The 57,671-nt window shown below is 36.2% G+C and carries 42 protein-coding genes; 20 read left to right on the top strand and 22 right to left on the bottom strand.

Annotated elements, in window-relative coordinates; translation table 11 throughout:
- Positions 1 to 334 precede the first annotated feature (334 nt).
- On the bottom strand, positions 335 to 1,600 hold the full coding sequence (locus tag AC07N0_RS06530) for an aminotransferase class V-fold PLP-dependent enzyme (RefSeq protein ID WP_494588562.1): 1,266 nt from the start codon (positions 1,598 to 1,600) through the stop codon (positions 335 to 337).
- 141 nt (positions 1,601 to 1,741) lie between these two features.
- On the opposite strand from AC07N0_RS06530, the gene AC07N0_RS06525 reads away from it, so the two are divergent.
- Positions 1,742 to 2,452 (top strand): pseudouridine synthase, encoded by a 711-nt coding sequence (locus AC07N0_RS06525; protein ID WP_494588561.1) that lies wholly within the window; start codon positions 1,742 to 1,744, stop codon positions 2,450 to 2,452.
- Between the two features lie 29 nt (positions 2,453 to 2,481).
- Here the strand turns inward: AC07N0_RS06525 and AC07N0_RS06520 are convergent, their stop codons facing one another.
- Positions 2,482 to 3,189, bottom strand: a complete 708-nt coding sequence (locus AC07N0_RS06520) for a hypothetical protein (RefSeq protein WP_494588560.1) — start codon at positions 3,187 to 3,189, stop codon at positions 2,482 to 2,484.
- 553 nt (positions 3,190 to 3,742) lie between these two features.
- On the opposite strand from AC07N0_RS06520, the gene rpsJ reads away from it, so the two are divergent.
- A complete protein-coding gene (gene rpsJ, locus AC07N0_RS06515) occupies positions 3,743 to 4,048 on the top strand; it encodes a 30S ribosomal protein S10 (RefSeq protein WP_184135098.1) in 306 nt (101 codons plus the stop codon).
- A 74-nt stretch (positions 4,049 to 4,122) separates the two neighbouring features.
- Here rpsJ and AC07N0_RS06510 read toward each other — a convergent pair whose 3' ends face one another.
- The gene (locus AC07N0_RS06510) at positions 4,123 to 5,847 is read right to left on the bottom strand and encodes a M3 family oligoendopeptidase (protein WP_494588559.1); all 1,725 of its coding nucleotides are present in this window, start codon (positions 5,845 to 5,847) and stop codon (positions 4,123 to 4,125) included.
- Positions 5,848 to 6,029: 182 nt separating this feature from the next.
- Here AC07N0_RS06510 and recQ point away from each other — a divergent pair, with 182 nt between their 5' ends.
- Together recQ and AC07N0_RS06500 are read left to right on the top strand one after the other, a co-directional pair.
- The gene (gene recQ, locus AC07N0_RS06505) at positions 6,030 to 8,174 is read left to right on the top strand and encodes a DNA helicase RecQ (protein WP_494588558.1); all 2,145 of its coding nucleotides are present in this window, start codon (positions 6,030 to 6,032) and stop codon (positions 8,172 to 8,174) included.
- A gap of 496 nt (positions 8,175 to 8,670) precedes the next feature.
- On the top strand, positions 8,671 to 11,559 hold the full coding sequence (locus tag AC07N0_RS06500) for a PAS domain S-box protein (RefSeq protein ID WP_494588557.1): 2,889 nt from the start codon (positions 8,671 to 8,673) through the stop codon (positions 11,557 to 11,559).
- A 70-nt stretch (positions 11,560 to 11,629) separates the two neighbouring features.
- Here the strand turns inward: AC07N0_RS06500 and AC07N0_RS06495 are convergent, their stop codons facing one another.
- The 3 genes from AC07N0_RS06495 to rhaT form a co-directional block, all read right to left on the bottom strand.
- Positions 11,630 to 13,156 (bottom strand): response regulator, encoded by a 1,527-nt coding sequence (locus AC07N0_RS06495; RefSeq protein WP_492801630.1) that lies wholly within the window; start codon positions 13,154 to 13,156, stop codon positions 11,630 to 11,632.
- Between the two features lie 5 nt (positions 13,157 to 13,161).
- On the bottom strand, positions 13,162 to 14,301 hold the full coding sequence (locus AC07N0_RS06490) for an FIST signal transduction protein (RefSeq protein ID WP_492801628.1): 1,140 nt from the start codon (positions 14,299 to 14,301) through the stop codon (positions 13,162 to 13,164).
- Between the two features lie 435 nt (positions 14,302 to 14,736).
- Positions 14,737 to 15,813, bottom strand: a complete 1,077-nt coding sequence (gene rhaT / locus AC07N0_RS06485) for an L-rhamnose/proton symporter RhaT (protein WP_492801627.1) — start codon at positions 15,811 to 15,813, stop codon at positions 14,737 to 14,739.
- Between the two features lie 387 nt (positions 15,814 to 16,200).
- Between rhaT and AC07N0_RS06480 the strand changes: the two genes are divergently transcribed.
- Positions 16,201 to 17,211 carry a GntR family transcriptional regulator gene (locus AC07N0_RS06480; RefSeq protein ID WP_492801625.1) on the top strand — a complete coding sequence of 337 codons (1,011 nt, stop codon included), beginning with the start codon at positions 16,201 to 16,203 and terminating at the stop codon, positions 17,209 to 17,211.
- Between the two features lie 191 nt (positions 17,212 to 17,402).
- Positions 17,403 to 17,846 (top strand): transcription elongation factor, encoded by a 444-nt coding sequence (locus AC07N0_RS06475; RefSeq protein WP_494588556.1) that lies wholly within the window; start codon positions 17,403 to 17,405, stop codon positions 17,844 to 17,846.
- Here AC07N0_RS06475 and AC07N0_RS06470 read toward each other — a convergent pair.
- The gene (locus tag AC07N0_RS06470) at positions 17,824 to 18,717 is read right to left on the bottom strand and encodes an AraC family transcriptional regulator (protein ID WP_494588555.1); all 894 of its coding nucleotides are present in this window, start codon (positions 18,715 to 18,717) and stop codon (positions 17,824 to 17,826) included. The genes AC07N0_RS06475 and AC07N0_RS06470 overlap by 23 nt on opposite strands.
- Positions 18,718 to 18,971: 254 nt before the next feature.
- Here AC07N0_RS06470 and AC07N0_RS06465 point away from each other — a divergent pair, with 254 nt between their 5' ends.
- From AC07N0_RS06465 to AC07N0_RS06450, 4 genes are all read left to right on the top strand, one after another.
- Positions 18,972 to 19,808: a sugar phosphate isomerase/epimerase family protein gene (locus tag AC07N0_RS06465; RefSeq protein ID WP_492801619.1), complete on the top strand. Its 837-nt coding sequence runs from the start codon at positions 18,972 to 18,974 to the stop codon at positions 19,806 to 19,808.
- 92 nt (positions 19,809 to 19,900) lie between these two features.
- A complete protein-coding gene (locus AC07N0_RS06460; protein ID WP_492801617.1) occupies positions 19,901 to 21,010 on the top strand; it encodes a Gfo/Idh/MocA family protein in 1,110 nt (369 codons plus the stop codon).
- 168 nt (positions 21,011 to 21,178) lie between these two features.
- Positions 21,179 to 21,745, top strand: coding sequence for a transposase (locus AC07N0_RS06455; protein WP_492801615.1), 567 nt, complete (start codon positions 21,179 to 21,181; stop codon positions 21,743 to 21,745).
- A 208-nt stretch (positions 21,746 to 21,953) separates the two neighbouring features.
- Complete coding sequence (locus AC07N0_RS06450) at positions 21,954 to 25,673, top strand: PVC-type heme-binding CxxCH protein (protein WP_494588554.1); 3,720 nt, start codon at positions 21,954 to 21,956, stop codon at positions 25,671 to 25,673.
- 150 nt (positions 25,674 to 25,823) lie between these two features.
- Here AC07N0_RS06450 and AC07N0_RS06445 read toward each other — a convergent pair whose 3' ends face one another.
- Together AC07N0_RS06445 and AC07N0_RS06440 are read right to left on the bottom strand one after the other, a co-directional pair.
- Positions 25,824 to 28,313 (bottom strand): bifunctional glycoside hydrolase family 9 protein/polysaccharide deacetylase, encoded by a 2,490-nt coding sequence (locus tag AC07N0_RS06445; protein ID WP_494588553.1) that lies wholly within the window; start codon positions 28,311 to 28,313, stop codon positions 25,824 to 25,826.
- Positions 28,314 to 28,559: 246 nt separating this feature from the next.
- Positions 28,560 to 29,528 (bottom strand): KpsF/GutQ family sugar-phosphate isomerase, encoded by a 969-nt coding sequence (locus AC07N0_RS06440; RefSeq protein ID WP_309921044.1) that lies wholly within the window; start codon positions 29,526 to 29,528, stop codon positions 28,560 to 28,562.
- A gap of 107 nt (positions 29,529 to 29,635) precedes the next feature.
- Here AC07N0_RS06440 and AC07N0_RS06435 point away from each other — a divergent pair, with 107 nt between their 5' ends.
- The 6 genes from AC07N0_RS06435 to AC07N0_RS06410 all read left to right on the top strand — a co-directional run bounded on the left by AC07N0_RS06435 (position 29,636) and on the right by AC07N0_RS06410 (position 37,592).
- Complete coding sequence (locus AC07N0_RS06435; RefSeq protein WP_492801606.1) at positions 29,636 to 31,990, top strand: RecQ family ATP-dependent DNA helicase; 2,355 nt, start codon at positions 29,636 to 29,638, stop codon at positions 31,988 to 31,990.
- 175 nt (positions 31,991 to 32,165) lie between these two features.
- Entirely contained in the window at positions 32,166 to 33,446 is a 1,281-nt protein-coding gene (gene purD, locus AC07N0_RS06430; protein ID WP_492801604.1) for a phosphoribosylamine--glycine ligase, read from the top strand.
- Positions 33,447 to 33,503: 57 nt separating this feature from the next.
- Complete coding sequence (locus tag AC07N0_RS06425) at positions 33,504 to 35,081, top strand: PSP1 domain-containing protein (RefSeq protein WP_494588552.1); 1,578 nt, start codon at positions 33,504 to 33,506, stop codon at positions 35,079 to 35,081.
- Between the two features lie 85 nt (positions 35,082 to 35,166).
- On the top strand, positions 35,167 to 35,631 hold the full coding sequence (locus tag AC07N0_RS06420) for a gliding motility lipoprotein GldH (RefSeq protein ID WP_492803642.1): 465 nt from the start codon (positions 35,167 to 35,169) through the stop codon (positions 35,629 to 35,631).
- Positions 35,632 to 35,671: 40 nt separating this feature from the next.
- Positions 35,672 to 36,304, top strand: a complete 633-nt coding sequence (locus tag AC07N0_RS06415; protein WP_494588551.1) for an LON peptidase substrate-binding domain-containing protein — start codon at positions 35,672 to 35,674, stop codon at positions 36,302 to 36,304.
- Between the two features lie 55 nt (positions 36,305 to 36,359).
- A complete protein-coding gene (locus AC07N0_RS06410; RefSeq protein ID WP_494588550.1) occupies positions 36,360 to 37,592 on the top strand; it encodes a glycosyltransferase family 4 protein in 1,233 nt (410 codons plus the stop codon).
- An 8-nt stretch (positions 37,593 to 37,600) separates the two neighbouring features.
- Here AC07N0_RS06410 and AC07N0_RS06405 read toward each other — a convergent pair whose 3' ends face one another.
- Positions 37,601 to 38,689, bottom strand: a complete 1,089-nt coding sequence (locus AC07N0_RS06405) for a hypothetical protein (RefSeq protein WP_494588549.1) — start codon at positions 38,687 to 38,689, stop codon at positions 37,601 to 37,603.
- Between the two features lie 156 nt (positions 38,690 to 38,845).
- Between AC07N0_RS06405 and AC07N0_RS06400 the strand changes: the two genes are divergently transcribed.
- Both AC07N0_RS06400 and AC07N0_RS06395 read left to right on the top strand, forming a co-directional pair.
- Positions 38,846 to 39,247: a DUF983 domain-containing protein gene (locus AC07N0_RS06400; protein WP_494588548.1), complete on the top strand. Its 402-nt coding sequence runs from the start codon at positions 38,846 to 38,848 to the stop codon at positions 39,245 to 39,247.
- 12 nt (positions 39,248 to 39,259) lie between these two features.
- Positions 39,260 to 39,748 (top strand): GNAT family N-acetyltransferase, encoded by a 489-nt coding sequence (locus AC07N0_RS06395; protein WP_494588547.1) that lies wholly within the window; start codon positions 39,260 to 39,262, stop codon positions 39,746 to 39,748.
- Positions 39,749 to 40,043: 295 nt separating this feature from the next.
- Here AC07N0_RS06395 and AC07N0_RS06390 read toward each other — a convergent pair whose 3' ends face one another.
- The 8 genes from AC07N0_RS06390 to AC07N0_RS06355 all read right to left on the bottom strand — a co-directional run bounded on the left by AC07N0_RS06390 (position 40,044) and on the right by AC07N0_RS06355 (position 49,664).
- Positions 40,044 to 41,936, bottom strand: coding sequence for an auracyanin family protein (locus tag AC07N0_RS06390; protein ID WP_494588546.1), 1,893 nt, complete (start codon positions 41,934 to 41,936; stop codon positions 40,044 to 40,046).
- Positions 41,937 to 41,978: 42 nt separating this feature from the next.
- Positions 41,979 to 42,458, bottom strand: coding sequence for a hypothetical protein (locus AC07N0_RS06385; protein WP_492801590.1), 480 nt, complete (start codon positions 42,456 to 42,458; stop codon positions 41,979 to 41,981).
- 12 nt (positions 42,459 to 42,470) lie between these two features.
- Positions 42,471 to 42,926, bottom strand: a complete 456-nt coding sequence (locus AC07N0_RS06380; RefSeq protein ID WP_492801588.1) for a hypothetical protein — start codon at positions 42,924 to 42,926, stop codon at positions 42,471 to 42,473.
- A gap of 64 nt (positions 42,927 to 42,990) precedes the next feature.
- On the bottom strand, positions 42,991 to 44,826 hold the full coding sequence (locus AC07N0_RS06375) for a 3-keto-disaccharide hydrolase (RefSeq protein ID WP_494588545.1): 1,836 nt from the start codon (positions 44,824 to 44,826) through the stop codon (positions 42,991 to 42,993).
- A gap of 107 nt (positions 44,827 to 44,933) precedes the next feature.
- Positions 44,934 to 46,034 (bottom strand): hypothetical protein, encoded by a 1,101-nt coding sequence (locus AC07N0_RS06370; protein WP_494588544.1) that lies wholly within the window; start codon positions 46,032 to 46,034, stop codon positions 44,934 to 44,936.
- Between the two features lie 75 nt (positions 46,035 to 46,109).
- A complete protein-coding gene (locus tag AC07N0_RS06365) occupies positions 46,110 to 47,876 on the bottom strand; it encodes an STN and carboxypeptidase regulatory-like domain-containing protein (RefSeq protein ID WP_494588543.1) in 1,767 nt (588 codons plus the stop codon).
- Between the two features lie 35 nt (positions 47,877 to 47,911).
- Positions 47,912 to 48,970: a FecR family protein gene (locus tag AC07N0_RS06360; protein WP_494588542.1), complete on the bottom strand. Its 1,059-nt coding sequence runs from the start codon at positions 48,968 to 48,970 to the stop codon at positions 47,912 to 47,914.
- A 121-nt stretch (positions 48,971 to 49,091) separates the two neighbouring features.
- On the bottom strand, positions 49,092 to 49,664 hold the full coding sequence (locus AC07N0_RS06355) for an RNA polymerase sigma-70 factor (RefSeq protein WP_309921097.1): 573 nt from the start codon (positions 49,662 to 49,664) through the stop codon (positions 49,092 to 49,094).
- A gap of 220 nt (positions 49,665 to 49,884) precedes the next feature.
- Here AC07N0_RS06355 and AC07N0_RS06350 point away from each other — a divergent pair, with 220 nt between their 5' ends.
- Positions 49,885 to 50,259, top strand: a complete 375-nt coding sequence (locus AC07N0_RS06350) for a DUF423 domain-containing protein (RefSeq protein ID WP_494588541.1) — start codon at positions 49,885 to 49,887, stop codon at positions 50,257 to 50,259.
- Between the two features lie 93 nt (positions 50,260 to 50,352).
- Here AC07N0_RS06350 and AC07N0_RS06345 read toward each other — a convergent pair whose 3' ends face one another.
- From AC07N0_RS06345 to AC07N0_RS06330, 4 genes are all read right to left on the bottom strand, one after another.
- Positions 50,353 to 51,375 carry a hypothetical protein gene (locus AC07N0_RS06345; protein ID WP_494588540.1) on the bottom strand — a complete coding sequence of 341 codons (1,023 nt, stop codon included), beginning with the start codon at positions 51,373 to 51,375 and terminating at the stop codon, positions 50,353 to 50,355.
- A 42-nt stretch (positions 51,376 to 51,417) separates the two neighbouring features.
- Positions 51,418 to 52,707, bottom strand: coding sequence for a rod shape-determining protein RodA (gene rodA, locus AC07N0_RS06340; protein WP_494588539.1), 1,290 nt, complete (start codon positions 52,705 to 52,707; stop codon positions 51,418 to 51,420).
- Positions 52,708 to 52,791: 84 nt separating this feature from the next.
- Entirely contained in the window at positions 52,792 to 54,828 is a 2,037-nt protein-coding gene (locus tag AC07N0_RS06335) for a penicillin-binding transpeptidase domain-containing protein (RefSeq protein ID WP_494588538.1), read from the bottom strand.
- A 207-nt stretch (positions 54,829 to 55,035) separates the two neighbouring features.
- On the bottom strand, positions 55,036 to 55,248 hold the full coding sequence (locus AC07N0_RS06330; RefSeq protein ID WP_494588537.1) for an AtpZ/AtpI family protein: 213 nt from the start codon (positions 55,246 to 55,248) through the stop codon (positions 55,036 to 55,038).
- 177 nt (positions 55,249 to 55,425) lie between these two features.
- Between AC07N0_RS06330 and porW the strand changes: the two genes are divergently transcribed.
- Positions 55,426 to 57,585: a type IX secretion system periplasmic lipoprotein PorW/SprE gene (porW, locus tag AC07N0_RS06325; RefSeq protein ID WP_494588536.1), complete on the top strand. Its 2,160-nt coding sequence runs from the start codon at positions 55,426 to 55,428 to the stop codon at positions 57,583 to 57,585.
- Positions 57,586 to 57,671: the final 86 nt, after the last annotated feature.

Here is a 57,671-nt window from a genome sequence, read left to right as displayed (position 1 = left end):
GTTTAATATAAATTTAATCTTATCCAAAATCTTCAATTATCATCAAAAAATTAGTCATTCCGAATGTTAAAATCAAAAAAGCGGTTGAAATTAGTTTTCAACCGCTTTTTTGATTCATAGTTCCGTTAGGAACGGAATATCGGTAGAAGTATCTTGCTAGCCACCTCCTAGCCCCATTGGGTCGAAATATTTCGCCCCGATGGGGCTAGGAGGGAAATATCCGTTTACATTTTACCACAAATGTAGCTACCGATATTTAGCCTCTACGAGGCTTTTTTGTTAAACTATACTATTCTAGGAAAAATTGGAGATAGCTTCTATTTGATAATAATACTCAGCCAGCTATTTCGTTCAACGCTTTTACAAACACATCCAACTCCTGCGTAGTAATATACAAATGTGGGGTTACTCTTACACCCATCACATTCGCTTTTTGATTAGCAATCGCCACCGTGAAGATTTTGTATTTATCAAAAAGAAGCTTTGATAATTCAGGAGGAGTTTTCCCTTTTACGCCCACATTGGCAATAGCACAACTACGGGTATTTTCTTTAGGAGTATTGAGTATGATATTCGGATTGTCTCGTACTTTATCTGTCCAATATTTTTGAAGGAATCTTAAACGAGCTTCCTTTCGTTGAATACCAATTTTCTGATGAAATTTAATAGCATCCTGAATGGCTAAGTCTGTAGCAACAGGTACGGTCCCTGTGTGATTCAGTTTACGAATATCGTCATCGGCAAAATTCATATCTCCATACAATTGCCAAATCTGTTTTATTTTATCTTTCCTGACATAAAGAATCCCTGCCCCTAACGGATTTCCAAGCCATTTATGCAAACTACTACCATAATAATCGCAACCCCCAAGGTCTGCAATTTTAAAATCTAAATGACCAAAAGCATGAGCACCATCTACCATCACTTCTACTCCATGACGATGTGCCATCTCTACAATTTTCTTAACAGGTAAAATCTGTCCTGTAATATTAATTAAGTGGCAAATCATTAGTAAACGAGTTTTGGGCGTAATAGCTTTTTCATACACCTCCACAATTTCTTCGTCTGATTTTGGATGATTAGGTACTGACACTATTTTATTCACCATGCCATATCTACGTGCTTGTAGCTTGAACATATCCAACATCGCTCCATAATCTTGTTCAGCCATAATGGCTTCATCATCTTCTTTCCAATTAAAGCCCGCAATGATAGTATCTAGCGACTCAGTAGTATTCCGTGTAATAATTAGTTCTTCATACGAACAGCCGAGCAAGTCTGCCAATTGTTTTCGAGAAACCAATTTATCATCAAACTGGCGAGTCCGCATATAATAAGATGACACCTTGTTTACATCCCGTATGTGTTGAATATAGCTTTCTAATACTTCATTAGAAGCTAAAGAATAATAGCCATTTTCAAGATGGATAAAATCATGAGTGAAGTTATAGGCTTGTCGGATGTTTAACCAAAAAGCTTCATCTTCGGCTAATTGCTGGGCAGGAATATCACTTTTTTTTGCCAGAAGACTTTCAATATCCAGCATCGAAATAGCCGAAATACCTGTAAATGTTTTTAGGAATTGACGTTTGGAAAGCATGAGTACGGTTTGGAGAAGAAGTATTAAATAGTGTTGCTTTCCTTGAAATTACAGAATAAATAAGACTTTAAAAATGGAATTTTCTGAATTCGGTAAAAAGCATCGTAAATTGCATCAATATTTGATGTAATCTCACGCTGAATGTCTCAAGAATTTCCACCACTTCCTATACTTTTCCAAGACGAACATTTTGTTGCTATTAACAAACCGCATAATTTATTGGTACACCGTTCTTCTATTGCTGCCGATGAAAGTGTTTTTGCGTTACAACTATTACGCGACCAATTGAATTGTTGGGTTAGTCCTTGCCATCGTTTAGACCGCAAGACCTCAGGTGTATTATTATTTGCCCTTTCGGCAGAAGCAGATAAAGAAGTAAAAAAGCAATTTGAAGCCCATAGTATCCAGAAGAAATACTTAGCCTTAGTAAGGGGTTTTTTACCCGAAACGGGTATGACTGACAGACCTTTGGAACGTGAGAAAGGAGGATTTCAAGACGCCATTACCCATTTTAGATGTTTGCAACAAATAGAACTTCAGATTGAAGTAAGTCGCTATCCAACTTCGCGGTATTCTCTAGCAGAGATTTCACCAGAAACAGGTAGAATGCATCAAATTCGCAGGCATTTTGCTCAATTAAGGCATTATTTGATAGGCGATAAAACGTATGGCGAATGTAAACATAATAAAATGTTTGAAGAAAAATTCGATTTACATACCATGCTTTTACATGCACAAGAATTAGTATTCACTCATCCATTTACGCAAGAAAGTACTCGAATCATTGCTCCGATGAACGAAGAGTTTACTCGAATACTTTCTGCCATTGGCATGAATACCAAAGGACTTTAATGCTGATGCATCAAAAGTCCTTCGCTAAATTAAATGCTTCCTTGTACTTCTTGAACAATCGCCTTTAAGCCTGTGTAGTACAAAGTAGTAGTGGCTTCAAAACCCGAATCAGTGCCTAAAATCAACCAAATGTCTCCTTTAGCATCAGTAGTTCCTGTAAGTACTCCTGATTTTCTGATTAATTTATACTCACTTTTCTCAGTACCATTTGCAATGTTTCCAAACACTTTCATGTCGTCGCCACTAGTCGCCTGTTGCATCTTTTTAATGTTCATTTTGTAGTGATTAGAGGTACTATCTATCACTTTTTTAGGCTCGATTGAGGTAAAGCCTAATCCAAAATAAACGCTTTCGCCAGGGGCACCACCCACACCCATTGCATTTGAAGGAGCATTCGAAGCAAATTCTACTTCAAAGCTTATCGAATACTTCTGATTAGCCTTCAAACCAGAGTATTTTCTGGTGATATACATAAACAAATCATCACTATGATTATTGCCCGAAATTCTCAATGCTTTTTTGGTGGTATCCAATGGCATTGGCAACTTAGCCTGAGCAAATTTTAACTCATAGAAATCTTCAGAACCTACTGGATAATCTGCAAAATCTCCTTTCCAACCCTCTATTGAAGTATTAAAATTTTCGCCAATAGTATACGTCGGAATGTAAGGAGTATTCTCCATAGAGCATGAGAATAACAGTGAGGCTACGAATACACTTAAAATGATTTTTTTCATGATTTTTAAAAAGTTTGTTTCAACAATGACCCCACCGTAGTTGTAATAGTTGGAAACATTTATTTTAATTTTTCAATAAAAACACATAAATTGTTGATAATCAATTAAATATATTTTAAAAAATAATATTAATTTATTTTTGCAAGAGTATAGTAAAATTCCAAAACAGGAAATATATTACCTATACGGTTTGTAAAATAAAACCAGTCATTCACCCCAAAAAGCGTTAAAATATTGAATAAACATTCAATATTTTGTTATGCTCAAATACGTTTTTAGTAACGGATAGATTTTCTTTACTCAGATATTTCTCTCATTAACATTTGTTAACTTTTGCTCTTTAATTCTTACTTAAAAAATGCTTTTTGATTTATTTTTTGGGGAGTACTCTCCTAAAATATTGGAAATGACATAAAACATTTCAATAGAATTGCTAAATATTTTTGGTTGTTATCGTTCTGAGTATGAATAAATTCACTAATTTTGCAGTCCCGAAAATGAAGCTAATGGTACTTTCGTTAAGGGAATCAAATCATTTAAACGTACCAATTCGATGAATCAAAAAATCAGAATTAAATTGAAGTCATTTGACCACACTTTGGTGGACAAATCGGCTGAGAAAATCGTGAAAGCGGTTAAAGCTACAGGTGCAGTGGTTTCAGGACCAATTCCTTTGCCTACAAAAATTGAAAAATTCACAGTTTTGCGTTCTCCACACGTTAACAAAAAAGCTCGTGAACAATTCCAATTATGTACTTACAAGCGTCTAATTGATATTTTCTCATCTTCTCCAAAAACAGTTGATGCGTTAATGAAATTAGAGTTGCCTTCAGGTGTTGATGTTGAAATCAAGGTGTAGTTTTCCTTGCTTAGATACATACAAAAAATCCCTTCTAACATTGTTAAAAGGGATTTTTTAGTTTTGGAGCATACTTACTTTTTCAAAATGGCTAATTCTGCCTGCACGAAATCCATCAACGAAGCAATGTGTTCTTTTGAAAAATCAAAAGGAATATTGGCCGCCTCATAAATCTCACGCATTGGTTTGGTATAACCCAATTTCAAAGCATTCAAATATCCTTCCAATCCTTTTTCTGGATTCTCCTTATAGTTTTTCCATACACCAATAGCGCCTAACTGTGCAATACCGTATTCGATATAATAAAAAGGCAATTCAAAAATATGTAATTGACGTTGCCACATCCACGATTTATAATTTTCTAAACCAGACCAATCCGTTATCGAATCAGTAAATTTTTCGTAGATATTTACCCAAGCCTTAGTACGCTCTTCAACCGTATGCGTTGGGTTTTCATAAATCCAGTGTTGGAATTTATCAACCGTTGCTACCCACGGAAGTGTACTGATGATGTCTTCCAAATGTTGAATTTTAGCACGCTTTAACTCCTCCTCGTTATCAAAATACACATTCCAGAAATCCATCGAAATCAGTTCCATCGACATCGAAGCTAATTCTGCTACCTCCGAAGGGAAATTACGGAAAGTATTCAACATCAAATCTTTCGTCACGATAGAATGCACCGCATGGCCGCCCTCATGAAGCATCGTAATTACGTCACGCATCAATGATGAGGCATTCATAAAAATGAACGGAAAGCCTGTTTCTTCTAATGGATAATTATATCCCCCTGGTGCTTTTCCGACTCTTGACTCTAAATCCAAACGCCCCATCTCTTTCATAATGGTTAGGCATTCGCCTAAGAATGGATCTAATTGCGTAAAACATTCAATGGTTTTATTCAATAAATCTTCTCCTCCTTTAAAAGGATGTAACGCTGGGCGCCCTTGTGCATCAACGCCTTTGTCCCAAGGACGTAATTCGCTAACAGCTAAAGCACTTTTTCTTTCCTTCGCTAAATTGTTCAACATCGGAACAAGGGTTTCAGCTACGGCATCATGGAAATTAAAGCAATCGGCAGCCGTATAATCAAAACGCTTTAATGCTGCAAAAGAATAATCACGGTAATTTTCAAACCCTGCATTCAAGGCAATCTGATGACGCAAAGCTGTCAATTTATTAAAAAGCTCGTCCAGCTTCTCGTGGTCTTGAAAGCGGCGTTCTTGTATTTTTCTATAAACAGATTCTCTTAGTGTACGGTCGGCATTTTCCAAGAAAACTCCTGCTTGTTGTAAAGTTTTGGTTTGTCCGTCAAGCTCAACCGTCATCGCTCCTACTATCGCTTGATATTGGCTAGAAAGGTTCTGAATTTCAGTAAACAACGTAATGTTTTCATTTCTGAAAATTTCAGTCGATTTCTTCATTCCCCTAATCGTAATGTCAAAACCTGTATCAGTCAACTCATCCAAAAATGGGCTTTCCAACGTCTTTTTATTCAAAACATCGTCGTATTCAGCCAAATGAGGTTGTATTTCAGTAACAAAATCGTCAAAATTTGCTTTGATTTCTTTGTCGCCCGTATCACAAGTCATTTTGATATAACGCCAAGCAAAGTTTTCAGAAAGATAGCTTTCTAATTCAGAACGGTCAGTGAAAAACTTACGTAAATCTTCTGCACTATTAATAGTACGTTCTACTAAATTATCAAATAAAGGTTTTACACTTTCCCAAGTGCTTAATTGAAAATCTGCCGTTAAAAATTTACGGATTGGTGGATTAATGTTTATGGATTTTGTCATTTTATTTTAATCAAAGAAGTAGGTAGCTATTTATCAGATTTCAAGCTACTCGTATGTTAAATTTTGTTTATCAAAAGTAATAGAACTTTGTTTCATTGCCCTAATCTTAAGCAAAAATCACCTGAAAAATGTAAATTGCATAAAAATGCCATTTAAACAACTCCTACGTTCGGTAAAAATTCATGTCACTCACCAAAGAACAAGTCCTTAAGCAATACTACGGCTACAATGCCTTCAGACCATTACAATCAGATATTATTGACTGGGTCCTTTATGGGCAAGATGCAATGGTGTTGATGCCAACGGGCGGGGGAAAATCATTATGTTTTCAGATTCCAGCCTTGATGATGCAAGGGTTAACCTTGGTGATTTCGCCATTAATTGCCTTAATGCACGACCAAGTGCAGGCCTTAAAGGCTAATGGTATTGCGGCGGAGTATGTCAATTCATCCCTAACTACCCAAGAACAAAGCAATATAGAACGCCAATGTAGAAATGGCGAGCTAAAACTATTATATATTTCTCCAGAGAAACTCTTTACACAAGGATATTTAGAATGGGTAGTTTCGTTAAATATTAGCCTGTTTGCCATTGACGAATCGCACTGTGTTTCTACATGGGGGCATGACTTCAGACCAGAATACACTAAACTGAACGTCTTAAAAAAAGCGTTACCAAACGTACCGATGATTGCTTTAACAGCCACTGCCGACAAAGTGACCCGTAAAGACATATTATCTCAATTGGGCATTCCCGATGCAAAAGTTTTCATTTCTTCTTTTGATAGACCCAACCTTTCGCTTGCTGTACAAGCAGGAAGGAATCGTGTTAAAATTATCCAAAACTTTATTGCAGAACATCCTAGACAATGTGGTATCATTTACTGTCTGAGTAGAAAAAACACTGAATCCGTAGCCGAAGCCTTACAAAAAGTAGGCATTAACGCTAAGTGTTATCATGCAGGAATGCCTGCCAATGAACGTTCTAGAGTGCAAAATCAATTTATTCAAGATGACATTCAGGTAATAGTAGCCACTATCGCTTTTGGAATGGGTATTGATAAATCGAATGTGCGTTGGGTAATCCATTATTCGATGCCATCAAATGTAGAAAGTTTTTATCAGGAAATTGGTCGTGCTGGGCGTGATGGACTAAAGTCGGATACCTTACTTTTCTATTCTTATAATGACTTATTAGTCAGGAAAGATATGATTGCTACGTCGGAATTGCCTGCTGAAATGAAAGAAGTGCAAGTAGCCAAAGTAGAACGGATGAAACAATATGCCGAAGCTGAAATTTGTAGACGACGTATCCTTTTGAGCTATTTTAACGAAGAGGTTACAACCGATTGTGGTAATTGTGATGTTTGTAAAAACCCTCCGATTAGGTTTGATGCTACATTAATAGCCCAAAAAGCTCTTTCGGCCATTGCTCGTACTGGTGAAAACATTGCTATGAGTATGTTGATTGATATTCTGAGAGGGGCGAACAACAGAAGAATTATCGAACATAAATACCATGAAATCAAAACTTTTGGGGTAGGGAAAGAGTTAAAAGCGGATGAGTGGGCAGACTATTTACAACAAATGCTGAATTCGGGTGTCATGGATATTGCTTATGACGAAGCCCATGCTTATAAGCTCAATAAGGCATCGTGGGCTATCTTAAAGGAAGGCAGAAAAGTACAATTGGTGCGTTATAGACCCTTTGAAGAAAAACAAGCCGAACGCGAAGCCAATATACCAAAAGAGAAAAGCAAAAAAGAAGTTATTAAAGATGCCCTGTTTGAGCGTTTGAGAGTGCTAAGAAAACAAATAGCGGATGATAGAAATATTCCGCCTTTTGTGGTTTTCTCAGATGCTACGCTATCAGATATGGCACAGAAAAAACCTCTTACTCAGTTAGAAATCATGAATGTTTCGGGAGTAGGTGAACAGAAATATCGACAATTTGGAGAGGCTTTCTTACTTGAAATTAGAAATTTTCTGAAAACTGTTCCAAAAGGTAGCCAGGCTACAGGCATCGATACCCATCATTATACTTTCCAGTTGTACAAAGAAGGTTTTTCGATAGAAGAAATTGCAGAACAACGAAATTTGAACCCTGTTACTATTTTTTCACATCTTGCCAAATTGTATGAAGATGGAGAAAACATTGATATTTCAGCCTTTATTACTCCCACTGAATATGAACAAATTATGGGAGCAGCCAAAGTAATGAACGTAAAAAAAGGCGACCCTGTAAAACCTTTATTTGAAGCGATGGATGCAAAATATGAATATCATAAAATAAGAATAGCGCTTTTAATGGCAGAAAAGGTAAAATAAAAAAGCTATTATCAAGATATTTTTATAAAAAGTAAAACTTTAATGTTATTTTGTATAATTATTGTCACTACACACATTTTTAACAAAAAAAATGCTAAATTTCATAGTCATTTATCAAAGCTATGTAATCTCCTATAACCTCATAAATTCAGTACAAAATAATTAATTTATAAACTTCAAAGTTCCATTTGGCACTCAATTTTAGCGTTTCTAAAAGTCTAAATGGATTTTAGTTTTAATCCTAAGCTAACTTCTTTTTTCCCAATAACACACAAGCATATTGAATAAACAAAAACCATATATAAGTATCATTATTTAGTACCATTAACCATTTTTTAAATTCATTAAAAAGTGTGATTTAATAACTTCAACCTACACGCTTTATGATAAACAAATATTAAACTTTTATAAAGTTTAATATTTTGGAAAATTTTATGTTTTATATATCCCAACTAGCGGGTTGAAGCAAAAACCTTTGATTGTGTAAAAAATTAATATGGAAGAAATAGAAAAGCTCAAGCGTCAAATAGAGCTAGAAAAACAAGCTCATCAAGAAACTGAGAATATCTTGGAAAAGAAGGCTTTGGAACTCTACCAGACCACTGAAAAATTACAAATACTTAACCAAAGCCTTGAGCAACAAGTAAAAACTACTGTTGGTGAATTACAAAAAACAGAGAAAAGATATCGTCATTTAATAGAGTCTGTTCAGGATATTATTTACAAAGTATCTGTGGATGGCTACTTTACCTATGTTAATCCAGTTGTAAAAGAAAGATTAGGCTTTTCTGAAGATGAAATTATCGGCCAACATTTTACTACTTTAGTTTTACCAGCGTATCAAGAATCCCTTATTAATTTCTATACGGAAATGGTTCAGAATAAGGAAGAAAGTACTTATAATGAATTTCCTATAAAATCAAAATCTGGTCAAATAGTGTGGATTGGTCAGAACGTAAGACGCATTGAAAACGACGACGACTCTATTGAATTAGTAGCCGTTGCGCGAGATATTACAGAACGAAAAACAACTGAAGATACCCTGAGAGCTACGCAAGCTCGGTTTGGAAATTTGATTTCAAACCTACAAAAAGGCGTTTTGGTAGAAGATGAACACCATACCATCATTTTAACCAATCAATTGTTTTGCGATTTGTTCGAAATCACTAAAGCACCTAATGACCTTGTGGGAATTAATTGCTTTACGCTGATAGATGATGTAAAAAAACTTTTCAAAAATCCTGAAGAATTTGTTGTTAGAGTCGAAGAGATTTTAAATAAAAGAGAAATTGTAATAGACGAACAAATTGAGTTAGTAGATGGCCGAATCGTAGAAAGAAACTATATTCCTATCTTTCTTGAAGGGCAATACAAAGGGCATTTATTCAATTATTCTGACGTAACTGATAAATATTTAGCTCATGAACAACTTCGTAAAAGTGAAGAAAAGTATAGAGGTATTTTAGATAATATGGAGTTGGGTTTATTGGAAGTTGACAATAACCATACAATCCTAAGAGCCTACGACCGTTTCTGCGAAATGTTGGGCTATACCAATGAAGAACTTGTTGGGCAAAATGCCAAAGAATTGTTTTTGCCAGAAGCTGAAACAGAAATTGTTGACGAGCGTCAAGAAGAAAGAGAAAAAGGAGAAGCAAGTTCGTATGAATTATCGTTAATTAAGAAAGACGGAACGCCTATCTGGGTATTAATTAGCGGTGCGCCTATTATGGATGAACATGGAGACGTAGTAGCCTCTATGGGTATTCATTACGACATTACTGCTAGAAAACTCCTTGAACAAGAACTAGCAAAAGCGAAAGTAATCGCAGAGGAAGCTAGACAAGCTGAAAAGCAATTCTTGGCAAATATGAGCCATGAAATTCGTACGCCTCTGAATGCTATTATTGGTATGACCCATTTGATGTTTGATACACGTCCAACAAATGAGCAATTTGAATACTTGGATATCTTGAAAACATCAGCTGATTTTTTACACAGTCTTATCTCAGATTTATTAGACATGGCAAAAATAGAAGCAGGACGAATAGAGATACACAAGCATCCTTTTGAATTGGTTGGGTTACTCCGTACTATTCAAAGGGTTTTCCAGATAAAACTTGATAGTAGCCCTGTAGAAATTAATCTATTGACAGATGTAAAAATAAGTGGCAATTATTTAGGAGACGATTTACTACTCAACCAAATATTGTTGAATATCATAGGCAATGCTGAAAAGTTTACAGAACAAGGCAGTATTGATATCATGGTGAAACTTCAAAGGGAGGAATTAGACACTTGTTGGATTGAATTCAAGATTTCAGATACAGGGATTGGTATTCCTGAAAATAAATTAGATTTAATCTTCCAGAAATTCAAACAAGTAGATTCTGAACAAGGACATAAACACAAAGGAACAGGTTTGGGGCTAGCCATTACTAAACAGCTAGTAGAACTACAAGGCGGAACCATCGTGGTAAGAAGTAGAGAAGGAGAAGGAACTACTTTTATCGTCACGCTACCTTTCCAAAAGGCTAAAACTGAAGTTGTAAAAAATAATCATGTCATTCAAGAAGCAAACAGTAACCTAGAGTCGTGTAAGGTACTCGTTGCTGAAGACAATGCCATGAATCAAAAATACATTAGTAGCTTATTGAGCAAATGGCATTTTACTTACACCATTGCTTCCGATGGTAAAAAAGCTGTCGAGAAGGCTAGGAAAGAACGTTTTGATATTATCTTGATGGATATCCAAATGCCAAATATGGATGGATATGAAGCGACGATTAAGATTCGTAACACTGAAAATATTAATCAAAACACGCCTATTATTGCCCTAACGGCTTCGGCAATGCTTGATCAAAAAAATAAAGCATTTGAAGTAGGCATGAATAATTTCGTGACTAAGCCTTTTTCTCCAAATCACTTATTGAGTGTCATTCAGAATTATGTAAATACAAAATCTGAATATGCTGTGCTTGTACCAGAAGAGTCATCTACTAGTGCTAGTAATAATGATTATACCCACGGCATTGTTCTTGACAAGGAACGCTTAGATGATCTTTACGGAGATGACAAAGAATATGCAGCTGATATTTTTCAGACATTTTTAGAAGATGTACTGCCAGATTTCAATGAATTTCCGAGTTTAATTCATGAACAAAAGTGGGAAGATTTAAGAAAACTTACGCATAAATTAAAGCCAACATTAGGCATGGTTGGATTAACTGAGCTAGAGAAGTATTTGCTTGTTATGGAAAAGAAAATCAAAGAAAATCCAGAATACGAAGGAATCTTGGCTCATTGGAATGCTTTTCAAATTAAATTAAGTGAAGGAATCCCTGTATTGAAAGCCGAATTAAGTAAGCTTCAAGCAGCTTTATAAAACACTCTTTACATAAAAAAGGCGCTTAATGAAAATTCATTAAGCGCCTTTTTTTATGTAATAATAATGACTATCTATAACTATATTTCGCAATCTTCTGGAAAAGCTCATTAGGGTTGAATGGTTTGGTAACATAGTCATTCATTCCCACTAAAAATGCCCTGTCCTGATTGTTCAGCGTAGCTGAAGCCGTCAATGCAATAATTGGTATATCCGTGTCAGACTCTCTGATTCTGGCTGTTGCAGAATATCCATCTAATACTGGCATCTGAATATCCATTAATATTAAATCGTACTTTCCTTTTTGATACTTATCTATCGCAAGTTGTCCATTCTCAGCTACATCAATCACAATTTGCCAACGTTCTAAGAATTTAGTCGCTACTTTGATATTCATCGGATAATCCTCAACCAAAAGCACCCTTACTCCTTTTAAGGTATGTTCGTTAAGCAATTCATTATGTCCTTCACTCGATACTTTTGCTCTTAGCTCAGTACCTATTTCTAATTCTAACGTGAAATAAAATGTTGAACCTTTGCCCTCTGCACTTTGAAGATTAATATCACTGCCGTGTAATTGCAACAAGCTTCTTGTAATTACTAAGCCAAGACCAGTACCACCAAACTGACGCGTAGTTTCAGAATTAGCTTGCGTAAATTTATCAAAAATCATTGCTTGCTTTTCCTCTGGAATACCTATCCCCGTATCAGTAATAGAAATATCCAGCGTTACATGTGTTGCTGTTCTTCTTTGCTGAGCAAGTTCTACTGTTATGCTTCCATTTTTAGTAAACTTAACGGCATTCGATACTAAGTTTGTGATGATTTGTCCTAAACGTAAGGCATCTCCGACTACGACATTAGGTACATCATCATCAATCATTAATTTTATCTTATTTCCTTTTTCCTCAGCCTTAATCTGATTGGCTTTTTTGATGTTTGATATCAATTGTTTAATATCAAAAGGAACATTTTCAAGCTCAACTTTGCCAGCTTCAATCTTACTAAAATCTAAGATATCGTTGATAAGTACGTGTAAATTATTCGTCGAGAATTGAAGTATTTTTAAATTTTCAGCCAACGATTCCGATACTTCTTCTTGTTGCATCAAATAAGTAAGCCCTACGATAGCATTCAAAGGAGTACGAATCTCATGGCTCATCATTGAAAGAAATTCTGATTTTGCCTGTGTAGCAGCCTCTGCCTCTTCTTTCGAGCGGATAAGATCAAATTCAAGTTGCTTACGATTATCAATTTGAATTTTTAAGAAATCCATCAATTCCAGTAGATTATCAGGATCTAAAGATTTTACTTCAGAGCTTTCATTTACTTCTAACGAATAAATAGCTTCAATCAATTTTTCAACAGAAAGGCGTCTTTGTTTTATTTCCTCCTTAAGTTTAGTATTGATTTCAGCATAGTCTCTATCATTCAATAAAGAAGAATGTTCAAATAATTCTTTGTCTCTATCAAAACTAAGATATGAATCATTAACAGCTTTTATAAAGGTCTGGAAGTTTTCATTTTCCAAACATTCGTCTGATAAATGTTTTTTTATTTGCTTGGCAAGTAAGCGATGAAATGTTGTATTATTCATTATAATCAATTTTCAGAAAGTGTGGTTATTGTCATGGTTTGATTATGCAATCCACAACGAGCATTCGGATTGAGAGGTGATATCTCTCCGTATGAATAAAAACCTGTTATAATAGTATCATCACCCATTATTTCACGGGCCGCCTCAACCTCCTCTTCAGTTCTTTGTCCAAGTACTAATTTTCTTCCTACACAGCTTACCAAAATGGCTAATTCTGGAGAATCTTCAAAAGGTTGAATAGAGTCTTGGGCAGCTTTGGCTGAAGCGTCAACTAAACGGTCAAAATTGGCCTTCATAAAACGCACCAAAGAGCCTTTTGGTAATTCACCAGCAAAAGTCATACTCTTCTTTTCTTCATCAATCGAAAGAATTGTTCTTACTACTGGTTCTGAATCTTCGGTTTCACGCATGGATAAAGGAAAAAGAAGCGCAGCCCCAGGAAGCCCCTCTGCATATTTACCTAGGTATTCTTTGTATAAATCTAGTGCGGCTACATCTCCAATTTTGTATAATATATTGTATTCCGACTCTGTTACTTTGCGTTCAGGACCAAAACCATCCCAGCCACCCATGGTTCCATGTCCTAATCTGAGATTTTCACCATAAAGTCCTACGGCAACGATTTTTCCTTCTTGTGGGTCATTGTTGAGACTAACCAATGTTTTTTCAAACCTTGATCCATCACCCGCTAAACCACCAGAAACCAAAATATTTTCATTGATTTTGTGGTTCAAGCTAGCAATCAATTCACTCCCATTTACTTTAGAACCATCTGAAATAATGAAAATGGCTTTTAGGTTGTCTCCTTCTAAGCCAGATGCTATTTTTTCGCCAGCACTTCCGCTTTCATAATGGCTTTGAATATCTATAGCAATACTTTTAACAAGTGTTTTATCGAATTGTATAGCAGTTACGATAATTGAACCATCGTGGACGGAATCTTGATAAATTTCTCCAGAAGTAGAATTAATTACGATATCTGCATTAGGGTATAAATCTTTAAGATATTGATAGGGCTTAACTGTTTCGAGACAAATTCGTTCGCCAAAGGCTAAAACCAAATTTGCATTTGAGGCAACAAAATCATTGCCTTCTGAGATACTTTTCCACTGATTGTTTTTGAATACGCTTTGTTGGATTTTCATTGTAAATTAAGGTTAGGTTTTAATTGATATTATTGATTAAAATATTTTTCTAAACCAATTATTAAATTACGATAGATAACAGCGACACGCCTATCTCAAACCTCTGATTTATAGATAAAAGGGAAAGAATCTCTTATCTAAATTACACAAAAATTTGTCCTTAAATTCAAAGATACTACTATTCTTAAAAAAAAGATATTATGCGTATTTCATATTCAAATAAAATTTAGCAGAAGATATCCTTCATTAATCAAAAAAAGCTTAGCTAAATAATGTTATTTTTAAGTGTATTATTTTTTGACCATGCTAAAAAGACATTTATCAGAAATATTCAACGTTTATTTCAATTACTTACCTCTACAAGCCAATTGATGGGCATAAAAAAAGAGCACCAAACTTTTAAATTTGATGCTCATCTTTTTTATAAAAAAATTCTTAGCCTTTCAACGAATTTCCATACCCTACTATTAATACAGAAATGACAATTGTTAGGATACCTACTAGAATAGTAGACAATGTTTTTTTAGAAACACCTTTCCATTCATTCAATACTAGCCCCCAAGAGTTGGCTACTAAAATGATAAATGCCATGTGAAGTATCCAAGAGCTTGGTCCATTACCTAGCTTGCTTTCGCCCATACCATAGAAAAAGAATTGTAAAAACCATGTAGTACCTGCTACTGCACAGAAAACATAGTTTTTCAATAAAGGCGTCTGAGCATTGGTATAATCTCCAAAAGATTTATTTTTGAAGTTTAAGTAAACACACCAGATTAAGTTGGTGGTTAAGCCTCCCCAAAGAATAACTACATATACCACATTGTTACGATACAAAAACTCGCCTTGTCCAGGGTTGTTTGTTACCCAAATTTCATTGGCAATGTTAGACATTGCTGACCCTGCTTCAATACCAAAACTAAAACAAGCACTCAATATCCCTGAAATGATTGAAAAGGTAAGCCCTTTTACAATATCAAATTCTTGATTTTCAGCATTTACTTGTCCTACTAAATCTTTATCTTTTCTGCTACCAGCTTTTCCACAAATCACAATACCTAGTACACAAACGGCTAAGCCAAGCAATACCATTTGTCCCCAGCTAGTAGAAATTAAATCGTAGATAGTATCTTTTCCAGCGGTTTTATTAAAGTAGTAATAGATAGAGGGAATAATTGAACCAAATACAGAGCAAAGCCCTAGAATAATTGAACTACCTAATGATATACCCAAATATCTTACCCCTAGACCATAAGTTAATCCGCCAATTCCCCACAAAACGCCCATCGTGTATGTCCAAAATAAAACACTGCCTTCGCTACCAGCAATAATCGAAGAAAAATCTGGAATGGTAAGGTAAGCTGCTAAAGGTGGTACTACTAACCAAGAGAAAACCCCTCCTACTATCCAATAACTCTCCCATGACCACCCTCTAACTTTTTTATAAGGAATATAAAAACTCCCAGATGCAAAGCCACCAATAAAGTGAAAAATAACGCCCAAAATTGCTCCCATAATCAATTATTTTTGAATTTAACTACGTAAACACTCCATTAAAAGGCCATTGTGTTTACAGTTTTATAAGAAAAAAGTATTTTTAATTATTCAGTGGATATCAAGAATTACTACAAATCATATTTGGAGAACATTTTTAAAATCATCGAAGAAATTGATTATCAATTTTTGAGTAATTTTTATAATTCTAGTTCTTTGAAATAATAGTTTGTAAATTTGGTTCTTGGAATCGTATAAAATTTTACAAGGATAAACCAAAAATGAAAGGGAACTATCATGCACTTCCCTGCTCAGAAGATTAAATTAAAAGAATGTCTAGCTCAAATTAATTTTCAGCCTTACACCTCGTTCTAAACGAAATGGTATGAAGCTGATTTTTCTAAGAATATGTACCAGCTCAAACTCAATCCAAGCGATAAAACACCAAAGTACAAGCAGATTATTCAATCGGTTATTTCGGATATTGAACGCAATGTATTGAAGAAAAACGAACAGCTCCCTTCTATTAGCGAACTTAGCGAAGAATATTACTTAGCGCGCGACACCGTAGAAAAAGCCTATCGAGAATTAAAAGAAAGAGGATTTATTACCTCTGTACAAGGGAAAGGATATTATGTGAATAGTGGAGAAAGCAGAAAAATGCGTATTCTTCTGATATTCAACAAATTAAGCTCGTACAAAAAATTAATATACTATGCATTCTTGAAAGTACTGGGCGATAAAGCGTCGGTTGATTTACAAATTCATCATTATAATGCTCGGCTTTTTGATGAAATCATCGATAAGAACCTTGGCAAGTACAATTATTATGTAGTTATGCCTCATTTTTTCCCTGATTCAGAAAAGGCTATTGCCATGAAGGCTTTAGAAAAAATTCCTTCAGATGAATTAGTACTCCTTGACAAAGATTTGCCCGAATACAAACACGAGTGCTTGGCAGTCTATCAGGATTTTGAACGAGATGTAGCAGAAGCACTAGAAAGTGCTAATGATTTGTTTGCTAAATATAACCGAGTGGTATTAGTTTTTCCTAGCGATGGCAATTATCCTGTAGATATTGTACGGGGTGTTCGTTATTTTTGTGTAAATGCGCACAAAGAATTTGTTATCCGAGAGAATGCTGATGAAACATTTTTGATACCACAAACAGCCTACGTGGTAGTGGAAGAACACGATTTAGCAGAATTGGTTAAAAAAGTACGACAGTCGAGCTATGCCCTTGGCACTGAAATCGGGGTAGTTTCTTTTAACGAAACTACTTTAAAAGAGCTTTTAGGAATTACGGTAGTCACCACAGATTTTGAAACAATGGGCAGAACTGCAGCGGCATTGCTATTAGATAATAAAAAAATTAAAATCAAGAATCCATTTTACATGATTCGAAGAGAAACGCTTTAGGTAGCTATCAGCTTTGAGCAGTGAGCTATGAGCTTTTATCTGTCGCTGTTTAAAAAGCTGATAGCTCATTACTCAAAGCTGATATGTTCTTTACAGATGAGTAATAACCATTCCTCCTTGAGCCCCTCCGCTATAAAAATAATAAGCTAAAGGCTCACAGCTCATTGCTCAAAGCTGATAGCTACAAAAGTATGAAACAACAGATTGTCGATTATATAAAAAACTTTTTAGACCAAAGAATACAAACTTCTTATGATGCCATGCAGGCGGCTCAGGCTTCTGCCAATGAAGAATCTAAATCATCAGCAGGGGATAAATACGAAACCTCAAGAGCGATGGGGCAACTCGATAGAGATATGCATGGCTTAATGCACGAACAAGCTAAAAGAGAAAAAGCCATTGTAGAAAGAATTGATATGAGTCTTACCTTTAAAAAAGGTGCGGTTGGGGCTTATCTTAAAACGTCTAGCGGAAATTATTTCCTAGCTGTTAGTGTGGGCATCTGTAAAATTGATAACGACAGCATCATGATAATTTCGCCGCAGTCGCCTATAGGAGCATTGTTAATGGGTAAGGGTAAAGGAGAAACCTTTAATTTTAGAGGCAAAGAGGCTATGATTGAGGAGATTTTTTAAACGAAGTATCGCCAAAGGCTAGCCTAAATTGCGAGGGCGTTTGTGCTTTTAAATCTTTAAACTGTTTATTAAAGTTTGATAAAGTATTAAACCCACTTTCATAACATACCTGCGTTACGCTCAATTTATCTTCCATCAACAATTTACAGGCATAACCTACCCGAAGTTCGCTCACAAAATCAGAAAAAGTTTTATTCGTTCTTGCCTTGAAATAACGGCAGAAAGCAGCAGGAGCCATCCCTGCTAAAGATGATACTTCTGTTAAGTTGATAGATGCTCGGTAGTTATTCAGCACATATTCGTGTACTTTATGCATCCGTTCTGTTTCTGAAGTTTTATAAGGGTTGGTATAGCCAACACTACTGATAAATTCATATTCACTAGCGTTTGCTAATAGATTCAGCATTTCTAACAATTTCAATACTCCTTCAAAACCCTGCAATGGCAATAGCTCTTTCATGAAAGTAAGTATCTTATCATGCAAGCCTCCGCTGATTTCTAACCCACGACTAGCATTTAAAAAGAAATGCTTGAGTTTAGTCATTTCATATTTTTCAAAAAAATCTTTTCCTAAAAAATCTTCTGTAAAATACACTACAATACCATGTGTTTTTAACGCATGATTTCCCTGAAAATACACTTCATCGCTTCGCCAAAGATGGGGCAAGTCTGGTCCTACGAACACCATATCGCCTGCTTCAAAGTGTTTGATATTATCCCCAATAAACCGTGTTCCCGTGCCTTCCAGCACCACAAATAACTGATAATGCGGATGGAAATGCCAGTTGGGGTCAAAGTATGGTTCCTTCAATTCTTTAATAGTAAAAGAATGATTGGGCGATTCTATGCTTTTGTTTAAGGGACTTTTCAAAACCTATTTTTTTACTATAATTATGGATGTTAATAATAAAAATATCAAAATACAGTCAAAACTAATCAAAACAGCGGAGTTTTTTATGACTTTTTTTAGATTATTTTGTATTGTTAAAAAATCTTATCTGTTTAACAAACTTTAAACTAGCAAAGCTTTTAAGTTTTTGCTTAATCTTTGAAAATCAGGGACTTTATTTTAAATATTAGCTCGTAATAAAGTTATTGTTTCTGATAAATCACCATAAATTAATTATGAAAAAATACGGAATGAATCTGCTTTTATGGGGTACAACCATTGACGAAAGTCTTTTCCCTGTTCTTGAACAAATAAAAGCAATTGGTTTTACAGGAGTAGAAGTACCGATTTTTGATGTTGACCCTGAGCATTGGCAAGCATGGCGTACAAAATTGGACGAGTTAGGGTTGGATAGAATTGCAGTAACAATATGTGGCCCAGACTTTAATCAAATTAGTCCAGACCCAGCTATGAGAGCCGCTACTTTAGCAAGAAATAAAAAGGCTATCGACTGTGCAGTAGTATTGGGGGCAGATTTATTAACGGGACCGTATCATTCAGCACTAAGTCATTTTACAGGAAAGCCTGCTACTGAAGAAGAGTGGAATTGGGCAGTAGAAAACCTGAGAGAACTTGCAGATTACGCACAAGAGAAAGGTGTTGTACTAGGCTTAGAATACCTCAATCGTTTTGAAAGTTATTTAGTTTCGTGTGCGGATGAACTATTACAATTAGTAGAAGACATCAATCATCCACATTGCAAAATAATGTTTGATACTTTCCATGCCAATATTGAAGAGAAAAGCTTGGGAGATGCTATCAGAAAACTAAGCAAGCATTTAGTACATGTGCAATTATCTGAGAACGACAGAAGCACGGTAGGGAAAGGTAATGTAAACTGGACAGACGTTTTTACCGCTTTAGAAGAAATACAATACGACGCTTATTTATCAGTAGAAGCCTTTAGTTCAAAACTAGCAGTAGCCAACATTTGGCGAAAGATGTTTGAAAATGAAGAAACACTGATGATAGAAAGCTTGGAGTTTATTCAAGCAATGAGCTATAAGCCTTGAGCTATGAGCAATTGTCATTTGCCTAAACCAAAAAAGCTCAAGGCTCACAGCTAGTTGCTCACAACTTTTTTAATAGACTAACAATTAAAATCATGAAACTAAACATTGCCATTGTCGGCTTGGGATTTGGAGCTGAATTTATTCCCATCTATCAACGTCACCCACATACTAATATGTATGCTATTTGTCAGCGTACAGAAGAGAAATTAAATGAAATTGGTAATGCTTTCAATATCGAAAAGCGTTATACAAGCTTTGATGATTTATTGGCAGACCCTGATGTTGATGTTGTTCATATCAATTCACCTATCCATAACCATGCTGAACAAAGCTTAAAAGCGTTGAATGCAGGCAAACACGTAGCTTGTACTGTTCCTATGGCTACTTCTGTAGAAGAATGTAAAGCCATCGTGGAAGCAACCAGAAGAACTGGCAAAAAATACATGATGATGGAAACGGTAGTATACAGCCGTGAATTTTTATATGTGAAAGAACTATACGAAAAAGGCGAACTAGGCAAGGTTCAATTCTTAAAGGCTTCGCACCAACAAGACATGGACGGATGGCCGGGTTATTGGCCAGGTTTACCCCCAATGCACTATGCTACACACTGTGTGGGTCCTGTAGCTGGTTTATTAAAACTACAAGCAGAGTACGTTTCATGTTTTGGTTCAGGAACCATTCGTGAGGAATTGCACCAACATTATAATTCTCCTTTTGCCATCGAATCAGCCCATATCAAATTCAAAGATTCTGATTTAAGTGCCTTAGTATATCGTTCGTTATTTGATGTTGCTCGCCAATACCGCGAGAGTTTTGAAGTGTATGGTTCTAAAAAATCTTTTGAATGGTCATTGATTGAGCACGAAGAGCACGTAGTACATACTGCTAAGAAACCTGAGCCAGAAATACCAGAGAAAGTAACGGTGCCAGATTATGCTCATTATTTACCTGAAGAAATTCAAGTATTTACTACAGGTGGCGTATATGATACTGACGAAAACCAACATCTTTCATTTTTACAAGGTTCTGGACATGGTGGTTCGCATCCGCACCTTGTACATGAATTTGTGTCGGCTATTGTGGAAGACCGTGACCCATTCCCAAATGCTGAACAATCTGCTAACTGGACATCAGTAGGTATTTTATCACACGAATCAGCTTTAAAAGGAGGCGAAATTATTTATATCCCTGATTTTTGAGATTTTTAATCAATTGGATTTGAGACTTTAATTTCTGACTCTCTGACTCCGTGGTCTGTGGCACACAGACCACAACTGATGCGAATGTAAGTGTTCTGTGTGCCACAGACCATGGAGTCGGTTGAGACCACGACATATAATAAAACATTTACACTACACCTTAAAACAATGAGAGAAGATTTAATCAAAAAATATGGCATTCGTAATTCAAGAATGTTTCTTGATGAAGTTTATTTCTGGACTGATACCGTGAAGGATTGGAAACGATTATTTAATCAAGAAAAATATATTGAATTGGTTATATCCGTTTGGCAAGAATTAGTAGCATTAGGACAAATCAAGATTTATGCTTTTGTTATTATGCCAAACCACCTCCACATTGTTTGGGAATTACTCAATAAAAATGGCAAAGAAATGCCTCATGCTTCATTTAATAAAAAGGTAGCGCATGAAATAGTGAAAGATTTAAAACTCAATCACCCTAAAGTTTTGCTACATTTTGAAGTAAATGAAAAAGAAAGACAATATCGAATTTGGCAAAGAGACCCTTTAGCAATTTTGATGAATACCAGAGCTAAGGTTCTACAAAAAATAGAATACATTCACTTGAATCCTTTACAGGAAAAATGGAATCTTACTGATAGACCTGAAAATTACCGCTGGTCTTCTGCTAAATTTTATGAGACAGGTGAAGACGAATTTGGTATTCTAACACACTATATGGACAGATTTTAGCTCCTTACTTACCATGGTCTGTGGCACACAGACCATAATTGGTGCGAATGTAAGTGTTCTGTGTGCCACAGACCACGGTAGTCGAAACAGTAAAAAATAACAAGAATGCTAAAGTACTATTGCCCGTGTTTTGTATCATGAAAATACTCTCAATAGCCAAATACCCAATTTTATTTAAATAATCCATGAATTTATTCAATTATCAAAAATGAAAAAATCACTGTTTTGTCTTTGCTTATTACTGACTTGCCTAGTAGGTTTTTCTCAGAAAAAAGCAAAAAAAAATAAACAATCAGCTGTACAAACAACGGTGAAAGCCCGTCGTTTGGAAGTGTTATTCCTTGGTGATAATGGCCATCATAAACCGATAGACCGCGTGCCAACGCTGATGGAGGCTTTAGGAAATAAAGGTATCAACATTACTTATACAGATAAATTAGAAGATATCAATACTACTAATCTGAATAAGTTTGATGCGTTGATGATTTATGCCAACTGGGATAATATCACGCCTGATGCTGAGAAAGCACTCTTAGCGTATGTGGCTTCTGGAAAAGGAATTTTGCCAATACACTGTGCGTCTTTCTGTTTTAGAAATTCGCCTGAGTATGTTAAAATGGTAGGTGGGCAGTTCTGGCGCCACACAATGGACACTATTCGAGCGAATATTGTTCAGCCTAATAGTCCAATTTTAAAAGATATTTCAGGCATCAAAGCCTTCGATGAAACGTATTTGCATAGCCAATTACAACCTGACAATAATGTTTTGATAACGCGTGACATCAAAGCTGACCAAACAAAAGACCGTCCAGATGCTAAAACTGAACCTTACACTTGGACACGCCAATATGGAAAGGGCAAAGTATTTTATACAGCCTACGGACATGATGAACGTACATGGACAAATCCTGATTTCTTGAAACTGTTAGAAAACGGAATCATTTGGGCTGTTGATGAACAAGCACAGGCTGCTCATGCTGCCCTTCACCCTGAGGCTTTTTCATATAGTCCAGCTAAGTTACCTAACTATGAAAAACGCCCAGACCCACAATTATTGCAAGCAGCGCTTTCTCCAGAAGAATCTGTTAAGCATATACAAGTACCCGTTGATTTTAATTTAGAAGTATTTGCCCACGAGCCTAACGTAATGCACCCTATTGCTATGTCATGGGACGAGCGTGGTCGTTTGTATGTACTTATCACCAAAGATTATCCTAACGAACGCAAAGAAACTGGTGGTAGCGACTATATCTTGATTTGTGAAGATACCGACAAAGATGGTAAGGCTGATAAATTCACTCACTTTGCAGACGGCCTAAGTATTCCTACAGGATTGGTTTTTGCCAATGGAGGTGTTATTGTAGCTCAAGCACCACACATGTTATTTTTGAAAGATACTGATGGTGACGACAAAGCCGATGAAAAGAAAATATTGTTCTCTGGTTTTGGTACTTCTGATACCCATGCTGGGCCATCAAACTTGCATTATGGTTTTGATAACTGGATTTGGGGTTGCGTAGGTTATGCAGGCTTTCAAGGAAAATTTGCAGAAAAAGATTCGGTTAAATTTGCTCAAGGATTCTTTAGATTCAAAGCCGATGGTTCTGATTTTGAACATATCACTAGTACTTCAAATAATACTTGGGGTTTTGCTTTCAATGAAACTGGCGATGTTTTTGGTTCAACTGCCAACAATTCACATGGCTGGTATATGGCTATTCCACATAGAAATATTTTAGCGCCTTTATCAAATAATGGTAGCCGAAGTACGGATACACATAAAGATATGAAAACCATTACACCAAGAATTCGTCAGGTAGATGTTTTTGGTGGATATACTGCAGCGGCTGGTCATAACTTTTATACGGCTAGAGCGTTCCCGAAAAACTATTGGAACAAAACGGCTTTTGTGTGTGAACCTACAGGACACGTAGTTCACCAAAACGTAATGACAAAAAATGGCACTGACTATAGCGATGTAGAAGGCTTCAACCTATTGGCTGGTGCTGATGAATGGGTTTCACCAGTATTTGCAGAGGTTGGTCCTGATGGTGCCGTTTGGATTGCCGATTGGTATTCTTTTATCATCCAACATAACCCAAAACCAAATGGTTTTGAAATGGGGAAAGGAAATGCTTATGAAACCGATTTGAGAAATTATACACATGGTAGAATTTACCGTGTAAGCTATAAAGAAGCTCCTAGCTATACTCCTTTGAGTTTATCGAAAGACCGTCCACAAGAATTGTTAGCGTCACTTAAGAACACGAATATGTTCTGGAGAATGAATGCTCAGCGTATGTTAGTGGAACGTGGACAAAAAGACATCGTGCCAGCATTGATTGAAATCACAAAAGACCAATCTTTAGACGAAGCAGGCATTAATCCAAGTGTAATTCATGCGTTGCGTACATTGGAAGGATTAGGCGTAATAAACGACCCTGCAGTACAACAAGCGTTGGTTGCTAGTTTATCACATCCATGTTCGGGTGTTCGTAAGACTGCTGTACAAATTTTACCACGCAATGAGGCTTCCGTGAAAATATTGTTGAACAATAACCTCTTGAATGATAAAGAGCCTTTAGTGGTATTAAACACATTATTGGCTTTATCAGAAATGCCTTTGACAGCAGAATCTGAGAAAGTTTTGTTAACTAGATTAGAACAATCAACTGAGATAAACGACCGTTGGTTACCTGATGCCTTTGCGTCGGTATTAACGAGTCACAATCAGGTTTTACTTAAAAAATATTTGCAGACTCTTTCAAAAAGTGCATCTACGACAAAAGCAAAAACAGACGCTATGCCTGCTCATCACGACCATGCGGCCATGATGCAAAATGATAAAGCACCTGCTAATAAGTCTAATAGCGACAAGCCTGACTTAGTAATTAGTAAAATCAATTTTATGCCTGCTAATCCAGCATTAGGTGAAAATACTTTATTCAACATCGAAGTGAAAAACCAAGGAGGTGTAGCTGTTGCTCAAGGAGAAGTTATTAATCTTAATATCAGAATTGAAGGCGTAGGTAGAAAATTCGACTTAGTAAGCCATACATTTAATGCAGGTATTCCAGCAGGCGAAACTGTTAATATTGATAAGTATAACAATGGTGCATGGACTAGTAATTTAGGTCTGTCTTCTGATATGGCAGGTACTTATACTATCTCAGTAGAAGTAGATAAAACCAATATCATCGCTGAAGATAACGAGAAGAATAATGCATATAGTCAGAAATTGACATTCAATGCTCCAAAGAGTATGTCGAACTACGCTATCGAAAAAGCCGTGAAAAACTATGCTAATGTTTCTTCTCCTGATTCTGTGGTGGCTTTATTAAAACTAAGCCAGAAACTGGATGAAACAAGTGCTGCTTCATTGATTAAAGGAGTGGCTGATGGCTGGAATTATCGAAAAAAATCACAAGTGAAAGATAGTGACAAGACTTTCTTAGCAAGTTTAAACAAAACTCTTTCGGCTGATAACAAAGCTAAATTAGCACGTTTATTCCAAGTATGGGAAGTAAAAGAAGAAGTGGTAGATGCCAACAAGGTGGTGATTGTGATAAAGTCTGTGAAGGAAGAAATGAAGTTTGATAAAAAGGAATTCACGGTAAAAGCTGGTACTAAAGTAGAATTGGTTTTTGAAAACCCTGATGCCATGCAACATAATTTGGTAATTGGTAAACCAAAATCGTTGGAAATCATCGGAAAGGCAGCGAACAAAATGATTACACAAAAGGATGCTTTAGATAAAAACTATGTACCTAACATTTCTCAAATCATTGCTTCAACGCCATTGGTAAACCCCGAAGAATCATATCGTCTGACATTCACAGTACCAGAACAAATAGGAGATTATCCATTTGTATGTACTTTCCCTGGACACTGGAGTATCATGAACGGCATAATGAAAGTAGTAAAATAATTTTTTTGATTGAAAATAATTAGTGAAACCTCCACATGTATTTTGTGGAGGTTTTTTGTTGTATCACCGCACCGTAGCACGCCTTTCCAAGTCGTGAATCCACTTCTTTATTATAAATGCTACGAGTTGGAAACTCGTGCTACAGATTTATTATTCAAACTTAGCAAATGAATAACCTTTAGCTTTCAACACCTGAATTAGTTCATTTAATCTTTGATAAAACTTATCTTTTCTTTCTGGCGAAACACCTATATGCGTCAATAAGATAAATCCATTCAAGCCTTTAGCTTCGCTTGTTTCATATTGTAATATTCGCTGAAATATCTGCTCGGAAAACTTATAATTAGGCATTTCTGGCGTTGTATAATCCGCATTAGAAGAAGTTCCAGTACTATAATTCACAAGCGTAAGTCCAGCTTGTTTTGTCCAGTCGACAATAGTTTGATTGTACCATTCAAAGGGAGGCATAAAATACTGAGCTTGTTCGGCTTGTACGCCAAACTTGGCTAAGGCATCATAATTTTGTTGAAGGTCGGTTGTAAATTGCTCTTTAGTGATTAGAAGAGAATCACGTTTTGCCCATGATGCATACAACAAATGTTTATCAGAGTGGCATCCTATATAATTTCTTTGTGCAATCAATTTCTCAATAGTAGTTTTAAAAGGAGGGTTTCTATAAAATTCTCCTGTAAAGAAAAAATTAGCCTTAATATGATGTTTATCCAATACTTTAGTGATAGTTTCCCCTCCATCATTAAACTCATGTCCTGTAAAAGCTAGGTAGATTTTCTTCTCATTAGGATTCATTCTAATAATCCCGCCCGATTCTTTTTCTATTTTACTTTTATTTTGGCTCAAACCCTCTTTTTCATAATGCGATAATAAAAATGACAAGCTAGCAGTACCGTCCATCGTCGGTTCATCGGTAGAATAATCGCCGTAATCATCATGATAAACTACCAAGTCAGATTGAAAGTCCGCATATTCATCTGGTTGATAAAGCGTTATTCCTATCAGCTTATTCCAAATAGAACCATACACAGGGCCATCTACCAAACCGCCATCTATTTTATAATTGTATAAATGTGTAAAGGCTGAATGAGGGTCTTGTGGTGATATGCCAGCACTTGGGTATCCGCATATCATACTCGTTCCCCAAGGATTACAGCCCAACAACCAATCACGCATGGCGGCTTCCATTTCTATGTATTTTGTACTGTTAGTAAGTTTTCGGTATAATACTAATTGGGTGATAAGTCCGCTTACGTAATTGTTTGAACACCAAACAAAAGGAACTCCATTCAGAAAAGGATTATTTTTTCCTCTTTGAAAAACCTTCTCTATTCCACTTTCTAAGTATTGTTTAAACTCCTTTGAATAAGTTTTTTGAGCCGTGTTTTTCGCTAAAAAGTAATGACCTAAATTCACAAAGGGATACCATTGATAATGCCTTGCGGTATCAGCGCCCATCCAAGGCGTAGTAGGTTCTTGTCGACCAAAGGTTGCCGCTTCATCAACGATTTTTCGTTCAGTTAGTACATTAGACAATTGTGTAGCTGCTAATTCCATGTCATCTACCCAATTGTCTTCTTCATAAAAATAAGGTGCTCCTCCAGGGGCAGTTTGACTAACCCCAGGCAATTCTTTCCCGAATTGGTAGGCATCTATGGCTTTTTCTTTTAATTGGTTGGCAAATGCTGGATAATACGACTGGAATAATTGATGACCAAGTGCAAAGGCAGAAGCAAATTTGCCTACTGTAGAAGATACACCTGTAGTTCTGTTTTTATATTTAAAGCCTTGTGGCTTGCCTGTAATAAAATACACGGGTCTGGCTAAGCCTTGGTTAGTAGCATATTTGGTTAAGTCTTTATTAGGCAATCGCAACCCTCTATGGTCGCGGTCATCAGCTAGTTGATTATAAAACTCATGCTTAGCTGGATTCATTTTCACCAACCAATCTAATCCCCATTTAGCCTCGTCTAATATATCAGGAATACCATTTTTACCAAGATTTCCCCAAGCATCATGCTTGTCGGTATATACCTCAGGGTTTTCTTGATAAGCAAACATCATTTGAAAAATAGCATTAGCGGAGGTTGTAACATATTGGAGATAGTCAGAGGCATCGTGCCAACCACCCGATACATCAAGGTGTGTAGAGTCTTTTTGTTTATCAGGATGATATACGATAAAGCCATCAGCTTTATGACAAGAGTCTTTCAAGAAAGGATTATATCCACTTCTTTGCTGACGCATATATTTCAGCACAAAATCGGCGGAACCTTCATACACATCAGCATTGATTCGGAATATTGGAGATTTGGTTTGTCTTACTTGAAGATAATAAGTGCCTTGTTGGGTAAATTTTGAAAAGTTAAGCCTAACCGCGGATTGAAAAGAAGCATATTTACCAAATTGTTGTACTTGGCTCGACTGAAAAACTACCTTCTTCGTCAGTACATCAATCAACGAAAAGCTTGTTACTTTCTCTTCGTTTTTACTCACCCAAACACCCACTTTTTGCGATTGTGGTAAATACCCTACTTGATTAATTCTTATCCAAGCATTTTGAGTAGTTTGACCAATCGTAGTATAAAATGAAAAGAAAGTTAAAATGATGAAGGATAGTTTTTTCATGAAGCTTTTTACTTTAAAATTAGCGTATTAATTCCTCAGGTTCAAGCTTATTTATACTAGTTTGTAGGGGCAAGTATCACAATTACCTTCAATAGTCAAGTCAATATATTGTAATCGTTACGCTTCATTCTTATCTCTACTTAATTATTCAATAATGTGTCCAACTTAATTCATGACGCAGTGCGTCACGAATTGGAAAAACTATCGCATATTATGCAGATTACTATCATCAAGACTTCTCTTTTTCTATACCAACCCCTCCTTCAATAAATCATGCAAGTGAACAAAACCTATTGGTTTATTATTTTCTACTACTACTAACTGCGTAATACTTTTCTCTTGCATCAGTTGCAAAGCTTCTACGGCAAAAGCGTCAGCATTTATTGATTTTGGCTTGGCCGTCATAATATCTTTCGCTGTTAATCCTACCAAATTATCATGTACGTTTAACATTCTTCGCACGTCACCATCCGTAATTATACCTAATAAATCATTGTCCTGATTTACTACTGCTGTTGCGCCTAATCTTTTAGAACTAATTTCTAAAAATGCCTCTTTAATACTTGCATTTTCGGATACTAGGGGCAATCCATGATTAGGATAAATATCTGATACTTTCAGGTATAAACGCTTGCCTAAAGCTCCTCCAGGGTGATATTTGGCAAAATCATCACTATTAAATCCACGACATTCTAATAAGCATACTGCAAGGGCATCTCCTAATGCCAAAGCTACTGTTGTACTAGTTGTAGGGGCAAGATTTAAAATATCTGCTTCTTTCTCCGTATAGGCATGTAAAATAAAATCTGCATTTTTACCTAGATAAGAACTTGTATTTGAAACCATTGCAATTAATTTTACACCAGTTCGCTTAATAAGGGGTATCAAAATTTTTATTTCGGGTGTATCGCCCGATTTTGAAATACACATTACGGTATCTTCTGTTTGAATCATCCCTAAATCACCGTGTATAGCATCGGCAGCGTGCATGAACAAAGCGGGCGTTCCAGTTGAATTAAGCGTAGCCACAATTTTCTGGGCGATAATTGCAGATTTGCCAATACCAGTAATCACCAAGCGACCTTTGGCCTTAAGTAGGTGATTTACACATGATTCAAACGAGGAATCAATTGATGCTACAATTTTTAGGATTGCATTTGCTTCTTCCTCTAAAACTTTTTTTGCAGTTGATTGGATATTTTTTACTAATTTCAATGTTAGAAACAGTTTTTCAAGACTGATTTTGTGTTAAATTTATTACAAAGATAAAGGATTATTAACCACGATATTAATCAAAAAACCTTTTACAAGTTTCAAAAACAATGAGTGTTACACAAGAAACCACCGACTTTTTAAAAGAAAAACTCAAAGAGACTTTTGGATTTTCCCAGTTCCGTGGTGAACAAGAAGATATTATAAAAAACACCCTGTCTGGCGAAAACACTTTTGTTATCATGCCAACGGGTGCGGGGAAATCATTATGTTATCAAATGCCTGCCATTGCGATGGAAGGTACTGCTATCGTAATTTCTCCGTTGATTGCCCTGATGAAAAATCAGGTTGATCAAATGAATGCATTTGGAATCAATGCTCAATTCTTGAATTCATCATTGAACCGTGCTGAAATGACGAAAGTTAAAAATGCGGTTATTAGCGGAGAGGTAAAGTTGTTATACATCGCTCCAGAATCTTTAACCAAAGAGGATAACCTAGCATTTTTAAAACAAGCAAAAATCTCTTTTGTAGCAATCGACGAAGCACACTGTATTTCGGAATGGGGGCATGACTTCCGTCCTGAATACCGCCGTATTCGTTCTATCGTAGAAAGCATCAATACAAAGTTACCAATCATTGCCCTTACAGCTACGGCTACGCCAAAAGTTCAGCAGGATATCCAGAAGAACTTAAACATGGACGAAGCTAGGTTGTTTAAGTCTTCATTCAATCGTAAAAACCTTTATTACGAAATCCGTGCGAAGCGTGATGATATTGATAAGCAAATTATCAAATACATCAAGGCCAATCATGGAAAGTCGGGAATTATCTATTGTTTAAGCCGTAAGAAAGTAGAAGAAATTGCCAATTTACTCAACGTAAATGGTGTAAGAGCTTTGCCTTATCATGCTGGTTTAGATGGTGATGTTCGCATGGCTAATCAAGAGGCTTTCTTGAACGAAGAAACGGATGTAATGGTAGCAACGATTGCCTTTGGTATGGGAATCGATAAGCCAGATGTTCGCTTTGTAATTCACTACGATGCCCCTAAATCATTAGAAGGCTATTACCAAGAAACTGGTAGAGCTGGTCGCGATGGGCTAGATGGTACTTGCATCATGTTTTATGCGAAAGAAGATATCAACAAGTTAGATAAATTCAACAAGGATAAAACCATTACAGAGCGCGATACTGCCCGTATGCTATTGCATGAAATGGTACATTATGCCAACTTGGGTACTTGTCGCCGTCGTCAGTTATTAAATTATTTTGGTGAACACGTTGATAAAGACTGTGGTTTCTGCGATAACTGTAACAAACCAACGCCAAAATATAAGGTAGAAGAAGCCGTAGTATTGGCCTTAAAAACGGTTGAATTAACAGGCGAGCGTTTTGATGCACAACATATCGCAGATATTTTGATGGGTTATAAAAGCCAGTATGTGGGCAGTTATGAACACAACAAAATTGAAACCTTCGGAAAAGCTAAATCATTGTTCAAACTGAATGCTGATGAGGACGAAGACGACGATGATGACGATGATGACGAAGTAGAATTTTCGGATGAAGAAGATGAGGATGGAAATCCGATTCCGAAACAAAAGAAAGCAAAACCAGCAGCGAAATCTAAGAGCAGAAAAAATGCTGAACCTGAACCGATTGAACAATGCGTTTCGATGGTGCGTCAGATAGCAGTATTAGGTTTCTTAGAAAAAGATGTTGAGAATTATGGTGTATTGAAAGTTTCTGAAAAAGGGAAAGAGTATTTGAAAGACCCTTATCCGTTAACGCTTTCAAAAGACCACGATTATGAAAACGAGAAAATAGAAGAAGACGAAGAAAAAGAAGCGGCATCGGGCAGTGGTTCGTATGATGTAGCATTATTTGAATTGTTGAAAAACCTTCGTAAAAAACTAGCCAAAGAAAAAAATCTTCCTCCGTATGTAATCTTCCAAGATCCATCACTTGAGGAAATGGCAACTACCTACCCTACCACCAAAGATGAGATGGCTCAGATTAATGGTGTTGGTATGGGTAAGGTTGTAAAATTTGGTCGTCAGTTTATTGATTTAATCAAAAAATACGTTGAGGATAACGAGATTGAAACCGCTACGGAAGTAGTTGTTAAATCGGCTGTGAATAAATCAAAAATCAAGATTCATATCATTCAACAGGTTGATAGAAAAGTAGATTTGGATATCATTGCTGACCAGAAGGAGCTTTCGATGGCAGAATTGATTGAGGAAATCGAACATATCTGTTATTCTGGTACTAAACTAAATCTTGATTATTATATCAACCAAGTGGTTGAACCTGATAAACAAGAAGAGATTTTTGAATATTTCATGGAGGCTGAATCTGATAATATCGCAGTGGCCTTGGAAGAATGTAATATTGATGATATTACCGAAGAAGAATTGAGATTGATGAGAATTAAGTTTTTAAGTGAAGTAGCGAATTAAGAGTTGTGAGTGATGAGTTGTGAGTTTAGTATGTACTTTAATTTACACAGCAACTTCATTTTTCACATTGAGCACTTACATTAATCCTTAAGAATCAATCAATAAAATTGCTTAATGGAATGTTTCAATGGTTATAACGGTAATTAATCATTGAAACACAAGAAAATAACAATAAATGAATACACTAATTTTAGGCTCTGGCGGACGTGAACACGCTTTTGCTTGGAGAATATCCCAGAGTACTCTTTGTGATAAATTGTTTGTAGCACCGGGTAATGCTGGAACTGCACAAATTGCTACAAACTTGCCTATTTCATATAATGACTTTGAAAAAATAGCTGAAGCAGTTTTAACAAATGATATTGAGTTAGTAATTGTAGGCCCTGAAGAGCCTTTAGTAAAAGGAGTAAGAGACTATTTTCAGTCGAGAGAGGATTTAAAACATGTTCTGATGGTTGGTCCAGATGCCCATGGAGCAATGCTGGAAGGTTCAAAAGATTTCTCGAAAAATTTCATGGCAAAGTATGGTGTTCCTACAGCGAAATCACAGACTTTCACCAAAGATACGCTTGAAGATGGTTTAAAATATTTAGAGAACCAAAAGCTACCTATCGTATTAAAAGCCGATGGATTAGCGGCTGGTAAAGGAGTAATTATTGCCCTTTCGCTAGACGAAGCCAAAGAATCTTTAACCGAAATGTTGGTTGATGCAAAATTTGGTGATGCTAGTAGCAAAGTGGTTATTGAAGAATTTCTAACAGGTATAGAACTATCTGTTTTTGTGTTAACTGACGGAGATTCTTACAAAGTTCTACCAGAAGCCAAAGACTACAAACGCATTGGCGAAGGTGATACTGGGTTAAATACTGGTGGTATGGGTGCTGTTTCGCCTGTGCCATTTGCTACCGCTAAATTCATGGAGGCCGTAGATGCTCAGGTAATCAAACCAACGCTTGCTGGCTTAAAAGCCGAAGGTATAAAATACAATGGTTTTATCTTTATTGGTTTAATGAATCACGAAGGCGAACCTTATGTAATTGAATATAACGCTCGAATGGGCGATCCTGAAACAGAAGTGGTTTTACCAAGAATTGAGTCTGATTTCTTAGCTTTAATGATTGCTACTGCCAAAAATGAATTGCATGAGGCCGACTTTACAGTAAGTAAACAACATGCCGTTACTACGGTAGTTGTAGCTGGTGGTTACCCGAATGACTACAGAAAAGGTGATGTAATTGTGGGTTATGATTCTATCAAAGAAGCTACAATTTTTCATGCAGGTACTAAACTAGACAATAATTTAGTACTCACGAATGGTGGCAGAGTAATGGTATTGACAGGCATGTCGAATACCTTAGAGAAAGCCATTCAAAAATCTCAAAAAGCTGCCCAAGATGTGCTTTTTGATGGAAAATATTATCGAAAAGATATTGGGTTAGATGTGTTGAGGTATTAATCATACTTATTTATAAACACATAAAGTAGAATGTTTTTTTCATTCTCTCCTTAAATTATGGGATGTAAATCTTGCTCCTCAGGAAGCTGTGGAACTAAAAATAAAGACGGTGGTGCTGTTGGAGGATGTCAGAACAACGGTGCTTGCGGTACGGGCGGTTGTAATAAAATGAACGTGTTCGACTGGCTGTCGAATATGGATATTCCTACTTTTAGTAAATTCAATGTTGTAGAAGTAAAATTTAAAGGTGGTAGAAAAGAATATTTCAGAAACACTAATCAAATTGAACTCTATGCTGGCGACCCTGTAATCGTTGATGTCCCAAGTGGGCATCACCTTGGCTTTGTATCTTTACAAGGCGAGCTTGTGCGTTTACAAATGCTAAAGAAGGGGCTGAAAGATAACGAAGAAATAAAAGTTATCTACCGAAAAGCCAATGATAAAGACCTTGAAAAACACGACCAAGCTGTTGCACGTGATTATCCTACGATGTATCGCACCCGTGAAATTATCAAGGAATTAAAATTGAATATGAAGCTCTCGGACGTGGAGTTTCAATCTGATAACACCAAAGCTATTTTTTATTACTCTTCTGACGACCGTGTGGATTTCAGAGAATTAATTAAAATGTTAGCGAGTGAGTTTAAAGTGAGGGTTGAAATGAAACAAATTTCCCTTCGTCAAGAAGCTGCCAGAGTAGGTGGTATTGGTGTATGTGGACGAGAATTGTGTTGTTCTACTTGGCTGACTGACTTTAAAAACGTAACTACTTCGGCAGCTCGTTATCAAAACCTTTCTTTGAATCCTGTAAAACTTTCTGGTCAATGTGGACGACTTAAATGTTGTTTGAACTATGAATTAGAAACCTATATGGATGCCCTGAAAGATATTCCGACAATTGAGAAATCTCTTCAAACGATAAAAGGTGAAGCTTTTTTACAGAAAACGGATATTTTTAAAAGAGTAATGTGGTTTGGTTATAGAGGTGAAGAAAGTAACTGGATTCCTGTAACGGTTGATAGGGTAAGGGAGATTATGACTTTGAACGAAAGGGGCGTAAAACCACAATCTATCGATGGTGCTGAATCTGCAAAAATTGAACTGGAAATCGAAAAAGGTGCAGGTCCATTAAATGCAGATTTAGATAAAATGGACAGAAAGTACGGCGGAAACGGTGGCAAGAAAAGCTTTGATAAGAAAAAAGGTGACCGTCCTGACTTCAAATCAGAGAAAAGAGATAATCCTCGTCCTGAACGTAAAGAATTCAAACAAGAAAAAAGAGAAGTAAAGGCTGAACAACGCCCTGTAAAAACTGAAGATAAGGCAACCCAACAAGAAAAGCCTGTTCAACAGCCAAAACAACAGGGAGCAAAAGGACAAGAGCAACAAAAGGCTGTTCATCCTAAAAACAACCAGCGACCTCAGCATTCTAAAGGACCTAAGCCACAGCACCAAGGCAATCAAAATCAACAGCCTAATGCTAATGCCTCGGAACCACAACAAGACAAAGGTGCTCAGCCAGCTAAAACGAATAATAACAATCAGGGAAATAAAAAGCCCCATCATCCAAAACAGAATCGTCCGCCACAAAATCGGAACAACAACCGTAACAATGACGATAACAAAGCAGTTTAGCGATATGTCGAGTACAAAATATTGGGTTAACAAGGCTATTAATAAATCGTTCAGCATGCCAACCGTGCATCTGAATGTTTTTATCATGGCTTTGTTAGCCTTTTTTTTATGCACGCTTTCATCTTGTGATACCAACACTATCCTAAAGGAAAATTATGATATTCCTGATGCAAAATGGTTTATTAAAGATGCTCCAACTTTTACTTTTGAAGTAAAAGACTCAGCATCGGCCTATAATGTTTTTTATACCATTCGTAACAATCGCTCTTATCCTTACTATAATTTATACCTGACGCATTACTTAACGACAGAAACAGGGAAAATAATTCATCAAAAATTGGATGAGGTAATCTTGTTCGACCAAACCTCTGGTCGTTCTTTAGGCGAAGGACTAGGTGATATTTACGACCATAAAGTATTAGTCTTCAAAGATTTTCATTTTCCTAAAAATGGGAAATACAAAATCCAGATTCGTCAGTATATGCGACAAGACCCACTATTGGATATCATAAGTGCAGGCTTTTCGATTGAAAAAGTAGTAGCTCATTAATTTTTAAATCGATAAGTAATCGTAACGAGATAACTTAGTCATGCAAAAATTTCTTCCTTTATTCCCGCTCAATTTGGTGGTTTATCCAATGGAGGCCCTCAATCTTCACATTTTCGAGCCTCGTTATCGCGAATTAATCAATGAATGCTTGGATAACGGAAATACCTTTGGTATTCCAACTTTTATTGATGGAAAATTACCAGGCTTTGGTACGGAAGTCAAAATCATTTCAGTATCAAAAAGATATGACGATGGGCGAATGGACATCAAAACAGAGGGAATAAGGGCTTTTAGAATTATTGACTTTCAGAACCCTGTCAATCTAAAAATGTATGCTGGTGGGGTTTTAGAAATGCTCCCCGAAGTGGAAGTCCGCCCAATAGTAATGATTGGTTTGTTAGAAAGAGTAAAGGTATTATACAAATTACTAGAAGAGGAAAACACTTTTGATATCAATAAAGACCAGCCTTACTCCTATCAAATAGCCCATAAAATTGGACTATCCTTAGAGGAAGAATACCAATTACTAAAAATGCCTACCGAAGCAGAAAGACAGGGCTTTTTAATACAGCACCTAGAAAGAGTAATCACGGTATTGCAAGAAATAGAAAAAACAAAAGAAAGAATTAGGATGAATGGGCATTTCAAGAATTTAGACCCTCTGAATTTCTAACATACATACCCGATTCTATTATCAACTTCATTATTAGCATATAAATATTATAAAAATGAGAATTGCTGTTTGGCATAATTTACATAGTGGTGGAGGTAGCAGAGCCTTACAGTATCATATTCAAGGTTTAGTAGAATGTGGACATCAAGTAGAAGTTTGGGCGGTAAATCCAGATGCTGGTGGTTTTATGAAATTGCCCTCAGAAGTAATTCTTCATTCAGTACCCGTAACTCATACTAAGCTTAATCCGAGTTTTAAAGAAAAAATATCTTTACTTTTTTTTGAAAAAGAAGCCAATATGCTTGCCATGGAAGCGCACTGCCAACAATGTGCTGATGAAATTCATGCTGGTAATTTTGATGTACTTTTTGCTAATAGTTGTTCTTATTATGCCGTTCCCTTTATCGGCAAATTCGTAAGAATACCAAAGGTTTTGTATTTAGGCGAACCCATGCGCTTTTTGTACGAAGCCATGCCCAAACAAGTTTGGGAAGCACCTGTTAGGTCACAGAGTAAGTTTAGTTTACAATACTGGACTCATACATTTGCTAGTGCATGGCGTTTAAATAGGTTCCGTATGTTTGTACGGGAAGAGCGGATAAATTTTGATGCTTTTAATAAAGTGTTGGTCAATTCTTATTTCTCTGCTGAAAGCTGTCAACGGGTGTATGGATTACCCTCGGAGGTTTGTTATTTGGGTGTAGATACTGAATTATTTCATCCGTCCACTCATAGAAATGCTAGTCAAAATGATTATGTGGTAGGGCTAGGAAGTTTTATGACCCATAAAAACCCTGAATTTGCCATTAGAGCATTAGGCTTAATTAAACAAAACAGACCGAAGCTACTCTGGATAGGCAATATGGCAACGGAAGAGTATTGGCAAGAAATGCAAAAGCTTGCACAAAAACTAAACGTAGAGATTGAGCTAAAGAAAATGGTTTCCGATGATGAATTGATACAATTACTTAGTAATGCAATATGCCTAGTATATACGTCTAAACTAGAACCTTTTGGCTTTGCACCACTAGAGGCCAATGCTTGTGGCACGCCAGTAGTAGCCTTAGCTGAAGCAGGAGTGCGTGAAACCGTAATTCATGGCAAAAATGGTTTTTTAACAAATAACAAAACAAGTGAACTAGCCTATTATATTGAAAAGTTGATTAAAGACAAACCACTCAGAAAGGAAATGGCTGATTTTGCGTTAACCAATGTCCGTAAGAATTGGTCTTTACAGGCTGGCTCAGATAGACTTGTATTAGCCTTGAATGAAGTAGTCAATCAATAAGATTAGCACTAATCAGCGTAATAATCTTTGAGGAACCTTCTCATATTTTCCTTGAATCTTAAGACTTCAATATTTCTATCTACTTCATTAATCATCTGTTTCAAGTAGTTGGTAGTTTTCTTAAATTTCATCTTCATCGTTTTAGTATCTCCTCCAAAACGATGCAATAAACTACTGCCATTATTGGTAATTGTGGCTTGGTTATGCAGTTCCCACAGACTTGCCTCTAACTCATTTATTTGTTCTTTCAGTAGCTTGTTGTAGTACTTCAATTGCTCGTCGGCCATGGTTAGGGAGGCAATATTGGTACTAGTCAATGATATTTTCAGCCTGAGCAATTCAAACAAATCGTCTTTTTCATAAGCAACCGTTATTTCCTTCATAATTTCGGTTTTACGTGCTCGTTCGGCTTCATCTTGTTCACGGTCGGGATGAAACATTTTTACCAAATCTGTATAAATACTTCTTGCTGATTTACTGATATTGTTAGCCTCTTTTTTTAGCTTCTCTTCTTTTGCTAACTGCTTGGCTGTTTTCTGGTTTGTTGTTTTTTTAGCCTCCTCGCTTGCTTGTTTCTCTGTCAGCTTTTGTTCAAATAGCTCTTCTAATTCCTCAGCATTATTAATGGTCAACTCTTCTTCGCTTAATTCTAGTCCAAATTCATATCGCATTGTATCTTTAATAGATTCTATATTTTTCTTTTCATATTCTTCGCTAATTTCCTTGTAGGTTCCAGTCTCATTATATTTATTAAAAATCGGAATCAGTTCCTCAACACCTGCCCTTTCAATTAATTCAACTGATTTCTCTAAAATAAAATGAGCAATTTTTTCTTTCTCCTTACGCTTAAAAAAAGGGTCATCATGATGTTTATCAAAAACATACACTAAGTCGACAATTTTGGATAGATGCTTTTTTTCAAGTGGGGCTACTTCTTTTTGAATAGTGCTGGTAATTATTTCAATCTGTTGTTTATCTGTAACGAGCCTTAGCTTTAATTCATCAATTTTCAGCACATAAGCATTAAACTGTTTCTGAAGTTTAGAAAGATTTTTATCTGGTTGTTGAGTAAGAATAAGACTATTTGTATTGGACATATACGTTTGCTATTAAAATATGAGCTATTCGGGTATTCAAAATTACTTTATTCTGCCCTGCAATTATTCATCAAAACGATAATCATGAAAGCAAGTAGTATAAAAATTGAGTTTTTATTGAATTAGCTTAACTTTGTCAATATAAATTAAACAGATATGGAAGATAGTAGTAAGCTAAAATTAGATGTAAAACATTCTAGGATTCAAGCGATTATTGAAGGAAAATGCCCCCAGTGTAGAGAAGGAAAGATGTTTATGTATCCGTTTTGGCAAATTAACAAATTTGATAAAATGCACACTAATTGCCCTGTTTGCAACCTACGTTTTGAAGTAGAGCCAGGTTTTTGGTATGGTGCAATGTTTATTAGTTATGGTATCAATGTCGGCTTCTTAGCATTTTTAGGCGTTGCTATTTTCTTTATTTTCAACGACCCTCCTATTCTCTATTATATCATTCCAATCACAGTGCTTTCGTTGGCTGCTGTGCCTTTTAATTTCAGAGCATCCCGTTCTATATTCATTCATTTATTTGGTTTTGTAAAATATAAACCAAGATAGCTTTAGTATATTATGGAAATCAGAAAAGCTGATATTGCTACAGATTATGATGGTGTATGGGAAATATTTCATCAAGTAATCGCTTCTGGAGATACCTATGTAATTGACCCACACACGCCCAAATCAGCCTTACCCAAACATTGGTTTGCTGATTATATGTTTACTTATGTAGCAGTTGAAGATGGCGTAATTTGTGGCACTTATATTATTAAGCCTAACCAGATAGATTTAGGTTCGCATGTAGCCAATGGTTCTTATATGATTCACCCCGATTTTCAAGGTAAAGGAATTGGTAGAATTTTGGGTGAACATTCTATACAAGAAGCCAAATCATTGGGCTTTAAAGCCATGCAATTTAATATTGTAGTTAGTACTAATACTTATGCCGTAAAGTTGTGGAAAAACATTGGGTTTGAAATAATGTGTACTATTCCGAAAGCATTCAATCATCAACAACTCGGTTTGGTAGATACCTATGTAATGTATCAATCGTTTGAGTAGTTTTTGGGTAAGTAAAAAACAAAATAGCCTCATAGAGGCGAAATATCGGTAGCCACTTGTGCAGTAAAAATGCAAATAACATTTCACCAAGCCCCATCGGGGCGAAATATTTCGCCCCGATGGGGCTTGGTGGAGTTAACATGATGCTTCTACCGATATTACGTTCCTAACGGAACTATCCATAGTCCATTTGAAACTTTATAAGGTATCCATCAATCAAAAAAGCGGTCAGAAATTAGTTTTCTGACCGCTTTTTTGATGCTAAAATTTGGGATGACTTATTTCTTTCAAAACCTTAATCCCTATTCTCAATTTTATTCAAATCTACTTTTGGTTTCTTTCCTAATGAATTAATCCAAGAAGCAATTTTCAATACATCAGCTTTAGGCACGTGAGTCATCGACGCCATTTCAGTGGCATAATCTGGCCAGTTTTCTGGTTTAGGATGATACACCAATTCTAAAATTTGCTCATTGGTATAATTCCTTTTGGCTACGTCTGTAAACGCAGGACCAACTACTCTTGTAGCTTCTGCATGACAACTTGTACAAGCGTGTTTTTTCAACAATGATGCTACTTGTTTAGTGTCAACAGGTAATGTTGTTCCTACTGTTTTCTCCTTCTTTACAGGTAAAGTCGCAGGTTTAGTAGGTGCCACTACTGGAGCTGCCTTAGTTGTTATTTTTGCCAACTCGCCCGCAGGAATATCATTCAACGTATAGTAGCTAATATCGTGTAATAAAGGCTGACCTTCGTCATTCACTAAACCCGAAGCCAATATTTCATGAATATATCCTTTGCGTAGATTATCCATTACTAAACGTACTTTCAGGCGGTCTGGCGAAACAATTACGCCTCTCAATGGTGTTGCCTCTTGATTAATAATTGGGCTACCATATTGATGATGATATTTATAAGTAAAGCTTTTCAGTTCATAACTAGCTAAGTTTTCAGCACTTTTTAAATCTACAGGCTGTGTAAATTCTACTTCAAAGCCATCTGGCATCGCATGAACGTTCTTCATTTCAAAAGGCGTTCTTCCATTCCAAACCAAACGTTGAATACCGAATAAGGCTTTTCCAGTAGAACCCCATCCTCTTGATGTCATCCCTACGAAAATAGAGCCATCATTTCCCCATCTAGCACGTACTGTTCCCGACTGAAAACCTTCGCGGAAAGGATAACAAGCACCTTGATATTTACCATTTACTTTTTCTAAAGACATTCTCATTGCCTTTGATTGTCCTTGGTCGAAAACAATGTATTGCCCTTGGAATGGTCCAAATTTTCCACCTGTTTCGTCCTCAATCATATCGGCAGTCGAAATACCCATCAAAGCGTGTGGAAACCAAACAGCAGGCAATTTCAATGCTTTTACTTTTTTAGCGGCTTCATACATTGGCTCGCCAGTATCTGGAATATCGGCCTTTGTTAATTTCAAGGGCGAGTCTGGCTCTTTTGTCCAAAATAATCCACCTGCATTCCCTGCGAAGTCTCCTTTTTCTAAATGTGTCACTCTACCAGACCCTACCCAGTCGCCTTGGTTTTCGCCATACAATACATCGCCGTTAGAATTGATAGTAAAACCTGCTGGCGAGCGTAAACCTGTCGCTACAGGCTCAAGTGTGCCATCTTGCTTCACTTTTACTAACCATCCACGCCATTTAGCTAATTTTCCTTCGCCATAACCTACCCATGCTACGTTGAAAGTAAGGTACATATCACCATTTTTATCGAAAACTGGTCCATACGAGTACTCATGGTAATTCCCTGATAAATCCCAATTGGCTACAGATTCATAAATATCAGCTTTACCATCGGCATCAGTATCGGTTAATTTGGTTAATTCACCACGTTGCGTACAGTAAAAAGAGCCTTTATAATAAGCCAAGCCTAAAGATTCATGTAAACCACTGGCAAAAAGCGTATAGCTTGGTTTGGTTCCGTTCAACTGATAGGGATTTTCAATAATCCAAACTTCCCCTCTTCTCGTACAAACACCTACTCGGCCATCGGGCATGGGAGCAATGCCACCTGCTTCTAATTTTATTTCGTCAGGAATGGCAATTGTTTTTATTTCGTAAAAGTCCTCTTCTGTAAAAGGTTTTGGTTTCGCTTGTGCAAATGCACTTTGAGTAACATAACCCAATAGCCCCATCGAAAGCAATATTTTTAATGCTATTTTCATTTTTTGGAAATTAATTTATTTTGATAACAAAATAATCAACGCTTATTTAAGCTTAATTTCTTGTTTCAAACGTTCGTTTTCTTTGGTTAAACTATCCGCTTTGAAATAAAGATATAAGGCTGCTATTAAAAAAACCTTTGATAAAATAAAGACTGCTATAAAAGCTGGACGCCAATATTTATGTACTTTGATATGCGTATCGTTTACCTCTACTTCTAAATATCGCGGTTGTTCATCCTGAGCAGTTTGTTGCTCAGATGAATACGTTTGCTGATAATGATCCGATTTAACTATTCCTGCATGTTGTGCATTCAAAGCAATGGTTTCTCTAATAATCGGTGGTGGTGGAACAGCATTTTTTGTATAAAAATCAGTAATGTCTATTTCCAACACTTTAAGGGCCTCAGCAATATCTTTGTCAATTGATACTTGTTGTTCTACTTCTCTTCGTTCTTCTTCAGAAACAATGCCTAACAAGTAGCTTTCTAGTATTCCGCTTTGTATGTATTCTTGTTTTTTCACAATGGTATTCAATTAAGATTGGCGAAAAGTTTTGAAGTATTCACTGATAGCTTTATACACTCTGGCCTTCGGAATGTCCAGATGGCTAGCAATTGTATCAGCTGTTTTTCCTTGACGAAAGGATAAATCAAAAATAATTTTTGATTGCTCTATTGCTGACTCAGCACTAAATTGCTGAATCGTAGAAGCCCCTACATCAAGCTTTTCCTTATACAGCAATGCCTTTTCTCTTGCTTTCCTGATAATACATACAGCTATGCTTACTTTGTTTTCTACACAAGGATTTACCGTTAATGAATCAAATAAATCAATCATTACTTCTTGTGCTATTTGATTCTGAGGTACTATCTGCAAGATAATACCATAGGCTATCGAACCATATTCATCATACAGTGAAAGGCTATTAGTCGAGACAGATGACTTATTTCCTCCTGATAATTGGAGGTTCGATGATTCAAATTCACTCATGACAAATCAAATTAAATGGCAAACTGTTTAAGAAACTCAACGATGGATTTGAGTAAATACAAACTTAGAAAATCAATTGATAAGATATTTCTTTCAATCCAGTTAAAGGCAATAATAATTGTTTTTTTCCTTTACTTTCACGAATGATTGCTTTATTAGTTTCTGTTGAATTTACCTGTACATAATATTGCTGATTATCTACTGAAAAACGGTTATTGCCAATGTTAGCAATGGCACTGCCTTCAGCCAATAAAGCATACAATTTAGCATCTGTTGTATTGCCTTCAAAACTTAAATGACGATTAATCCCCTCATTTTGTGTCATTGGCAAAGAAGTATCTTTTACTTTCACTCCTTTGTATTCATACATAAAATCAGGAAAGGCTATCTGCTGACCAGCTACATCATATTTTTTAAAGCTGTATCCCTTATATTTCAAATCGTTTTTGGTCAACGTATCTGGGAAAGGGGCTGAGTCGCTCGCTAAAAATGCTAAAGGAAACTTATCGTTCGAAGTAATAGCAGACCCCATCGGTACAGAAGTTTGAGGCTCGCCACGGTCATACCACATCAATGTAGCATCCAAGAATTTTCCCCTCCATAGTTGTAAATATCCTCCTTGGTTTAAGTCATAAGAATAACTCAACCCGTTTGGCAGTCCTACATTGATACCATGTGTTTTTTTCTTATCGCCATATACAATAAATGAACGTTGTAACACGGGCTCTTGACTTACTTTTACTTCGATAAGCGGTGTGGCTTCTGGTTCTGGCAACGATGTTCTTTCGGTAATTCCTTGTTTAGGGGCACCGATTCTCTCTATAAAACAGCCAAGGGCTTTAGGCCCCCAACCAAAGTCTTTAGCATGAAGTAACGTATAAGTATGTTCACCAGCCGTAAGTTTCGTACTTCCTTTTACGTCCTCGCTATACCAATGGTCACCTTTGGTAATGGTATCTTTATCAATTATCAATGCTCCCGTACCCGTCCAGTTAGTCGTGAATGTATACGTATCTGTCTCTGGAATCGTGATTTTACCCTGAAATTTCAACAAGTAATCTGATTTCGCCTCCGCAAGCTTCATTGTCGGTTTTGAGGCAGTACTTGTCTTTACAGGCTTATTTGTACCTGTTTGAAGGCTTGCATATTTGCCTTGGTAATATTCATAATTAGTTGGACTAAACGTAGCAAGAGCTTTATCAAAAACTTCGTACTTGATGTTTTTGAATGCCACAGCACCGTGGTCTCCTTGAATTCTGATAGGTCCTGTTGCAGCCTCTTTCGGAGAAATAGCCCCACGTGTTACCCCCGTAAGTTCAATGTTTTCATGGATGATAATGCCATTTAACACTACTTTGTTGAAACGAGCATTCGTGATTTTATTACCTGAGGCATCAAAAGTAGGTGCTTTGAAATCAATCTCCAGATGATTCCACAAGCCTGGAGCTTTCACGGCATTTTGGCGAGGTGCGTGTCCTTCATATCCTTCGTTGCCAGCCCCACGAGCTTCGTCCCAACGATGATAGATAGCACCACAATCGCCATCAGTGACTTGTTTTTTCAACCATGAATCCAGAATCTGCACTTCGTAGCGTCCTTGTAAGTAAACGCCAGAATTAGAGCCTTTCGGAATCATAAAGTCGAGTGATAGCCTAATGTCGCCGTGCTCAAGTTTAAAAATCAAATCATCATTTGATTGATACTTGGCACCTTTCGCAGAGGCATATAGAATACCCTTTCCTTCGGTACTTGTTAAAGTAGCCGATTGGTAATCTCCTGAAATACCCCCCACAATTGTCCAGTTTGCACTCGGATTTTTGAAGGCTCCTAAATCATTGAGCGGAATTTCAGTTTGGGCAAACGTTGAAATTGGAAATAATAGAAATAATAGTTTTTTCATTGTTTTTTTAATATTTCGGGAAATTTATAAAAAAAAACTGCTTTGAGTATCACGTTTTGGCATTAATTTTCACAAAAAAACCATAACACATTAGAACACTTTCCTTCTTATCGTTTCAAGCAATTTTTTATAAATAAAGCTTCTGCCTTTTTTTGTCCTTTAGTCGCTAAATAATTCCAATCTGAACAGGCATTCTTTTCCACTTTTAAGGTAAAATAAGCATCTGCTCTTTTGTACAACGCATCAAAGGCATCGTCTTTCATCAAGATACATTTTGTATACAGCTTGATAGCTTTTATATAATTCTTTTTTTCAATCTGTCTGTCGCCTCTATCCATCAGGCTTGCATAGAGTGTGGGATCAAAATAGTTATTATCGTTCTCCACATCTTCTTTATCGTTGCCAAAATCAAACTCATAATTAAATACTACGTTTACTTGTTTTCCATCAATATCCGCTGGAATCCATTGTTTTCGTGTTTGCAAAATAGCTTGTATGAGCTTATCATTATAGCTTGAATCAGAGCTTTGTTGGATGATTACATCTTTCAATATTCCACTTTTTGTTACTATAAAAGCCACTTTGAAATTGCCTTTCTTCCTCATTGGAAAATCAAAAGCTGTTTCGATAGCTTCATAGGAATATTGATAAACATCTTCAAAAGTATTAAAGCTAGCTCCTCTAAACATTTCCCTCCCTGTTTTAAATTTAGGGAAAATGTATTTGCTAAATGCGTAGGCAGAATCTCCATTTGCCTGAATTTTAAGATTTGCTTTAATGTATCGCCTCTCAAAATATTCCCCTGAGCTTTCTTTGGTAGCAAGGTAATGATAACGGCGCAACTGATAGTCAGGAATATCCAAAAGCATCTGCGTAAATACCAGCTCGTAATCAGTAAGCTTTTCTATTTTATAAAATACTGCTCTGCCCACTAACAAAGTATCTCCAAATATTTCAAAAGGAGTATTCACTGCTTCTTTTCCTTGTATGACAGTAACGGTATTAGTTTTTCTGAAAATAAGCATCGAGGCCACTATTTCATCAACAGCAGGGTCATCGTTGCTACTTCCATCTTTCATATCAATATAATCTTTCATCCAATTGCCAATAATTTTTTGAGCATAATTGTTTGAAGTCTTAATCTTTCCCTGACTTATCCCTGAAAAGGCAAATAATAAAAACAGTAATAGTAGAGATAATACTTTCATAAATAAAACCTTCATTTAAAGCCAATTAGTTATCAAAATAATCACAAATTTTCGAAATATAATAAAATAGTAGCATTATTTAGAGCGAATTCTTAAACCCATTTGAAAACCAAGCCAAAAGGTAGAATGGTCGGTAGCGAACAAAGGGGTATAGCTTGGTATACGGCTGAATGGTTTGCCTTGCCAAGTATTAATGTTGTATCTATCGATAAGAAGTGCTTTGAATGATGGGCCAAAGGTAATGGCAGCGTTTCGGGCAATTTGTTTTTCAAAACTTATATCAAATTTATATAAAGCCCCTACATTCGGATTAAAGGCATCGTATTCTACTAAAACATTGGCCACTAAATCTGTATTAAGCATCCATCCATGGCTCATTTCATAGGCGCGCCCAATGCCATAGCCTGCACTGAAAAGTTCTCGGGTTCTGAGGAAATTATAGCCAATCGTTACAATATTATAAAACTTTCTTACCCCTGTTTTGAACGTTACACTTCCTGTTTCGTTTTCATCAAGCGTTAATTCCAATCGTTTATAACCATCTTTTGAACTAACAAAACTTAATAACCCAAAAGGAGTTGATTCTGATGTTTCACTAATATTTAACAGCCCTATCTGCTTTCCTTTTTTACCTATATCTTTAGCAAAGTTGATAATACCTACTTGCCAACCATTGGATGTTTTTGCTACTACATTGATACCGTCACTCAATTGTAGTCCTTTGCCTAAATTACCCGCAATGTTTAGTAAATAACTCAACTGCACACCTCTTAGCTCGCCCCCTACAATATTTCCTAGCCCTGCTATTTGTAAACCACTTGCATCGTGATGAATGCCATTTAATAAACCTCCGATTTCTAATTTATTCACTCCACCAGAATACCCCATCAGGATATTCACTGAAAAATCATTTACGATACTTCCAGAAAGTAGGCGGTTGGTTCCTAAGAAAGGGAGTAATGATACTTGAAGTCTTTGATTAAGGGTGTCATTGATGTTAAAGGCATTGATCCGCTGGCTTCGTCTGACAAAGAATTTCCCTACGCCATCTTTAAATCTTTCCCAGTCTGTTCGATAAGCCAAGGAATCGGAAGGGACAAAAACAGGATGAAAACTTTCGTCGCCAGCAGCATCTACAAAGGCAGGACGATTATCTTTAAAGACAGGTGCAGATTCAATCATCTGGTTTCTTTTTTGGAACAACTCCATTTGTTCAATCGAGTTGTCATCAAAAGCCGATTCATAAGTCAACTCTTTTTTCTCTGCCACTAATTCAATATTGAGGTAATCGTTCTGAGCATTTTTTATGAAAACTATTTGGCGTTCATAGCCTGGTTTGGAGATACTTAACCGAATGGGGAATTTCTTAGTAGATAGTTTAATTTTATAAAAGCCAAATTGATTAGAAATTGCCGAGGCTAAACTCGTTTTCTCATAAATACTCGCATCTGGCAGTTTAATGCCTTCTTCGGGGTCTACGATATAGCCACTTAATACAAAATGTAAGTTTTGATTTTCTGTAATATTTTTCTGAAGAATAACATATTGTCCACGTACTTTGTAGCTAATAGAGGTGCCAAAAATTTGTTTTAGCACATCCCTTACTGGACGGTTGGTAACAGCCAAATCTATTCGCCTGTCACTATCAATCAAATTAGAATTATAGGAAAAATTAAAACCTCCTTCGCTAGCAATGATATCTAGCACTTGGGTAATTTTATCATTATTGAACCTAACACTAATATTTCGTTCTAAAATAGGGATTTGTCCTAAAGAAGAATGAGTAATTAACAGTAAAAAACAAATATTTAAAGCAACGTATTTAAAATAATAAGCTATCATAGTGGAACGATTTTCAAATCGTTATTCAATCCATTCTACTGACAGCCTTCGCCATGAAGCACGATTGAATCTCCTTTTTTGGTAATTTTCAGGTTGAAGGTTTCGGAAATTATGGTGAGAATATTATCCAAGCTTTCTTGCTGGAAGGTGGCAGTCAGTTTACAGTTTTTAATTTTATCTTGCTCAAAAACAATACTTTTTCCAAAATTATCTGAAAGCAATTGGGCTACTTCATCTAAACTAGTCTCTTCAAAATTAAACGATTTTGTTTTGTAATAAAGTATGTTTTCGTCGACATTTATCGATTTTACAATAGCCTCTTCTCCTTTTGAAATTTCAGCTTTTTCGCCTTTTACTAGAATAACTTGCTGAGTATTTTTTGAAAATTGTACTTTTCCTGTATTCACCACTACTTGTACCTGAGCATCATAAGCTTTTACATTAAATGATGTTCCGAGTACTTTTATATCTGTACCATTGGCGTGAATGATAAAAGGATGGGCTTTGTCATGGTGTACATCAAAAAAAGCTTCTCCCGTTAGTTTTACTTCTCTGGTATCACCTTCAAAATTCTCAGGAAAACTGATTGTCGAGTTTTTATTTAAAAAGACTTTTGTTCCGTCAGTTAAGATTTTTTCTGTAGGAATATTACCCGTTTGAAAAGTAAGCAATGCAATGTCTGGCTCTGTATTCTTCTTCACCAAAAACACTGCTCCGATGATGAAAATTAAAACTGCTGCAATTTTGAGGAAATTGTTAAAGACAAGATTGATAACATTTGACTTTCTTCCTTCCAACTGGTGTTCGCTACCTCCACTTTTATGAGGCAAAGGTTTTATATAATTTGATTCATCAGCCGTTCTGTTGATTTTCTCTGAGCCAATACCGAGTTTTGCCCAAGCAGTATCCACATCAACTGTTTGTTGATTATTTAACAAGGCACTCTTTTCCCAGATAATACTTGTATGTTCGAAGGTTTTTTGATTATCATCCGACAAACTAATCCACTCATTTACAGCATCAGCTTCCTGACTATCAGCTTCTTCTGCAAGGTATTTTGCCAGTAAATCGTCTATGTTTTCTTCGTTAATCATCTTAAACCCAAAGGCTTTTATGTATGTAATTTTAGTATTTGGTTATTAAGCAATAGTTTTGAATAGATAGAGATTTAGAAAGTTTTTATCACGTTAAGTGCTTATTTCCTTTATGGTTATTTTAATAGAAAAGTACCCAAAATAGTAATAAAGGCAAATAATCTGCCAATTCTGTTCGCATAATTTTGAGTGCTTTCCCTATCTGATTTTCTACCGTTTTGATAGAAAGCCCCAATTGGTTAGCTATTTCTTGATATTTCAGTTCTTCAAATCTACTCATTTTAAAAATAAGTCTGCATTGTTCTGGCAGTTTTTCTAATGCTTCAGCTATGCGGATTTCAAGTTCATTTTTATCTAGTAAATCAGTGGCAGAATCAAACGTATTTTCTATAAACTCACCAACGTGTTGGCGATATACTTCTTGTACTTTAAGGTGTTTTATACGATTTAAACAAGTGTTGTGAACAGCTCGATAAAGATATGATTTTAAAGAAACTGTTATTTCTATTTCTTGGCGTTGTTCCCAAAATTTCAGGAAAACGCTTTGCACTATTTCTTCGGCATCATCCATGTCTTTTAGGATGTTGCAAGAATAGTTGCATAAAGCCTGATAGTGCTTTCGAAACATTGCTTCAAAAACACGCTCATTTCCTTGTCGGATGGCTAACAAAATATCAGAATCAGTGAGTTGCAAAATTTCAAGAGATTATTTTCCGTAGAGTTACTCTCACAAAATTACAACTCTTACTTGACATTTTTAGTGATGACAACTAAAATTGGTTTAACCCCTACGATAAAAATGATGATTGGTCAAATTATACTTTAAGGCATCATAAATATTCAAGTAATTATCATGGAAACTCTATTTTTCATTGCGTTCTTTGTGGAATATTTCTTTTTTATCTAGCAAAAATATGAATAGATTTTTTTTACAGGCTGGTACTTTACTTGCTGGTCTTTCGGTAGCATTAGGTGCTTTTGGAGCCCACGCTTTTAAGACTGCCTTGGAAGCCGCTAATCGAACAGATACTTTTGAAACGGCAGCTCGTTATCAAATGTATGGAGCTTTAGCATTAATTCTAGTAGGAATTTTAACAGATAAGATTTCACACAAATTCTTGAATTGGGCAGGATATTCGTTACTAATCGGAACCCTTATTTTTGCAGGTTCTCTTTATTTGATATGTGCTACTGGGGTAACAATGTGGGGAGCAATAACGCCCATCGGAGGAACGGCATTGATAGTGGGTTGGGTATTTTTATTTTTAGGGGTTTCGAAAAAGGTTTAAACCTAACATCTGACTCAACTATATTTCACTCTATTCCAAGAGTAAAACTTTATCACTAGGGAGGGACTTAAGTCCCTCCCTAGTGATAAAGTTTTACTGCATCCTGACTTGTTCCAAGCTTACCCACACTATTTCTCCCATTGTTCTGCACTTCAAGAATTGATCAGAGTTATAATATTTTGCTAACTCATTTTTAAGTTGCTCAGTATTTTCGGGGGTTGAGATATCGTCTTTTGCCATAATTGCCATTAGTTCATAAACTCTTTGGCTTTCTACTTTCATCCTTTTTGAAATCAACGAGCGTTCCTCTATTTGATACTGCTTTACCGATTCGGGGGTCATATGGCGCATACCCATTTCAATTAAAGGATTGTTCTGTTTAAAATATTGTGGCATATAAACAGTTCGTTTTCCTTCATAGCTCTGTTGGTCAAAATCAATCGACCTTATTCTAAAATATACTTCTTCAAAATCTGGGGTAATTTCTACTACAAAGTTGGAAGAGTGCATATCTCCTAGCAATAGCACCAAACATCTTTCATTGAATTTAACAAATTCTTTTGCTAAACGTATTTCATTGATGTTAGGGTCGCTCAGGTAATTCTTAAAAAACTGGTCACCTGGAATCCCTGCAATGTGCTCCTCCACCAAAGAGTTTTCGTAAGTAAGATAACTGATTCTATTAGGCGAAAGCAGGTGTTCTAATTCCATCCCGTAAACTCTGGAACAGTCGGCTCTTTTGATGTAAAAATAATCGAAGTTATCGTTTACTCTGTTTACAATGCGTATCCTAAAAGGTTGTGTATTTCCATAAGTACACAAATCTACCCTATCAACAGTAAGGTGTTTTATTACCTTTTCATCTCCATCCGTTTTTAAATCAGCATAAATTTTCTTGAGCCCTTCATAAACATGTTCAATCTCGGAATGTGGGAAAAAAACGGTAATCCAAAAGGTATCATTCCCAAATTTGTCATACAAACTTATCGAGCTTTCAAAGCGTAATAAATCGGCATATTGAATTGGCATTTTAATCTCCCGACCATATTTTGTTAAATATTTTCTGAGTTGAAGATTAATATTGAAAGGGACTTTCTTTTTAGATATTAATGCCATGTTCTAATAAAATTAGCTGTAAATAATAAGGCTACTATCAATTTACCACCTAGAAAGAACTTGTGTACGATGGGCATCTATTTTCAAAAATATAAATAATAAAATTGAAAACGACCATAGCGACGACCCTCCATAACTAAAAAATGGAAGAGGAATACCAATAACGGGCATAAGTCCAATAGTCATGCCTATGTTGACCATAAAGTGGAAAAAAAGTATGGAGACTACTCCATAGCCGTAGACTCGGGCAAACCTAGATTTCTGTTGGTCGGCCAGATAAGCGACTCGAAGTAAAAGCGCCAAGAATAACCCCACGACCAGTAAGCTACCAAGAAAACCTTCTTCTTCACCTACTGTACAGAAAATAAAGTCTGTACTTTGCTCGGGTACAAAATCAAATTTTGTTTGTGTTCCTTGTAAATATCCTTTCCCAAAAAGTCCTCCAGAACCAATCGCAATTTTAGCTTGGCGAACGTTATACCCTGTCTTTTTCCTATCAAAATCAGGGTCAATTAATACTTTTATACGGTTACGTTGATGTTGTTGCAATACATTATTAATAGCCCAGTCAACGCCCGTAACGAACAATCCCATTACAACGGCAATACCTATGATGGTAATGATATTTTTTGTTTTGCGTTCATAACGAGGCATTATTAAAATAACAATACCTACTAATACGGCCAAACCGATATAAATTTCCCATTCTTCAAAAATCAAAGACAGCACAAACAAGATAATAGTAGAAAGAAAAACAGCAGGATAAATCCCTGGAAGTCCTTCGCGATATAATAGAATCATGAAAGATGCGAAGACTAAGGCAACGCCTGTTTCATGGGAAGCTAGAATAAGGATGGGGGGAATTAGGATAATCAACGCTACCGTGAACTGGTCTTTAAAACGAGTCAGGTTCACCATTGGCGTACTTATGTATTTTGCCAATGCCAACGCTGTAGCCATTTTAGCAAACTCTGCTGGCTGCAATTGAAAACCACCTATCCTAAACCACGAATGTGAGCCTTTTACCTCAGTTCCGACGAGCAAGACCACGATGAGCATGAAGGTAAAAAAGCCATAAATAATAAAAGCGAAAGTATCGTAAAAGCGATAATCAATCACTAAAATGGCAATAATGAGCAACACCGTTGTACCAATCCAAATAAGTTGCCTACCTGCATTGGTATCAAAGAAGCCTGGGTCGCCAATCCAAAGTGGGTTTTCTGGATTATAAATGGCGGCATAGATATTAAACCAGCCTACAGTTACGCAAACGATAAAAAGTAAGACTGTAATCCAGTCTAAATTTTTTGATATTTTTTCTTGCCTTGCCAAGTTAAGTTCGATGAATTAAGTCATGCAATTAACATTGCACAACGGTATTTTTAGGAAATGAGAAAATTGAGTCTGAGCATATTTTTAATTCGCTACTTTCTTTTTCTCTACTGGTTTGATATTGATTGTAGGTTTCTTGGGACTCATCGGAATTTTTACTTCATTCGTTTTTGGTGAACCTCCAAGTGGTAAAGTGATGGTTGTAGGACTTGTTAAAAATAATTCCTCATCTACTTTCTGAGCGGTATCTGGCTTCATTTTCGTTTTTGGTTTCGAAGCCATTTCATTTCTCACCGTAAGCATATTCGGATAACTTTTATTCATCCATTTCGTTTCAATGGCTTTACGGTCTACATGCCCTTTGATATATTTTTCAATACACAAAGAAGCAATTGGTGCGGCGTGTGCTCCACCAGACCCTGCATTTTCTACAAAAACGGCAATGGCAATTTTGGGGTTTTCTTTAGGAGCAAATGCAATGAAAATAGAATGGTTTTCTCCATGTCGGTTTTGTGACGTTCCTGTTTTTCCACACATTTGAATATCATTCATTCTACCGTCTCCCGACACCGTTCCGTTGTTTACAGCCAGTACCATTCCGTCAATCACTGTATTAAAATGGCGTTGGTCGATTCCAACTGATACTCTCTCTTTATATTTCGGATCAATTTCACCAAATTGGTCAACTCCTTTTACCAAATGTGGACGAATATACCAACCTCTGTTGGCAATTATCGCCGCAACGTTTGCCATTTTCAAAGGATTCACAATAATTTCACCTTCGCCAATGCTATTACTAGCGATATTCGAGAACTTCCATGAAAGCTCTCCCTTATACATTTTATTGTAATATTTTACATCAGGCAACTTTCCTTTTTTCTCATTAGGCAAATCTATTTCTAAGGATTGACCGATACCAAATTTAGCCACCATCTCATCCCATTTCTGTAAACCCAAAGCAGACTTCTTGAATATATTTTTCTCAGAGTTATTGTAAATCATGCGTTTATAAGTCTGATAAAAATATGGGTTACAAGAATACTGAATGGCTTTTTGAACATCGCTCGCCACGGGGTGGTTGTGGCTACAACGAATAGGCGAACCCGCATGCCCAAACCCTGTTCCCGGACTAATAACTCCCATTTGTAACGCTACTAATGCTTGTATAATTTTAAAGGTAGACCCCGGACGATAATACGCACTCGGAGGACGATTCAGTAAAGGGTGAAGCGGATTGAGGTTCAGTGTTTGAAAGTATTTTGAAAAAGTACGTCCTGATAATTGGCTTGGGTCATAGGTTGGAGCAGACACCATTGCCAGTACTTCGCCCGAACTTGGTTCTATCGCTACTACACTACCAACCTTGTGTTGCATCAAACTATCGGCATAAGCTTGTAGGTTGATATCTATTGAGCTCAATAAATTTTTACCTGCAATAGGGTTTTTATCAAAAGCGCCACCTTTGAATGGGCCTTTTTCCACTCCCCTACTATTCACCATCATATATTTGATGCCCCTTTCTCCCCGAAGGTCTTCTTCATAAAATCTTTCAAGACCTGTTACGCCAATATAATCTCCTTGTCGGTAGTATTCGTCACCATCTTCTTCCAATTTTTCCAAGCGTTCTGGGCTAATTTCACCTACATATCCTAAAGCGTTTGCCATGGCTTTTGAATCATAAGTACGAACGGCACTTAGTTGAAATTCAAAACCAGGGTAATCTACCATAGCATCTTGTACTTTGGCAAAATCTTCACGAGAAAGCTGTCTTAAAAAAAGAGAAGGACGCACGGGCGAATATATCCTTGCTAAGTGCGTAAGGCTATCGAAGCTCTGGCGGGTAATGCCAAAAATGCTACAGAATTTTAAGGTATCTGCAACTTTAGCTTTTTTAGGGGTAATGTATAAATCATAAACTACCGTATTGCTCACGATAAGTTTCTTGTTTCTATCATATACCAAGCCTCTGAAAGGTGATTGAATTATCTTTCTGATGGCATTATTTTCAGCATCTAATTTATAGGTTTCATCCACTACTTGCAGGAAGAAAAGCCTACAAATATAAATTAATCCGATAAGTATGAAAAATCCCTGAATAAATCGTTTTCTTAGTTCGTCCACGAGTAATAAAATATTTATATAAATAAGCCCAAAGGCGAATAAATGTCTACGTTTTTAAATCATGATAGCATTATTGGTACGGATTCTCCGTAGAATTCACGCAAGAACTCTATTGGAAAAACAATACCAGAAATCATTATACAAAATTTGTTATTTTTCGGGAAATTATCAATGAAAGGAGCAAATGAGTTGTAATATTTTGATAAATTATTCTTTGGGTAAACCTTTGATAAAAAGGTACATTCCTCCAAATATAAAAAACAATGAACAGCCAATGGTAAACCAAGGAGTTTTTATCATCATTTTTTCATCGAGCCATCTTCCTAAAAATACACCAGTCGCTATTGTCACAAGCATTTGCATACCTGCACCCATATAACGCATGTATTTATTGTTATTATTTTGAGAATCGTCTTTCATGATATTAATTAAATTTGAAACCGAACAATTAAAAAAATGGACTAGTTGACAAGCTCAAGAATGAATTTATATCGCTCTGGGTGTTGAATAATTTAAAAAAATAGTTTTAACATAAAAACTGATACTAATTTTACGTAAAGTTGCGTTTCTTTCACGGTTTCAGCATTACAAATTTCTATGAATAAATATTTTATTTTATATATCGCTTGCCTTTTCGGGGTTTTCATACTGGGTTGTTCTCAATATAGTAGCTCTCCGTTGAGCGTAGGCTTTCATAATGTTAATGCTAAGTATAATGCATTGTTCCAAGCAAAAATAAAATTCAAAGAAGCTGAATCATTAATTTTTGATGCTCGTCAAGATAATTACTCACAACTGTTACCAATACTTCTTCCGATAGACTCTCTGTCAGCTCAAACTGTTAACGAACAATTAGCTGCTGTTATTAAAAAAGCCTCTTTGGTTGCCGAGCGTCATCAAAACTCAAAATGGTTAGATGATGCCTATGTGATGATAGGACAAGCCCGACTTTTGAAAGAAGATTATAAAAATGCTATCGAAACTTTCAAGTTTGTCAACACAAGTGCTACTAGCGATGATGCCCGAGATGCAGCCCTCATTGGTTTGATGCGTGCTTATACAGAACAAGGCGAATATCAAACTGCGCTTAGAGTAGCAGAAATCCTTCGTACAGAACCATTGAATAAAGAAAACACGGTAGGTTTTTACCTAACAAAAGCATATCTCCATCAATTAAAGCAAGAATACAAAACATCTGTCGCTATTCTTGAAGAGGCTTTGCCGCTCATGCCTAAAAACGAAGAAAAAGCCAGATTGTTTTTTGTTGCAGGACAATTGTATGAATTAGTAAATAATCCACAATTGGCGGCTCACAAATATGCTAGTGTTAGTAAAAACAGACCATCTTATAACTTGGATTTTTACGCCAAGCTCAACAAGTCGTTGGCATTAGGACAAACCGATAGTTTTCAAAAACTGTTGAAAGACCCTAAAAACAAAGATTTGCAAGACAAGATTTATGAAGCCATGGCAACTGCTGAAATCAGAAAAGGGAATACACAATCTGGCTTAAGATTCTTGCAATCATCAGCAAGAACGAACCAGAATCCTCAGCAATTAGCGTTTACTTACCTAAGGCTTGCTGATTCTTATTACAACCAAATGGGCGATTATGAAATGGCATCCGCTTATTACGACAGCACGGCGATATCACTTCCTCAGCAGGACCCACAATATAAACGGGTTATTGATAGGCAACGTTCTTTAGCTGATTTTGTCATGCAAACAAGAATCATCAGAACGGAAGACTCTCTACAACGTTTAGCTAAAATGAATCCTGCTCAATTAGATAAGGTTTTAGAGAAGGTATATTTAGACCAACAAGCTAAAGAAGAGAGTCAGAAAAGAGCTACGGAGATAGCCAATAAAAGTAAGCAGTTACAAAATAAAAATGTAGTCAATACCTTTAACGACCCTAATAAACCAATGTGGTACTTCAATAATCCACTTGCTATGAGCCAAGGCAAAACGGCCTTTATAGCACGTTGGGGGAATAGGGTTTTGGAAGATAATTGGCGAAGAAGTACCAAAGACAATGTCCTTTCTTTTAATAGTGGTAATGCTTTGAGTAATCAAAATGTTAGTAATACCTTAGGTACAAACGTCGCAGACTTAAATGGAAACAACACAGGCAATGACGTGATGAAAACGGCTATTGAGACACTAAAGGCTAAAATTCCATTTTCACCAGAAGCACTGCTGGCTTCAAGAAAAAGACAGGAGGAAGCCACTTTTGCCTTAGGAAAAGTATATAAGCTCAATTTGAACGAACCTAAAAATGCTACGATTACTTTTGAGAAATTCTTAAAGGATTTTCCTACTTCTAGTCATGAAGCAGAGGTATTGTATCTATTATGTTTATTAAATGAAGATAATGCGGGAGTATATGCTTTTTATAAAAATCAGTTAATGAGTAAATATGCTGACTCTTATTTCTCAAGATTATTGATACGTAGCCAAAATGAAAGTTTAAGTACAGGCAAAGAGTCGGAAGTGCAAAAACTGTATGCAGAAGCTTATAATTATTATGTACATAATAATTTCACAAATGCCATGAGCATTGTTGAAAAGGGATTAAAGGAATATCCGAACAGTCAGATAGAAGATAAAATGGTGTTTTTGAAAGCTGTTCTTTTCGCTAAAACACAAGATACGAAGACCTATCAAACAGCTTTAGAAAACTTCATTTCAGATTACCCTAAAAGTCAATTAATTTCTTTAGCCAAAGAAAGACTAGCAGCGGTGGGAGCGAAATAATTAGTGATTTAGTGATTTAGTGATTTAGTGATTTAGTGATTTAGTGATTTAGTGATTTAGTGATTTAGTGATTTAGTGATTTAGTG

This window comes from Arcicella sp. GW821-FHT09D11, from assembly GCF_059416265.1.
Note: the sequence above shows the minus strand (reverse complement) of the source record. Positions and strands in the feature narration are given on the sequence as shown.

Excerpts from the sequence above, each read along its gene's own strand:
- AC07N0_RS06530 (WP_494588562.1), bottom strand. The coding sequence starts at position 1,600 with ATGCTTTCCAAACGTCAATTCCTAAAAACATTTACAGGTATTTCGGCT.
- AC07N0_RS06525 (WP_494588561.1), top strand. The coding sequence starts at position 1,742 with ATGTCTCAAGAATTTCCACCACTTCCTATACTTTTCCAAGACGAACAT.
- AC07N0_RS06520 (WP_494588560.1), bottom strand. The coding sequence starts at position 3,189 with ATGAAAAAAATCATTTTAAGTGTATTCGTAGCCTCACTGTTATTCTCA.
- rpsJ (WP_184135098.1), top strand. The coding sequence starts at position 3,743 with ATGAATCAAAAAATCAGAATTAAATTGAAGTCATTTGACCACACTTTG.
- AC07N0_RS06510 (WP_494588559.1), bottom strand. The coding sequence starts at position 5,847 with ATGACAAAATCCATAAACATTAATCCACCAATCCGTAAATTTTTAACG.
- recQ (WP_494588558.1), top strand. The coding sequence starts at position 6,030 with ATGTCACTCACCAAAGAACAAGTCCTTAAGCAATACTACGGCTACAAT.
- AC07N0_RS06500 (WP_494588557.1), top strand. The coding sequence starts at position 8,671 with ATGGAAGAAATAGAAAAGCTCAAGCGTCAAATAGAGCTAGAAAAACAA.
- AC07N0_RS06495 (WP_492801630.1), bottom strand. The coding sequence starts at position 13,156 with ATGAATAATACAACATTTCATCGCTTACTTGCCAAGCAAATAAAAAAA.
- AC07N0_RS06490 (WP_492801628.1), bottom strand. The coding sequence starts at position 14,301 with ATGAAAATCCAACAAAGCGTATTCAAAAACAATCAGTGGAAAAGTATC.
- rhaT (WP_492801627.1), bottom strand. The coding sequence starts at position 15,813 with ATGGGAGCAATTTTGGGCGTTATTTTTCACTTTATTGGTGGCTTTGCA.
- AC07N0_RS06480 (WP_492801625.1), top strand. The coding sequence starts at position 16,201 with ATGTACCAGCTCAAACTCAATCCAAGCGATAAAACACCAAAGTACAAG.
- AC07N0_RS06475 (WP_494588556.1), top strand. The coding sequence starts at position 17,403 with ATGAAACAACAGATTGTCGATTATATAAAAAACTTTTTAGACCAAAGA.
- AC07N0_RS06465 (WP_492801619.1), top strand. The coding sequence starts at position 18,972 with ATGAAAAAATACGGAATGAATCTGCTTTTATGGGGTACAACCATTGAC.
- AC07N0_RS06460 (WP_492801617.1), top strand. The coding sequence starts at position 19,901 with ATGAAACTAAACATTGCCATTGTCGGCTTGGGATTTGGAGCTGAATTT.
- AC07N0_RS06455 (WP_492801615.1), top strand. The coding sequence starts at position 21,179 with ATGAGAGAAGATTTAATCAAAAAATATGGCATTCGTAATTCAAGAATG.
- AC07N0_RS06450 (WP_494588554.1), top strand. The coding sequence starts at position 21,954 with ATGAAAAAATCACTGTTTTGTCTTTGCTTATTACTGACTTGCCTAGTA.
- AC07N0_RS06445 (WP_494588553.1), bottom strand. The coding sequence starts at position 28,313 with ATGAAAAAACTATCCTTCATCATTTTAACTTTCTTTTCATTTTATACT.
- AC07N0_RS06435 (WP_492801606.1), top strand. The coding sequence starts at position 29,636 with ATGAGTGTTACACAAGAAACCACCGACTTTTTAAAAGAAAAACTCAAA.
- purD (WP_492801604.1), top strand. The coding sequence starts at position 32,166 with ATGAATACACTAATTTTAGGCTCTGGCGGACGTGAACACGCTTTTGCT.
- AC07N0_RS06425 (WP_494588552.1), top strand. The coding sequence starts at position 33,504 with ATGGGATGTAAATCTTGCTCCTCAGGAAGCTGTGGAACTAAAAATAAA.
- AC07N0_RS06420 (WP_492803642.1), top strand. The coding sequence starts at position 35,167 with ATGGCTTTGTTAGCCTTTTTTTTATGCACGCTTTCATCTTGTGATACC.
- AC07N0_RS06415 (WP_494588551.1), top strand. The coding sequence starts at position 35,672 with ATGCAAAAATTTCTTCCTTTATTCCCGCTCAATTTGGTGGTTTATCCA.
- AC07N0_RS06410 (WP_494588550.1), top strand. The coding sequence starts at position 36,360 with ATGAGAATTGCTGTTTGGCATAATTTACATAGTGGTGGAGGTAGCAGA.
- AC07N0_RS06405 (WP_494588549.1), bottom strand. The coding sequence starts at position 38,689 with ATGTCCAATACAAATAGTCTTATTCTTACTCAACAACCAGATAAAAAT.
- AC07N0_RS06400 (WP_494588548.1), top strand. The coding sequence starts at position 38,846 with ATGGAAGATAGTAGTAAGCTAAAATTAGATGTAAAACATTCTAGGATT.
- AC07N0_RS06395 (WP_494588547.1), top strand. The coding sequence starts at position 39,260 with ATGGAAATCAGAAAAGCTGATATTGCTACAGATTATGATGGTGTATGG.
- AC07N0_RS06390 (WP_494588546.1), bottom strand. The coding sequence starts at position 41,936 with ATGAAAATAGCATTAAAAATATTGCTTTCGATGGGGCTATTGGGTTAT.
- AC07N0_RS06380 (WP_492801588.1), bottom strand. The coding sequence starts at position 42,926 with ATGAGTGAATTTGAATCATCGAACCTCCAATTATCAGGAGGAAATAAG.
- AC07N0_RS06375 (WP_494588545.1), bottom strand. The coding sequence starts at position 44,826 with ATGAAAAAACTATTATTTCTATTATTTCCAATTTCAACGTTTGCCCAA.
- AC07N0_RS06370 (WP_494588544.1), bottom strand. The coding sequence starts at position 46,034 with ATGAAAGTATTATCTCTACTATTACTGTTTTTATTATTTGCCTTTTCA.
- AC07N0_RS06365 (WP_494588543.1), bottom strand. The coding sequence starts at position 47,876 with ATGATAGCTTATTATTTTAAATACGTTGCTTTAAATATTTGTTTTTTA.
- AC07N0_RS06360 (WP_494588542.1), bottom strand. The coding sequence starts at position 48,970 with ATGATTAACGAAGAAAACATAGACGATTTACTGGCAAAATACCTTGCA.
- AC07N0_RS06350 (WP_494588541.1), top strand. The coding sequence starts at position 49,885 with ATGAATAGATTTTTTTTACAGGCTGGTACTTTACTTGCTGGTCTTTCG.
- AC07N0_RS06345 (WP_494588540.1), bottom strand. The coding sequence starts at position 51,375 with ATGGCATTAATATCTAAAAAGAAAGTCCCTTTCAATATTAATCTTCAA.
- AC07N0_RS06330 (WP_494588537.1), bottom strand. The coding sequence starts at position 55,248 with ATGAAAGACGATTCTCAAAATAATAACAATAAATACATGCGTTATATG.
- porW (WP_494588536.1), top strand. The coding sequence starts at position 55,426 with ATGAATAAATATTTTATTTTATATATCGCTTGCCTTTTCGGGGTTTTC.